Source organism: Vibrio sp. 10N.261.52.C2 (assembly GCF_041471425.1).
Lineage (GTDB): Bacteria > Pseudomonadota > Gammaproteobacteria > Enterobacterales > Vibrionaceae > Vibrio > Vibrio crassostreae_C.
The window spans coordinates 1-57671 of record NZ_JBFROH010000031.1; the positions used below are offsets into that span (position 1 = coordinate 1).

The 57671-nt window shown below is 45.8% G+C and carries 35 protein-coding genes and 1 pseudogene (1 of these 36 running past the window's edge); 22 read left to right on the top strand and 14 right to left on the bottom strand.

Going from position 1 to position 57671, the window contains the following annotated elements:
* Positions 1–95: 95 nt before the first annotated feature.
* The 4 genes from AB4307_RS12245 to AB4307_RS12260 all read right to left on the bottom strand — a co-directional run bounded on the left by AB4307_RS12245 (position 96) and on the right by AB4307_RS12260 (position 4526).
* Entirely contained in the window at positions 96–1400 is a 1305-nt protein-coding gene (locus AB4307_RS12245; protein ID WP_372131974.1) for an outer membrane protein transport protein, read from the bottom strand.
* 296 nt (positions 1401–1696) lie between these two features.
* On the bottom strand, positions 1697–2959 hold the full coding sequence (locus tag AB4307_RS12250; protein WP_102320197.1) for an outer membrane protein transport protein: 1263 nt from the start codon (positions 2957–2959) through the stop codon (positions 1697–1699).
* 297 nt (positions 2960–3256) lie between these two features.
* A complete protein-coding gene (locus AB4307_RS12255) occupies positions 3257–3985 on the bottom strand; it encodes a DUF3379 domain-containing protein (RefSeq protein ID WP_372131976.1) in 729 nt (242 codons plus the stop codon).
* Positions 3978–4526 (bottom strand): sigma-70 family RNA polymerase sigma factor, encoded by a 549-nt coding sequence (locus tag AB4307_RS12260; RefSeq protein ID WP_017060646.1) that lies wholly within the window; start codon positions 4524–4526, stop codon positions 3978–3980. The genes AB4307_RS12255 and AB4307_RS12260 overlap by 8 nt, the downstream gene beginning before the upstream one ends.
* A 553-nt stretch (positions 4527–5079) precedes the next feature.
* On the opposite strand from AB4307_RS12260, the gene fadI reads away from it, so the two are divergent.
* Both fadI and fadJ read left to right on the top strand, forming a co-directional pair.
* Entirely contained in the window at positions 5080–6387 is a 1308-nt protein-coding gene (gene fadI, locus AB4307_RS12265; protein ID WP_017060645.1) for an acetyl-CoA C-acyltransferase FadI, read from the top strand.
* Entirely contained in the window at positions 6387–8603 is a 2217-nt protein-coding gene (gene fadJ / locus AB4307_RS12270; RefSeq protein WP_017071729.1) for a fatty acid oxidation complex subunit alpha FadJ, read from the top strand. The genes fadI and fadJ overlap by 1 nt, the downstream gene beginning before the upstream one ends.
* A gap of 303 nt (positions 8604–8906) precedes the next feature.
* Here the strand turns inward: fadJ and AB4307_RS12275 are convergent, their stop codons facing one another.
* A complete protein-coding gene (locus AB4307_RS12275) occupies positions 8907–11684 on the bottom strand; it encodes an insulinase family protein (protein WP_372131979.1) in 2778 nt (925 codons plus the stop codon).
* Positions 11685–11989: 305 nt separating this feature from the next.
* Between AB4307_RS12275 and sixA the strand changes: the two genes are divergently transcribed.
* Positions 11990–12454, top strand: a complete 465-nt coding sequence (gene sixA / locus AB4307_RS12280; protein ID WP_017064097.1) for a phosphohistidine phosphatase SixA — start codon at positions 11990–11992, stop codon at positions 12452–12454.
* A gap of 109 nt (positions 12455–12563) precedes the next feature.
* Here the strand turns inward: sixA and smrB are convergent, their stop codons facing one another.
* Complete coding sequence (gene smrB, locus AB4307_RS12285; RefSeq protein WP_017064096.1) at positions 12564–13094, bottom strand: endonuclease SmrB; 531 nt, start codon at positions 13092–13094, stop codon at positions 12564–12566.
* A 62-nt stretch (positions 13095–13156) separates the two neighbouring features.
* Here smrB and prmB point away from each other — a divergent pair, with 62 nt between their 5' ends.
* The 10 genes from prmB (at position 13157) to hflX (ending at position 25409) form a co-directional block, all read left to right on the top strand.
* Positions 13157–14089, top strand: coding sequence for a 50S ribosomal protein L3 N(5)-glutamine methyltransferase (gene prmB, locus AB4307_RS12290; RefSeq protein WP_017060640.1), 933 nt, complete (start codon positions 13157–13159; stop codon positions 14087–14089).
* 253 nt (positions 14090–14342) lie between these two features.
* The gene (locus tag AB4307_RS12295; RefSeq protein WP_017060639.1) at positions 14343–14984 is read left to right on the top strand and encodes a LysE family translocator; all 642 of its coding nucleotides are present in this window, start codon (positions 14343–14345) and stop codon (positions 14982–14984) included.
* Between the two features lie 535 nt (positions 14985–15519).
* Positions 15520–16977, top strand: coding sequence for a protein adenylyltransferase SelO (locus AB4307_RS12300; RefSeq protein WP_372131981.1), 1458 nt, complete (start codon positions 15520–15522; stop codon positions 16975–16977).
* 159 nt (positions 16978–17136) lie between these two features.
* Entirely contained in the window at positions 17137–17865 is a 729-nt protein-coding gene (locus AB4307_RS12305; protein WP_017060637.1) for a response regulator, read from the top strand.
* Positions 17866–17910: 45 nt separating this feature from the next.
* Positions 17911–19356 carry an ATP-binding protein gene (locus AB4307_RS12310; RefSeq protein WP_017064094.1) on the top strand — a complete coding sequence of 482 codons (1446 nt, stop codon included), beginning with the start codon at positions 17911–17913 and terminating at the stop codon, positions 19354–19356.
* Between the two features lie 111 nt (positions 19357–19467).
* The gene (locus AB4307_RS12315) at positions 19468–20715 is read left to right on the top strand and encodes an ABC transporter substrate-binding protein (protein WP_017066147.1); all 1248 of its coding nucleotides are present in this window, start codon (positions 19468–19470) and stop codon (positions 20713–20715) included.
* Between the two features lie 144 nt (positions 20716–20859).
* Positions 20860–21798 (top strand): carbohydrate ABC transporter permease, encoded by a 939-nt coding sequence (locus AB4307_RS12320; RefSeq protein WP_009848503.1) that lies wholly within the window; start codon positions 20860–20862, stop codon positions 21796–21798.
* The gene (locus tag AB4307_RS12325; protein WP_239717622.1) at positions 21795–22652 is read left to right on the top strand and encodes a carbohydrate ABC transporter permease; all 858 of its coding nucleotides are present in this window, start codon (positions 21795–21797) and stop codon (positions 22650–22652) included. The genes AB4307_RS12320 and AB4307_RS12325 overlap by 4 nt, the downstream gene beginning before the upstream one ends.
* Before the next feature lie 6 nt (positions 22653–22658).
* Complete coding sequence (locus AB4307_RS12330; protein WP_017066148.1) at positions 22659–23771, top strand: ABC transporter ATP-binding protein; 1113 nt, start codon at positions 22659–22661, stop codon at positions 23769–23771.
* A 270-nt stretch (positions 23772–24041) separates the two neighbouring features.
* Positions 24042–25409, top strand: coding sequence for a GTPase HflX (gene hflX, locus AB4307_RS12335; protein ID WP_017071725.1), 1368 nt, complete (start codon positions 24042–24044; stop codon positions 25407–25409).
* A 113-nt stretch (positions 25410–25522) separates the two neighbouring features.
* Here hflX and pfaD read toward each other — a convergent pair whose 3' ends face one another.
* The 4 genes from pfaD to AB4307_RS12355 are packed head-to-tail and all read right to left on the bottom strand — an operon-like array spanning position 25523 to position 43022.
* Positions 25523–27160, bottom strand: coding sequence for an eicosapentaenoate synthase subunit PfaD (gene pfaD, locus AB4307_RS12340; RefSeq protein ID WP_372131983.1), 1638 nt, complete (start codon positions 27158–27160; stop codon positions 25523–25525).
* Between the two features lie 30 nt (positions 27161–27190).
* On the bottom strand, positions 27191–33130 hold the full coding sequence (locus tag AB4307_RS12345) for a hotdog fold thioesterase (protein ID WP_372131985.1): 5940 nt from the start codon (positions 33128–33130) through the stop codon (positions 27191–27193).
* A complete protein-coding gene (locus AB4307_RS12350; RefSeq protein ID WP_372131987.1) occupies positions 33127–35175 on the bottom strand; it encodes a PfaB family protein in 2049 nt (682 codons plus the stop codon). The genes AB4307_RS12345 and AB4307_RS12350 overlap by 4 nt, the downstream gene beginning before the upstream one ends.
* On the bottom strand, positions 35175–43022 hold the full coding sequence (locus AB4307_RS12355; protein WP_372131989.1) for a phosphopantetheine-binding protein: 7848 nt from the start codon (positions 43020–43022) through the stop codon (positions 35175–35177). Before AB4307_RS12355 ends, AB4307_RS12350 begins: the two co-directional genes overlap by 1 nt.
* 721 nt (positions 43023–43743) lie before the next feature.
* Here AB4307_RS12355 and AB4307_RS12360 point away from each other — a divergent pair.
* A complete protein-coding gene (locus AB4307_RS12360; RefSeq protein ID WP_017060627.1) occupies positions 43744–44556 on the top strand; it encodes a 4'-phosphopantetheinyl transferase family protein in 813 nt (270 codons plus the stop codon).
* Between the two features lie 75 nt (positions 44557–44631).
* On the opposite strand, the gene AB4307_RS12365 is transcribed toward AB4307_RS12360, so the two are convergent.
* Complete coding sequence (locus AB4307_RS12365; protein WP_004736070.1) at positions 44632–45039, bottom strand: thioesterase family protein; 408 nt, start codon at positions 45037–45039, stop codon at positions 44632–44634.
* Between the two features lie 346 nt (positions 45040–45385).
* On the opposite strand from AB4307_RS12365, the gene AB4307_RS12370 reads away from it, so the two are divergent.
* The 3 genes from AB4307_RS12370 (at position 45386) to AB4307_RS12380 (ending at position 48565) form a co-directional block, all read left to right on the top strand.
* Positions 45386–46381, top strand: a complete 996-nt coding sequence (locus AB4307_RS12370) for a TRAP transporter substrate-binding protein (RefSeq protein WP_017071719.1) — start codon at positions 45386–45388, stop codon at positions 46379–46381.
* Between the two features lie 64 nt (positions 46382–46445).
* The gene (locus tag AB4307_RS12375; RefSeq protein ID WP_029235189.1) at positions 46446–47201 is read left to right on the top strand and encodes a TRAP transporter small permease; all 756 of its coding nucleotides are present in this window, start codon (positions 46446–46448) and stop codon (positions 47199–47201) included.
* A 2-nt stretch (positions 47202–47203) separates the two neighbouring features.
* Positions 47204–48565: a TRAP transporter large permease gene (locus tag AB4307_RS12380; protein ID WP_017060625.1), complete on the top strand. Its 1362-nt coding sequence runs from the start codon at positions 47204–47206 to the stop codon at positions 48563–48565.
* 54 nt (positions 48566–48619) lie between these two features.
* Here the strand turns inward: AB4307_RS12380 and AB4307_RS12385 are convergent, their stop codons facing one another.
* The 3 genes from AB4307_RS12385 to AB4307_RS12395 form a co-directional block, all read right to left on the bottom strand.
* The gene (locus AB4307_RS12385) at positions 48620–48793 is read right to left on the bottom strand and encodes a hypothetical protein (protein ID WP_017060624.1); all 174 of its coding nucleotides are present in this window, start codon (positions 48791–48793) and stop codon (positions 48620–48622) included.
* A gap of 78 nt (positions 48794–48871) precedes the next feature.
* A complete protein-coding gene (locus tag AB4307_RS12390; RefSeq protein WP_102320185.1) occupies positions 48872–50221 on the bottom strand; it encodes a sigma-54-dependent transcriptional regulator in 1350 nt (449 codons plus the stop codon).
* A gap of 29 nt (positions 50222–50250) precedes the next feature.
* Entirely contained in the window at positions 50251–52071 is a 1821-nt protein-coding gene (locus tag AB4307_RS12395; protein WP_372131991.1) for a sensor histidine kinase, read from the bottom strand.
* 163 nt (positions 52072–52234) lie between these two features.
* On the opposite strand from AB4307_RS12395, the pseudogene AB4307_RS12400 reads away from it, so the two are divergent.
* The 5 genes and pseudogenes from AB4307_RS12400 to lon form a co-directional block, all read left to right on the top strand.
* Positions 52235–52417, top strand: a pseudogene (locus AB4307_RS12400) (hypothetical protein); the annotation flags it as partial.
* Positions 52418–52711: 294 nt separating this feature from the next.
* Positions 52712–54010, top strand: coding sequence for a trigger factor (gene tig / locus AB4307_RS12405; RefSeq protein WP_017065881.1), 1299 nt, complete (start codon positions 52712–52714; stop codon positions 54008–54010).
* Positions 54011–54115: 105 nt separating this feature from the next.
* The gene (clpP, locus tag AB4307_RS12410; RefSeq protein ID WP_004736080.1) at positions 54116–54742 is read left to right on the top strand and encodes an ATP-dependent Clp endopeptidase proteolytic subunit ClpP; all 627 of its coding nucleotides are present in this window, start codon (positions 54116–54118) and stop codon (positions 54740–54742) included.
* Positions 54743–54823: 81 nt separating this feature from the next.
* On the top strand, positions 54824–56104 hold the full coding sequence (gene clpX / locus AB4307_RS12415) for an ATP-dependent protease ATP-binding subunit ClpX (RefSeq protein WP_009847283.1): 1281 nt from the start codon (positions 54824–54826) through the stop codon (positions 56102–56104).
* 132 nt (positions 56105–56236) lie between these two features.
* Positions 56237–57671, top strand: the 5' portion of a protein-coding gene (gene lon / locus AB4307_RS12420) for an endopeptidase La (protein WP_017060619.1). Its footprint extends 917 nt past the window's final position; 1435 of the gene's 2352 nt are visible here — the first part of the coding sequence; it begins with the start codon at positions 56237–56239; the stop codon falls past the right edge of the window.

The window sequence follows — 57671 nt, forward strand, 5'->3', positions numbered from 1 at the left end:
TTTTCCGGATTGGTATTAGAAAACCGATAAAAGACAGGCTCGATGTTGATGCAACATCGAGCCTTTTTAATATTTTCTACTTTTAGGGCGGTAGATTAGAAGCGGTAGTTCGCTTGGATGCCCACTAACCAGATGCTACCAGTCACTTCACCTTCGAAGTCACCACCAAATGGCGCAGAACTTGCGTCATCTTCAACCATTTTTGCGTCTTTCGCTAGGATGTAAGTGAAACCAGCGTCTAGTGTTAGTTGCTCAGACCATTGGTAGCCAGCACCAATACTTAACCAAGTGCGGTCCGTTTCAGGAATCGTCGCAGTACGGTGCTCTTCGCTTACAGCAGAAGTGTCATATGCGATACCAGAACGTAGAGCTAACTTAGGCGTCATTTGGTAAGTTGTACCGATCGCAAAGCGGTAGTTGTCTTCCCAGTTCTCTTGCTTGATATCTTGAGTTCGAGCAGGACCGAATTCAGGGATGTCAGCTACTAGTTCTTCAAAGCTACTCCAATTAGTCCAGTTAACGCTCGCATGTACAGCGACTTTATCTGATAGTTGATGGAAGCTTGCAAGCTCGGCGGTTGCTGGCAATGCAAGTTGCATTGAGCCGTTATATTTTGACTTCACAGGAGTACCTAAAGCGCCAGCAACAGCATCAAAAGCGACACCATTTGCGTGGCCCTCAAGCGTTAGGTCTACTTCTGACTTGTAGGTAAAACCAAGGCGGTTGTTTTCATTGATCTGCCAAGCGGTACCAACTTGCCAGCCCCACGCTGTGTCATCACCTTCCATGTATTTTAAAGCTGTACCTTGAGGCATAGGAACTAGAGAGTTAACTGTAGATACCGCTCCAAAGCTACCTTCAGCCATGATGTAACGAATACCACCACCAATAGATACGCTTTCAAGTACTTGGTAAGCCGCGTTTAGGTTTAGCTCCATCGTAGTAACACTTGCTTCGTTACCGTGGTTTGCGCCACCAAAGTCTTTACCTAGGTCTGTTTCCATACCGTAGTTAGTGCCAGCAGCAAAGCCTAATGCGAACTTGTCGTTGTACTTATGAGAAACATAAAAGTTTGGGATTACTGCACTGTGCGCAAAATCGCTAGAATTTGACGAAGTAGATTGTCCCATCATGGACGTAGAAGTACCGTCGATATCGATGTTAGGGTCAACATAGATAGCACCAACAGAAACCTGAGTACCTTCTAGGTAAGTCAGCATGGCAGGGTTACGCCATTGTGCGTCTGCGCCGTCAGCCATTGCAGCTTCACCAGCGTATGCGCGGCCAAGGCCTGTTGCTGAGTATTCTGCTAGTTGAAAACCTGCCGCGTGAGTGACGGTAGAAGTCGAAAGTAGTCCAACTGCCACTGCAGCAGATAGAAGAGTCTTATTCATTTTCATTATTATGTTCGCTGAATCATAAGTATTTAGTGGCGTGATTCTACGTTTAGAGTCATTACTTTAAAAATGAAATTCGAATAAAACAGTGTTTTAGGGATTTAATGAGTAAATGTGTTTAATTATTAGAGAAATAATCTAAATGTTTCTGCTGTGTTGCGAAGTTTGAGCGTACACTTGTAGTCATATATTGACCTTGCAGGCTACAGTTGTAAGCTTAAATTGATGTAGGTCAGTGGTTTAGGCAATAAAAAAGGGTCGCATTATGCGACCCTTTGAGGTTTATAACCTAGCTTTTATTAGAAGCTACGGCTGTACTGTAGACCCATTAGGATTGCATCTGCACGAGTTGTTGCTGAAATTGACGAAACAACAGAAGTTGATTCATTAACTTTAACATCGTCGCCCATTAAGTATGTGAAACCAAAGTCTACGTTTGACGCTTCGTTGATGTGGTATGTGAAACCAGCTGAGAACCATTGGCGATCTGAATCTGGAACTGAAACTGAAGTGACTTCATCTTGTGCACTTGTGTCATACATGTAGCCGGCACGAAGTGTCCAATCGCGATTCATGTAATATGTACCACCTAGAGAGTAGTGCATACCATTCTGCCATTCGTAATTGTTTAGAACACCTGCTTTGTCTGCTTCTAGCTTGTCAAATGAGCTCCAACCAATCCATTGCACTGAGTAATGAACTGCGAATTTAGTATCTTCAATCTTGTGGAAACCAGAGAACTCAACCATATCAGGTAGAGGCATATGAAGAGTATCATCTTTATATTCAGTGCCTTGGTAGCTGATATCGCCTTCAGCTTCAAGTTTCGGAGAGTAGTGGTAAGCCAAACCAAAACGGTTATTTTCATTTAACTCGAAAACAGTACCAAGGTTAAAGCCCACAGCCCAACCATCCGCTTCAGCATCAAGAACTGTTTGACCTGCTTGTGGCAAGCCTGGGATTGGCGGAGTATTAACTTCCGAGCTCATTGTTCGTTTCAGTTCGCCTTTACCGTAAATAAGGTCAAGGCCTGCACCAAAGCTCCACTGTTTGTTTAGACGGTATGAACCAGCTAAACCAAAGTTAACACTTTTTACATCTGTTAGGCCGCCGTATTCACCACCCACATAGCTATCGCTGAATTCAGTTTTTGTACCGAAGTTAGAATAAGCATTTACACCCCATGCAAATTTATCATTTACTGGAACGATTAGATGAATGTTTGGTGCAATCGAAGTATCGCCAGCATCGTCATAGTCAGCATTGCTAGAATTACCGCCCATGAAGCCTGTGTAAGTAGCATCCTTGACTTCAATCATAGAAGTGATGCTTTCAAAACCAAGAGATAGTTCAGTTTTGTCAAACAGTGCCATTGCCGCAGGGTTACGTGCCATTACTGACGCGTTATCTGCGATTACTGCATCACCAGCGAAAGCACGGCCGATGCCGGTAGCTGATTGTGCGTTAAGTTGGAAACCTGCTGCCATCGCTTGCGAAGACGCCAGTGTGATTGTTACTGCTAAAAGAGACTTTTTAAACAGACGCGTGTTGTTGGTAGTCATTCATTTATTCCTTTATATATCCGCCTCTACAGGGCGATTAATTTGAGCAATTGCTCAATGGTGGCTGATCCTATTCGCAAGTATACGATATACAAATCCGACCATTGGGAATTTTGAGTGGAAAATTATGGAAATGACGCCTATCTGGCACGAAAATGGTGTGAAATGCTGTTTTTTAGAGTTTTAACTCTAGAGGTATTGGTGGTGTGAATGGTTTTGTGGTTTATTTATAAATAAAGCCCAGCAATATCAGTAATATAATTGCTGGGCCTTTTGTGACGGGGCTTTAAGAGCGAATCAGCTCATTGGTTTGATCATTTTTGTCAGCTTTTCGGCGATTTTGGAAACATCCTCACCATTTTCACCCACAAGGATTAAGCTGCTGCCATCTACGGGTGTTACCGAGCCGGACATGCCTTTTTCATCAAAATCGATAGGTTTGTCTGTTGGAATACCGGTTAAAAACAGTGTTACTTTGCCTTTTGCGCCTTGGAATACCATATGCACTGCGTTGGATTTACCAAAGCCACAGTGGTTTAGGTAATAGACGTGGTAAGGGAAAGTATCATCAAACTGAAAAGCAAATGGATTCATTTTTGCGTTGATCTGCTGCGATGTGACCTGTTCATCGATGTTACTAACAAAGCTCTTCTCATCAACCACATGCTTCATCGCCGTATCAACTAAACTAGCTTGCGCAGGTGAAACGAATGCATTTCCCCAATTCACTTGGCCAACTAATAGACCAGCAACAAACGCTACGGAAGCGGCCATTGCCATTGCTCGTCTCGCAAACGTTGGCCTTACTACTTTGCTTTCTTCGCTTGAGGTCTGATTGAACAGAATACGATCAGCAAGATCGTCTGGCACATCCACATTCATCGCAGAGTGGATCTGTTTATCAAGCGCTAGTACATCGTCTAAGAAGTTACTATTGGCTTCGCTATTCGCGGTCGCATCAACAATATCTTGTGTACGTTGTTTAGGTTTCGACAATACACGACGACGAAATTCCAAATCATCCATTATGTTGCCCCCTCTCTGCCTCTTCTGTATCCAACAGCTCTTTCAACTGATTTCGAGCTCTGAATAAACGTGTCATCACCGTGTTTTTGTTGAGATCGAGAATATCGGCAATCTCATCACCACTAAAACCACCAATCACTTGCAAGAAGAGAGGTTCACGGTAATCAATTTCAAGTTTCATGATCTGGGCTTGCAACCACTGATGCTGATGGTGCGGGTCATCACTGACACTAGCATCGTTACCGTGATCGTCGATATCAACCAGATCAAACTGTTTGCGTTCAAAACGTCGAGCGTTCTCGCGTCTCAAGATGGTAATCAGCCAAGATTTGGCGGCTTTTTCATCTTGAAGGCTATCGAGTGACTTCCATGCACGAAGGCAAGTTTCTTGAACTAAGTCTTCGGCAATGCTTTTGTCTTTGCATAACCAATAGGCGTAGCGAAAGAGGTCACGATGATAGGCGCGCACAAGTGCTTCGTATTTTCTTTGTTTGTCCATATCAGAGTTGACCGGACGCTTGGCTGTTTTCTTTCCAAACATTTTTATTATTGACACACGAGCCTCCATAATTGCTCTGCGTATAGCTGTCCTCTATACGTTGTGCTTCGTTTTTATATTTTTAGAGCTAACGATCGGCAGGAAATCGTAAAATCACATTAAAATTGATCTACTTCAAAATCTAAGGCCTCGAACCCGTTATAGTACACCTTGTCGTCTAGTTAGTCATTCGTGGCTAGCATGTTGAGCAAGACGACACTTCCTTTTGAAGGCTGACTTTACTTTCTCCTAATCAGGAAACTGATTATTTCAATTGGCGCTAAGTTAATTGCTTTATATACATTCCGACCACACAGCTTTGTGTGGTTTTTTTTTGCCTCAAGAAAACCATTCCCTACACAGCGATAACAGTCTTTGCTTACAATAGTTTAGTCTCTTACGACAACCTTTCCCCCCAAAAAGGTTCGCCTGAATGCGCAGTTATATTTTCAAACAGTGAGATACTCGTATCACGTTTATTTAAACGCTCGTTTGATTTAATTAACAACTTCTTTACAATGCTTCAGGTCAGACCTCTTAACTTTAAGGAGAAACCATGGGCAAACAGGAAGTCAAAACGCGTTCTGGAGAACGTGTTGCCGTTGTCGCTGGATTACGAACCCCATTTGCTCGTCAGAGCACAGAATTTAGCCAAGTGCCTGCGGTTGACCTAGGCAAAATGGTTGTGAGCGAAATGCTTGCAAGAACGGATGTCGATCCTGCGCTTATCGAACAAGTTGTGTTCGGCCAAGTAGTGCAAATGCCAGAAGCGCCGAACATTGCGCGTGAAATCGTGTTGGGCACAGGCATGAACATCAATACCGATGCCTACAGTGTCACACGAGCATGTGCGACCAGCTTCCAAGCGGCAGTTAACGTGACCGAAAGCATTATGGCTGGCACGATTGATATCGGTATTGCGGGCGGTGCGGACTCTTCTTCTGTATTGCCTATCGGTGTTTCGAAAAAGTTAGCGGCAAATCTATTAGCGCTGAGTAAAACGAAAACTATGGGTCAAAAGCTGAAAATTCTTAAAACACTTTCCGTAAAAGATTTGATGCCAGTACCACCTGCAGTTGCTGAATACTCGACCGGTTTATCCATGGGACAAACGGCTGAGCAAATGGCTAAGACGCATGGTATTACTCGCGAAGCTCAAGATGCACTTGCTCACCGTTCTCACTCTTTGGCTTCTCAGGCATGGAAAGAAGGCAAGATTAAAGACGAAGTGATGACGGCATTCCCGGCACCTTACAAAAAGTATCTAGCGGAAGACAACAACATTCGCCACGACTCAACGGTTGAAGGATACGCCAAGCTACGTCCTGCTTTTGATAGAAAGTACGGCAGTGTAACGGCAGCCAATGCTACGCCACTGACTGATGGCGGTGCAGCAGTGATGTTGATGCGCGAAGGTAAAGCGAAAGAACTAGGCTTAGAAGTGCTTGGTTATATTCGTGGTTATGCGTTCTCAGCGATTGGTGTTGAAACAGATATGTTGATGGGCCCGACTTACGCGACCTCACAAGTATTAAAGAACACCGGTTTAGAGTTGTCAGACCTTACACTGATCGAGATGCATGAAGCATTCGCTGCCCAAGTTTTGGCTAACGTTAAAATGTTCGCGAGCGATGAGTTTGCACAGAAGAATCTTGGCCGCGACAAAGCGATCGGTGAGATTGATATGGAGAAGTTCAACGTGCTGGGTAGCTCGATTGCTTACGGACATCCGTTTGCAGCGACTGGCGCGCGCATGATGACTCAAACATTACGTGAACTGAAACGTCGCGGTGGCGGCTTGGCATTGAACACAGCGTGTGCGGCTGGTGGTTTAGGTGCAGCAATGATCTTGGAGGTAGAATAATGTCTACGACTCTTGATGCAACAACAGAAAAAGAAACAGTCGCTCAACCAGATTCAACCTCTGCGACTGAATCAACCAAAAAGAAAGCGACAGCATTTACTCTCAATATCGATGAGCAAGATATTGCTTGGTTAGCGATTGATGTACCAAACGAGAAAATGAACACGCTGCAAGCGGCTTTTGCTGAAGAAATGAAAGCCATCTTCGAGCAACTCAAAGAAAAGCAAAGCCGAGTTAAGGGCCTAATCGTTCATTCTCTTAAGCCAGATAACTTTATCGCTGGTGCTGATGTAAGAATGCTTGATGCGTGTAAAACGGCTGACGAAGCACAGTCTCTGGCTCGCCAAGGGCAGGAGATGTTCCAAACGCTTTCTGAACTACCGTACCCAGTAGTCGCAGCGATTCACGGCCCATGTTTAGGTGGTGGTTTAGAGCTTGCACTGGCGTGTGATTACCGTGTATGTACCGATTCAGATAAGACTCGCGTTGGTCTGCCAGAAGTACAGTTAGGTCTGTTACCAGGCTCTGGCGGTACACAGCGTCTACCTCGCCTTATTGGTTTGCTGCCATCTCTTGACCTAATCCTTACGGGTAAGCAACTGCGCGCTAAGAAAGCGAAATCGCTCGGTGTTGTCGATGCTTGTGTGCCTGAAACTATCCTGCTTGAAGTCGCTAAAAGCTTTGTTGAAAAGAATGCGGGCAGTAAAAAAGGTAAGCGTCTGGCGTCGAAAAGCCAAGCGTCGACTAAAGAAAAGCTGATTTCACGCACGGGCCTTGGTCGCAAAGTGATTTTTGAACAGGCTTCAAAGAAGACGAATCAGAAAACACGCGGAAATTACCCAGCAGCAGATGCGATTCTAGACGTCATTCGTTATGGCCTAGAGAACGGCTTTGATAAAGGCCTTCAGTACGAAGCGAAGCGTTTCTCAGAACTGGTTATGACTTCAGAGTCTAAAGCCCTTCGTTCGATTTTCTTTGCAACCACGGAAATGAAAAAAGAACACGGCGCAGACGCAGAACCCAAAGCGGTTAAGCGTGTTGGTGTGCTAGGCGGTGGTCTTATGGGCGCAGGCATCAGCCATGTCAGTGTTGCTAAGGCGAAAGTGCCTGTACGCATTAAAGACGTATCAAATGAAGGTGTACTGAACGCGCTTAACTACAACTTCAAGTTGTTCGATAAGCAGCGTAAGCGTCGCATTCTGAGCCGAGCGGGCCTTGAAAGTAAGATGCTTCAACTGTCTGGTGGTATCGACTTTACGAGCTTTAATCACACCGATGTGGTGATTGAAGCGGTATTTGAAGACCTCGACCTTAAGCAGTCAATGGTTGCGGACATCGAAGCCAATGCCAAGCCAGAGACTATTTTCGCGACGAATACGTCTTCATTGCCGATCCATAAGATTGCGGAGAAGGCGCAGCGACCAGAAAACGTGGTCGGTCTTCACTACTTCAGCCCAGCCGAAAAAATGCCGCTAGTAGAAGTTATCCCTCATGAAACTACGTCAGAAGAGACGATTTCTACGGTTGTTGCATTAGCGAAGAAGCAAGGTAAAACGCCGATTGTTGTGAAAGACACGGCTGGTTTTTATGTGAACCGTATTCTTGCTCCGTACATGAACGAAGCAGCGCATTTACTGCTAGCGAACGAGCCGATTGAAAAGCTCGACAGCACGTTATTGGACTTCGGTTTCCCGGTTGGTCCTATCACTTTATTAGATGAGGTGGGTGTTGATATCGGTGCGAAGATCATTCCGATTTTAGTGAATGAGCTTGGCGATCGTTTCCAAGGTCCTGATGTGTTCGATATTCTTTTGAATGACAATCGTAAAGGCCGCAAGAGTGGTAAAGGTTTCTACACTTACAAAGGCAAGAAGAAGGAAGTGGATAAGTCAGTTTACAAGCTGCTTAAGCTGCAACCAGATCCTAAGTTGAGCGATAACGATATCGCGATGCGCTGTGTGTTACCTATGCTAAACGAAGCGGTTCGTTGTCTAGACGACGGCATTATCCGCAGCCCTCGTGATGGTGATATCGGTGCGATTTTCGGTATCGGTTTCCCGCCATTCCTAGGTGGTCCGTTCCGTTATATGGATCAAATCGGCATTAAGTCACTGGTTGAGATGATGAACGATTTCGCTAAGAAGTACGGTGATCGTTTCGCGCCATGTGATGGCCTACTGACACGTGCTGGATTGGGTGAGTCTTTCTACAAGTAACTCTCTAACTCATTGATTAAGAAGCCCGTATCAAGCAATTGATGCGGGCTTTTCTGTTTTATGAACGAGTGTGAAAGGAATGAGATTCCCGACTCAGTCGTTCCTCCTTCTCGGGAATGATGATTGAGAGATAAAAAGTAAGTTATTGCGTTGATTAGAAAGGTGGTCAAACACACGTCAATCAAAACTACCGTCATCTCATAAAGCGACGAAGGAGCGTAATAGGAGATCTGCTTTTGGGCTGCATCCAATAAAAAAGGTTGATGCTTTCACATCAACCTTATGATTTTCATTCCAGCTTTATCAGCCTAGCTCAGTATCTTTCGGGCGTAACTGAAACTCATCAATAGAGCCAATTTCAACACCTGCTGACAGCTTCTCTTCCTCATTATGAGCATTACCGTGAGCATGCATAATCAGGCGATTTGCCGTGCGTGGTTTTAGCTGGCTAACCACAAAACGCATCATGTCTGAGCGAGTTAACCCCTTAAGGTCTTCCAATACGCGCTCTCTCTGGTTGAACTCAACATCCTTATTGCCTATCGCAACCCATAAGCGCTGAGCTCGCCCTCGCAAAGTTGTATCTGGTGTCGAAATCTGATTCCAGAGACCGCGCTTACTGCTGTGCCATTGATAGTCGTTAAGCTCCAACAGCACCATGTAAAAGGCATTGAGGAACTCATCTATTGAAGCTAACAAGTCAGCAGGGGCGGCATTCGGTGATTGCACATACAACACAATACCAGGGTGTCGGTTGAGCGGCATATTGCCAGTACCGACCATGTAACCTAGCTGCTGCTTGGTTCGTATCTCATGGAAGAAAGTGGCCGACATCAAATGGTTTGCCAATGAATACAGCGCGATATTTTTAGGTGAAATATCAGGGCATTGGTAATAAACCACAATTGCTGAATCATCTTGGTTACACACCACTTCACGTTGGAAGCTGCCGTTTTCACCGAGCATGATGAGCGGACGCAGTGATTCTTCGTAAGCCTGATCTTGAACACGCAGTGCATCTTTTAGCGTTTCAGCCATCTTGTGTGCATCGGCTTTTTTCCAGTCGCCATACACAAACATCTCAACATGAAGTTCCGCCAAGATTGCTTGAACAAAAGAGGAGAGCTCATCGACCTCTATCGTTTCTAGGGCTTCAATTAACACGGAATAAGGCGGGTTATTTGGTTGAAGTATCCCAGTCATTGCATTAAACAACTGCGAAATAGGGCGATCTTGCGACGCGTTGTTCCAGTTTCTGAGCAATTGATGCTTGATGGTTTCGAAGCGTGTTGGACTAAAGTCGCGTGCTTGGAAACGTTCAAGAATCATATTGAGCAGTTGTGGCTGTTTCTCGCTAAACCCGGACAGAGTGAGCGTTACACCGCCCTGATGGGTGTACATGTTGTAGCCCATTCCGGCGATTTCAGCCTGATACGTATCTTTTTCGAGTGAGTCTAAGAACATCTCTACGCACAAGCGTGTTTTAACGATATTTCTTGGGCTAGCAACTGAGTGCGGGCTATCGATAGCAACATACACCACACCTTTTGGCACCCGGAATTGATGGTCTTGCAGATGCCATAGCTTAAAGCCATCGAGCTCTTCTAACAGTTGTGGGAACTTAGCGTCACCTTCGAGTTCAGTCGGGTCTAGATCGTAGCAAATAAACGGGTTTTTGCTTGGGAGTTCAAACTGCCAACCGGGGTTAATGCACGTAAAGCATTGAACTTGTTCAGCGCTAAAAGGTGTGACCGAGTAGGGCGTAAAGTACCACTTCGCTTCCCTGTCATACTCGAATCCCTGAGCAACAATGGTTGCCCGCATGTTGTCGACGGTTAAGTAAGGCAGCAAAGCACGCTGTAATTCGTCATCGAAATGCGACATTTTGTAATCGCCATACACCACATCTTGCTCTTGGTAGTGCTGCATGTTGATGACGAGGTGGCTGACGACATCAAGCGGTCTTGCTGGCTCTTGAAAGCGGAAAGCAGACTCTAAAACGGCGCGTTTTTCTAGGTAGCGCCACTCTTCTATGCCTTGTTGTTCGACTAACTTGATGTACTGAAATATCGCTTGGATGATGTTATCGGTTTTGGTTAAACCTTCTATGGTCAATGAGCAACTGACTGTGAAATCACGGTAGTTACTGCCACTCGCGCCACCACCTGCAGAGAGAGATGTTATCCAGCCTTTCTCTTTGAGTTGCATCATCAAACTGCCTTCACCTTCGTAACCTAAAAGGTGGGCAAAGAACGACAAAGGCTTAACGCCGTAGTGTTCGTCCATGCTTGGCATCGGGAAGGTTAAGATCAGTTTGCGCACTTCTTTAATCGGCTCAACGCGGACTTGTACACCCGTACTTAACTCGCCGACAATCGGAACTTCAACCTTTTTGCCTTGTAGGTTGTGATTGGTGATTGAGCTAAAGCGATCCTCAACCCAGCTTTGCATCTCATCTAACGACTGATTGCCAGACAGTGTCAGTGTCATCAAGTCAGCAGAGTATTGTTGCTGGTGGAAAGCTAAAATCTCTTGTCGAATCGTCTCGCCGTTTCTGTCGCCCAACGTATCGATATTACCGACAGAAAACTTCGAGAATGGGTGATTGTGATTCACCAGTTCTTTGGTAACTTGGTACAAGCGTCGTGAGTCGTCGTTGAGTTTCATCTTGTATTCGGAGTCAACGGCTTGGCGTTCTTTGTCTAACGCTTCTTCGTTGAAAAGGGGAGCGGTAAAAAATTGGCTGAAGCGATCAAGTGCGGTTTCAAAGGCATTCAATTCAACATCAAAAAAGAAGCAGGTGTGCTCTGTTCCTGTCCAAGCGTTGTTGCTACCGCCATGCTGGCTGATAAAACTTTGGAACTCTCCGACCTTTGGATACTTTTCAGTTCCCAAAAATAGCATATGCTCTAAGTAGTGAGCTAAACCCTCTCGGTCTGTAGGGTCATCAAAATGCCCCACATTGACGGCTAATGCGGCTGCTGCTTTTTGAGCATTTTGATCCTGAACTAACAGTACACGTAACCCGTTATTTAAGTTTATGTAGCGGTATTGATGTTCATCATTTGGGCTTAAGTGCACAGGAGCATCTCCAGAGAAGGTGGTTTTTAAATTATGTACCCGATGATTCGGCGTGCAAACCTTGTGATCATATTTTGGGATATGAAGTGCTTTTTGGCGATTTCTAAATCATTTTTATCGATTTTTATCAGTAATTTATTTTCTTTTAACAAGATTGTTAAGAAAGTCGAACTCTTTGGCAAGTGACTTGATATAATTATTTATATTGACTGCGGTTTCTCTGGATTGAGAGCCAAACCTAAGTAGCGTTTCGCTGATATATGGGATATATCGACTTTCGACATGTTACGAAGACAGGATTGAACATGAAAATATTCATTATGCGCCACGGTGAAGCAGAACATTTTGCCAACTCGGATGCAGAAAGAGCGTTGACCAAGCGCGGGAAAATGGCTTCTCTTGCCGTGGCACAAGCTGCAAATGAGCAGGGGATTAGTCAATTCGATAAAGTGCTGGTGAGCCCATATTTAAGGGCACAAGAAACGTGGTTAGAGATCTCTCAGGCGTTTTCTGGAAAGAAAGTAGAAACCTGTGATGATATTACGCCTTATGGAATGTCCGACGATGTGTTTGATTTGACCTTAGCAATGGCTGAAGTAGAAAAACTAGAGACCATTTTATTTGTTTCTCATTTACCTCTAGTGGGCTACCTAACTGCAGAGTTTGCAACAGGCATGGCGCCGCCTATGTTTCCCACTTCGGGCCTAGCGTGTATCGACTTCAACCTTGAGACACAAAAAGGTGAGTTGCTTTGGAACATCAATCCATAAGCTCGTTGAGCTCTGTTTGATGACAAAGTTGCAGACAATTAGAAAGGGCATCTCAATATGATTGGGATGCCCTTTGTTGTTTTTTGGTGAGAGAGTTTGTTAACCAGAATTACTTCTCAGGAACCGAAAGCAAGACTAACAGCGCGCCATTGCCGCCAAACTCTAACGGCGCTTGGTGGAAAGCCATCACGTCTGGGTGCTGTGCTAACCACAAAGGCACCTTCTGTTTAAGGATGTGTTTACCGATACCGTGTTGAACACAGGCACACGCCACGCTCTCTTTCACGCAGTGCGCAATCATCGCGCCAAGCTCACGTTTGGCTTCTTGTTGAGTCATACCATGCATATCGAGATACACGTCAGGCACGTAGACACCACGACGGAGGCGCTTGACCTCATATTTAGAGACATCATCACGCGCATAACGCGTCGGACCGTCTTCGCTAAGATGCGGAATGAACTCATCCGAGAAATAAAACTCGCTATCACTGGCTTGTCTTGCCGTTCGAGTAATTTCTTTTTGCTTGGCATTTCTTTTTGGCTGCTGGACTATGGTATCCTGTTGCAACTTTTTAACGCCCTTTACTGCATCGTTGAACAGGGCGAAATCGTCATCGAAGTCGGTGTCTTTTTTGCTCATCAGGTTATGAATTCTAATTAGAAACGTAATTAGCAGTATTGTAGCGCTTTTCGGAGACAATTTTGGATAAGATTTTTGTAGAAGAAGCGGTATCAGAACTACACACGCTTCAAGATGTGATTCGTTGGACTGTTAGCCGCTTTAACGCAGCGGGCCTATTTTATGGTCACGGCACTGATAACGCGTGGGATGAGGCAGTACAACTTATCTTACCTACTCTTTATCTGCCGATTGATGTTCCTTCGCATGTGATGAACTCTCGTCTAACGAGCAGCGAACGTCTACGTATTGTTGAGCGCGTAATCAAGCGTATTAATGATCGTACACCAACGGCTTACCTAACCAACAAAGCTTGGTTCTGTGGTCTTGAGTTCTTCGTTGATGAGCGCGTTCTTGTGCCTCGTTCTCCAATTGGTGAGCTGATCGAAGCTCAATTCCAACCTTGGTTAACTGAAGAGCCAACTCGCATCATGGATATGTGTACGGGTAGTGGTTGTATCGCTATTGCTTGTGCTCACGCATTCCCAGACGCTGAAGTAGATGCGATTGATATCTCTACTGACGCATTGCAAGTTGCAGAGCAGAACGTTCAAGATCACGGCATGGAGCAGCAAGTGTTCCCAATCCGTTCAGATCTTTTCCGTGATTTGCCAAAAGAGAAATACAACCTGATCGTATCTAACCCACCTTACGTGGACGAAGAAGATATGAACAGCCTGCCAGATGAGTTTACTCACGAGCCAGAACTTGGCCTAGCAGCGGGTACAGACGGTCTGAAATTGGTTCGTCGCATCTTAGCTAATGCACCAGACTACCTAACTGACGACGGTATTCTTATCTGTGAAGTTGGCAACTCAATGGTTCATATGATGGATCAGTACCCAGAGATTCCATTCACTTGGATTGAATTCTCTAACGGTGGTCATGGCGTATTCATGATCACTCGTGAGCAGCTTGTTGCTTGCGCTGATGAGTTTTCTATCTACAAAGACTAGGTTTCAATTATTAGGTTAGTGCCCCTATCTTAGGGCTGTAAGCTTAGAACCTGACATCTAGTAAGACGTTCGATTTGAAACGTTTTTATTTAAACGCCATGCAGCAATGCATGGCGTTTTTTATTGCCTAGATTAAAGATGTTTGCATTTATATCGAAGACGTTAAGCGCAATATTTAGTTGATTAATATGAGGGCTTATTACATATTGGTGTTTAATATTTAGTCGCTTTAGTGAGTTAAGGAGGATTCACGATGAGCTTTGATACATGGATTTATTATTTATTAGCGGTGCTAATTTTAACGGCATCACCAGGCCCAAGTTCTTTATTGTGCATGACCAAAGGTGTGCAATCTGGCTTTAAATTATCGATATTTACTGCCTTGGGGAGCTTAACTGCGATTACTGGTATTTTAACTTTATCGTTTACCGGGCTAGGGGTAATTATTGCTTCGTCTGAAGTGGTATTTAATGTCATAAAATGGACTGGTGCAGCTTATCTGATCTTCCTCGGTTGGAAGTCTCTGCGCTCTAGCCAACAAGATTATGACAAGTTATCGGATCAACAAGGCGGTGCTCAATCTGTCAAAGAAAGCGCTGCGCAGCATTACTTAAGTGGCTTTATTGTTGGCGCGAGTAACCCCAAAGCTATCTTGTTTTTTACTGCACTTTTCCCACAGTTTATTGATCCCTCAATTGCGCTATTACCACAGTTTACCGTGTTTGCTTTTACCTTCGCAGTGATGGAATTGTCTTGGTTATTGGTGTATGCCTACTTGGGGGCGAAGTCGTCAAATTGGTTGTTTGCGAAAGGTCGAGCCAAGGTCTTTAATCGTGTCACTGGAGGTGTCTTTATTGGGGCTGGCGCACTGCTTTCGACGACCAGTCGAGCATAACTTTCTGTTTTATCAGAGAGGTGAATGGTTACAGAATATTCTTGATGCTGTCATAAAAGGTTAATATTAATGTGCTTGCTGCTTTTGGCGAAAAGCCGATATATTGTAGTTACACCATCACGTTCTCAAGGAGAGACATATGCAGCATCAAGAAATGATTCAACACAGTAACTTTGGCGTAATCAGTCGTACTTGGATTTTCTCTACCCTTTCTCTAGTGGGTATTCTTGCTCTAATGTAGTCAGCTTCATGGCTCTATAGTTTTAGTTTTTATTATGAAATCACTTGTTAAAAAGTCTTCAAAGTCAGAACTCTTTCTCTTATAAATGTGGCTTTTCTCATCAGGCTAGCCACTTAACTTTTTCTTAGTCATCTTCTTCTAGCAAGCATCCCCCAGTAATTTACTCCTAGTCACCACTTTCTTCTTGTGGAATGGTTTATCACCTTACCTCTATAAACAAGCGCCATCGCACTTCTGAAGTTGTTACGAAACTGTGATAATCTTAAGTTATCTTTTATCTACAGTGTATCTCTCATGTCTGTCTGGGATTCTATTTCATTTAACAATCGATTTACTGCATTACCTCGACTGTTCTATACCCCAATTCAACCTACACCGCTCAGCAATGTCCAATGGCTCGCATGGAATCATAAGCTTGCGGATGAACTCGGTTTTTTGTCATTTGATGATGCTTCCGAGGAATTGCTTGAAACGTTATCTGGCAATGTTGAACCTGAGCAGTTTTCGCCTGTAGCAATGAAATACGCAGGCCACCAGTTTGGTTCTTATAACCCGGATTTAGGTGATGGAAGAGGGCTGTTATTAGCTCAAATTGTCGCGAAAAGTGGCGAAACGTTCGATTTACACCTTAAAGGTGCCGGTAAAACGCCCTATTCACGTATGGGCGATGGACGCGCTGTTATTCGATCAACCGTTCGTGAGTACTTATGTAGCGAAGCGATGGCAGGGCTCAATATCCCAACCACTCGCGCGTTGGCTATGATGACCAGCGACACACCGGTATATCGAGAGAAGCAAGAGTGGGGCGCATTGTTGGTGCGTGCTGCCGAATCACACATCCGTTTCGGTCACTTTGAACATCTGTTTTATACCAATCAGTTGGCTGATCATAAGTTGCTGGCCGATAAAGTCATTGAATGGCACTTCCCTGAGTGTCTCGATGAAGAGAAACCCTACGCTGCTATGTTTAATCAGATTGTTGACCGTACCGCGGAGATGATTGCGTTGTGGCAAGCGAATGGTTTTGCTCATGGCGTGATGAACACCGATAACATGTCGATCATCGGGCAAACTTTCGATTATGGCCCGTTCGCGTTTCTTGATGAATATGACCCAAGATTGATCTGTAATCACTCGGATTACCAAGGTCGTTATGCTTTTAACCAGCAGCCAAGAATAGGGCTTTGGAACCTGTCGGCACTGGCTCACTCACTTTCTCCGCTGGTGGATAAGGCCGACTTAGAGGCGGCTTTAGAGCAGTACGAACCGCAAATGAACGGTTACTTTAGTCAGATGATGCGTCGTAAGTTGGGGCTACTTTCGAAACAAGAAGGCGACAGTCGTTTGTTTGAATCTATGTTCGAGCTGATGTCGCAAAACAAAGTCGACTACCCAAGGTTCTTTAGAACGCTATCGAACCTAGACACCTTGTCGCCACAAGAAGTGATTGATCTGATAATTGATCGAGAGGCAGCAAAACTGTGGGTAGATAACTACTTACAACGCTGCGAATTGGAAGATAGCTCAGTGGTCGAGCGCTGCGAAAATATGAGACAGGTAAACCCGAAATACATCCTCAGAAACTACCTAGCTCAGCTAGCGATAGACAAAGCAGAGCGCGGTGATAGCAGCGATATTGACGCTTTGATGGTGGTACTGGCAGACCCTTATGCGGAACACCCGGATTATGAATACCTTGCGGCTCTACCTCCTGAGTGGGGTAAAGCCATGGAGATCAGCTGCTCTTCATAACCAACCAATAGCGGATTAAGCCCTAAAGATTCAGATAGAGGTCACTAAGTTGTGATCTTTATCTGTTTGTTCTTCTAACTTTACAAACATGTCAATAATCAAACAATCGGCCAGCCTATACACTATGTGAATAAGTTGTAAATTTAATAGGTTTGGGCGATGCCAACAAATACTCGAATTCTCGTGGTGGATGATGATCAAGAAATCCGCGAGCTGCTGGAAGAGTACCTCACAAAATCTGGTTTCGATGTTTCTTCTGTGGGAGATGGTGTTGAACTAGAAGCTCATCTGCAAAACCAAGGTTATCCAGATCTGATTCTGCTTGATGTGATGCTACCCGGTGACGATGGTTTTACCTTGTGTCAACGCGTCCGTAAGCAATCGAATGTGCCTATCATCATGCTGACTGCCGTATCGGATGAAACCGACCAAATTATCGGCTTAGAAATTGGTGCTGATGATTACATTGCCAAGCCGTTTAGCCCTCGTCAGTTAATGGCGCGTATCAAAGCGTTGTTGCGCCGCGTTCAAGTGGTGGATGACAAGACAAGTGATGCATTGCCAAAACAGATTGTTTTTGGTGATTGGACGCTTGATACGTTAGCGCATCGAATTTCCCACAATGAAAACTCGGAAGAGATGGATTTGTCGGGCAGTGATTTTTCTCTGTTGATGTTGTTCTTAACTCGCCCTAACGAAGTTCTCGACCGTGACACTATCTCATTCGCGACCAGAGGCCGTGAAGCGTTGCCTTTTGAGCGAGGCATTGATGTGCAGCTTAGTCGTCTGAGAAGCCGATTGGGCGACAGTGGCAAGTATCCTCACTACATCAAAACCATGCGCGGTAATGGCTATATCCTCGCTGTGCCTGTTCAGTATGAACACTGATAATCAAGTGATGTTAATTAGCACCTCGGCAATGAAGTATTTCCTATGAACGGGTTGAGTCGGTTAAAGCCAAACTCTTTGGTTGCCAGAACATTGTTACTGACCTTGTTAGCTGTGGTGATAGCTCAAGGTATCGCAACGTCTATTTGGTATAGCGAATCCAAACACAAAGAACTGGAGGGGATTCGTTCTGCCTCTTCAAGCATGGCCAATATGTTTGCCTCGACGGTGACTTTCTTCCAGTCTCTGCCCGTTAAATATCGCCATATCGTGTTGGATCAAATCCGTAATATGGGCGGTACGCGCTTCTTCGTTTCTTTCAATAAAGAGGCGTTGATTGTCGAACCGATCCCTGATACCCGTTTAAAAACCGCCTCGATTGAAGCGATAGAAAGTGTTTTGAGTAGCAAGCTCAATAAAGTCGAATCAGTGCGGGTTGATTTCTCTCGCCCTGAACATCTTCGTTTGCTTAAAAATGACATCTACTTGAGCGATCTCCCACGATCGTGGGCACATCATACTTTAACCTTAGAACCTCTTAACCCTCCTATTCTGGTTGTTCAGATAGAATTAGCCAGTCATGAATGGGTGTATATCGCCGCGTTGTTGCCTGCGCCTTACGTCAAACTCGACGATACGATTCTCGGCAGAGAACAGGTGATCTTCTTAGTTTCCTCGACCCTCATTCTTTTGGTTTTGACTTACTTGATGATTCGTCGGCAAGTACGCCCTCTTAAAAAATTAGCAAGAGCGGCCAATGAGATGAGTATGGATATTCAGCAGCCGCCACTTAACGAAGAGGGGGCTACTGAGCTGGTGACGGCGACCCGAGCGTTTAATCGAATGCAGCAACGGATTCGTCGCTATGTTGCCGACCGTGAGCACCTTTTCTCTGCAATCTCACATGATTTAAAGACACCAATAACACGGCTTAGACTACGAGCCGAGCTATTGGAAAGCGAAGTAAAGAAAGACAAGTTCAATAAGGATTTGGATGAGCTTGAGATGATGGTTAAGGGCGCTTTACAAGCGGTAAGAGATACCGACCTTCACGAAAACAACGCCATTATCGATCTCAATGAGATGATGCTCTCCGTGATTGAACTGCACAACCAACATCAAACCTTGGTTGAGTTTGAGCCCATTGTGGTTGACCCGTTAGTCGCCAAACCATTAGCCATTAAACGTGTGCTGACCAATCTTATCGACAACGCTGTGAAATATGGGACATCAGCTGAAGTCGATATTAACAGTGATTCGGTGTGGGTTATCGTGACTATTCAAGATCACGGAAAAGGTATTCCTGAAGACAAGTTAGAGTTGGTGTTTGAACCTTACTTCAGGCTCGCCACTGACGACCAAGGACACGGTTTAGGGCTTGGAATCTGTCGAAACATCCTACACGGACACGGCGGAGATCTCATTATTCGTAACTCCCCTCAAGGCGGCTTAGAAGCTAAAGTCTATATTCCACGAGGCCTAGAAGTTTAATGTAACAATTGTGTTACATTGAGCTTACCTTTTGTTTCAATCTTACAAATCAGAATAAGTAGACTCTGTTTTGAACCGGACGTCGAGTCCGCTAAAACATGGAAGATAATAATGAAAATCAATAAAACCCTACTTACTCTATCTCTTCTTGCTGCCTCAACATTTTCTCAAGCTGGTGAAGTGGAAGTGCTTCACTGGTGGACTGCCGGTGGCGAAGCGAAATCCGCAGCTGTACTGAAAGAGATGATTGAAGAACAAGGCCATACTTGGAAAGATTTCGCTGTTGCTGGTGGCGGCGGTGAAAGTGCGATGACTGTTTTGAAAACTCGAGCAGTGTCGGGCAATCCTCCATCTGCGGCGCAGATTAAAGGTCATGATATTCAAGAGTGGGGTGGTTTAGGTTTTCTAACGTCTCTCGATGCAACTGCGAAACAAGAAAAATGGGATGAGCTACTGCCAGAAGTGGTCACTAAAGTGATGAAGTGGGATGGCGAATATGTCGCAGTTCCTGTCAACGTTCACCGTGTTAACTGGCTTTGGGCGAACCCTGTTGTTTTAGAAAAATCAGGCGTGACGGTTCCAACTACGTTAGATGAGTTCTTTGTTGCCGCAGACAAGATTAAAGCGGCTGGCTTCATTCCACTGGCTCACGGTGGTCAACCTTGGCAAGACGCGACAGTCTTCGAAGCTGTAGCACTTGATGTACTAGGCAGTGAAGATTACAACAAAGCGTTCGTTGATCTGGATATGGACGTGTTATCTGGCGACAAAATGGTGGAAGTGTTCACCAAGTTCAAAAAGATGCGTGATTACATCGACAGCAACTCTCCGGGTCGTGATTGGAACGTAGCAACTTCGATGGTTATCAATGGCGAAGCGGCAATGCAGATCATGGGTGACTGGGCGAAAGGTGAATTTACTGCGGCAGGCAAAGTACCGGGTAAAGATTACATCTGTGCACCAGCACCGGGCACTGATGGCCAATTCACTTTCAACATCGATAGCTTTGCGTTCTTTGAGCTGAGTGACAAAGAGAACCAAAAAGCGCAGCAAGACCTAGCGAAAACCATTCTTACCAAAGATTTCCAAGAAGTCTTCAACCTTAACAAGGGTTCTATCCCTGTACGTCTAGATATGGACATGTCTAAGTTCGACCAATGTGCGTTGGATTCAATGGCAACCTTCAAAGCGAGTGCGAAATCTGGCGATCTTGTTCCGAGTATGGCTCACGGCCTAGCGACAACAAGCTACGCTCAAGGCGCGATTTACGACGTGGTAACCAACTTCTTCAACGAAAAAGATGCCGATCCAAAACAAGCGGCGGCTAAGTTAGCAAAAGCAGTGAAAGCGGCTATCTAATCTCAATTGGTTTAACACCAAACCCCCAGGGTGGGTAGGCTCGTAGGGAGCCTATCTGCTCTTCACTCCCAATTCTGATATGCGTGATGCTGATGTGGTGCCGAGAGGTAAGCCATTGGCTCGATTGTGCAACAAGGATAAGTTATGGAGCATGTTTTGACTGAGTCGACTCCAAAACCGACAAGGAGCCAGCCTGCACCGAAACCGAGTTTTGCTGACAGGTTGCAACATTGGTTACCTAAAATTGTACTGGCGCCGACCGCGTTAGTGACCGTGGTGTGTATCTACGGCTACATTTTTTGGACGGCAGCGTTGTCGTTCACTAACTCTCGATTTCTGCCGAGCTTTAACTTCGTTGGGTTAACCCAATATGAAAAGCTGATGGATAACGATCGCTGGATCACCTCAATCACCAACCTCGGTGTGTTTGGCTTTCTATTCATGGCTATTGCCATCTTGCTTGGTGTTGGTTTAGCGGTATTGCTTGACCAGAATATCCGCCAAGAAGGGGCAATTCGTACTATCTATCTGTACCCAATGGCGTTGTCATTCATCGTGACAGGTACGGCGTGGAAATGGATTCTTAATCCGGGTCTTGGCATTGAAAAGTTGATGCAAGATTGGGGATTTACTGACTTCAAATTTGATTGGTTAGTCGACTCGGAAATGTCGGTGTATACCTTAGTTATCGCGGCACTGTGGCAGTCTTCAGGCTTCGTGATGGCGATGTTCTTAGCGGGTCTGCGTGGTATCGATTCATCAATCATCAAAGCAGCTCAAATTGACGGTGCAAGCTTACCTACCATCTATCTCAAAATCATTCTACCTTGCTTGCGCCCTGTGGTTTTCAGCGCGGTGATCATCACGTCACACATTGCGATTAAGAGCTTTGACCTTGTGACCGCAATGACAGCGGGTGGCCCGGGTTATTCATCGGATCTTCCTGCGCTATTCATGTACGCACACTCATTTACACGTGGGCAAATTGGTCTTGGTGCTGCCAGTGCCATGATGATGCTTGCCGGTATTTTAGCGATTCTAGTGCCTTACCTTTACTCTGAACTTAGGGAGAAAAAGTCATGATGAATAACATCAATTTTGCTCGAATGTTTATCTATTCAGCACTGCTTTTCTTCTGTTTAGTGTATCTAATGCCATTGTTCGTAATGGCGCTCACTTCATTCAAAACTCTGCCTGATATCAAGGCGGGTAACTTGATGAGCTTGCCAAAAGAGTGGGTGTTTGATGCTTGGTATAAAGCGTGGGACACCGCTTGTACTGGTGTGAAGTGCGAAGGCATTAAAGGCTACTTCTGGAACTCGTTCCAAATGGTGATTCCTGCGGTAGCGATTTCAACATTGTTGGGTGCATTCAATGGCTATGTGGTAACGAAATGGCAATTTAGAGGCTCAAACCTGTTCTTTAGCTTGTTGCTCTTTGGCTGCTTCATTCCATTCCAAGTAGTGCTGCTGCCAATGGCAACCATGCTTGGCAAGATGGGGTTAGCGAACACCACGATTGGCTTGGTGATTGTGCACGTTATCTATGGCATGGCGTTTACCACTCTGTTTTTCCGTAACTTCTATATTTCGATTCCTGATGAATTGATCAAAGCGGCAAAACTTGATGGTGCAGGTTTCTTTACCATCTTCTTCAAGATCTTATTACCGATCTCAACGCCAATCATCATGGTGACGGTGATCTGGCAGTTCACCGCAATCTGGAATGATTTCTTGTTCGGGGTGGTTTACTCAGGTTCAGAAACTCAGCCGATCACCGTGGCATTAAACAACCTAGTCAACACCAGCACTGGCGTTAAAGAATATAACGTCGACATGGCTGCCGCGATTATCGCCGCACTACCAACACTGTTGGTGTACGTCTTCGCAGGAAAATATTTTGTTCGTGGCCTAACGGCAGGATCAGTAAAAGGATAATTACTCATGGCAACATTAGATTTAAAACAGATCCGTAAAACCTATCGCAACGCGGACAACGAAACGTTAAAGGGCATCGACATCAGTATCGATTCGGGGGAATTTTTGATACTTGTCGGCCCTTCGGGGTGTGGAAAATCCACCCTAATGAACACCATTGCTGGGCTAGAAAATATTAGCTCGGGTGAAATCGTGATTGATGGTGTTGACGTGGCCCAGGTTGAACCTAAAGACCGCGACATCGCGATGGTATTCCAGTCGTACGCACTTTACCCAAACATGACGGTACGCGGCAATATCGCCTTCGGCTTGAAGATCCGCAAGATGCCACAAGACGAAATCGACGCAGAAGTGAATCGCGTCGCTGAAATGCTGCAAATTGAGCAACTGCTTGATCGTAAACCATCACAGCTATCTGGTGGTCAGCGCCAGCGTGTCGCGATGGGACGTGCACTAGCGCGTCGTCCTAAGTTGTACCTGTTCGATGAACCGCTTTCTAACTTGGATGCCAAGCTGCGTGTTGAGATGCGACACCAGATCAAACGCCTTCACCAAAAGCTTAACACCACCATTGTTTACGTCACCCATGACCAAATAGAGGCGATGACCTTGGCGGATCGTATTGCGGTGATGAAAGATGGTGAACTGCAGCAACTCGGTACGCCGCAAGAGATCTACACCAAGCCAAATAACATGTTCGTGGCGGGCTTTATGGGTTCACCATCTATGAACTTCATTAAGACCATGGTGGATTTGGATGATGAGCAGAATCCGATCATCAAAGTAACGGGTACAGCTGAGCAAGAGCACCACATTCGATTACCACAAAGCATGCGTGAGCAAGATGGCAAAGAAGTGGTGATTGGCCTGCGCCCTGAACATATTACCGAGCAGGAAAGTGAAGATGTGTCGGCAACGACCAAGCTAGACTTGCAGTTAGAAGTGCTAGAACCAACAGGGCCAGATACGATTGCGATGGTGAAAGTGAACGACCAAGAAGTGGCATGTCGCTTGTCGCCAGAATTTGAAGTGTCAGTTGGGCAAATGGCGCCGCTGCATTTTGACTTATCAAAGGCGGTATTCTTTGATGCTCAGACTGAAGCGAGAATTGATTTTTAGTTTTTGAGACAGTAGCTCAATGAGAGTCTAAGCTTAAGCAAAGGCAGTATCACTAATTACTAATAAGTAACGTGATGCTGTCTTTTTTGTTGTTTTAGCCTGTTTTATTTCCTCACGAAAACAGAGGGATAAACGAGATAAATGGATTAACTGCAATAATATCGCCAAATAGCCTCCGTTAGCTCTATAAAGCTGACCGAGAACAGCGTAGGATCGCGCTACTTTAGACCAAATACTAGGTTGCACATTAGTGCATAAACAGAAGAATACATGAAACTAACAGCAAAACCCTCAGCTAGTAACGCTTTACTTATTTCTATTACGACACCGGACTTCAAAGGTGACGAAGCAAAAGAGTCTCTTGCCGAACTTGCTCGCTTAGTAACAACCCTAGGGTTTAAAGTGGTCGGTACACAATCACAGCACCACAGTTCAACACAACGACAAAACGTGTTGGGCGCAGGTAAGCTTGCAGAAATTGCACACTTAACCGGTTACCAAGGTTCGATTGAAGAAGCCGAAGATGAAGATTTTATCGATGAGTCTTTTGATTTTCGTGCTGGTATCGATGAGTTAGATTTTGATGATCTTCCATCTGAAGACGTGGAGTTTGGTACTGCTGACGTAGTGGTATTCGACTGTGATTTGAGCCCATCTCAACTGCGTAATGTAGAAGCTCACTTGGGTGTCGAGGTGTTTGACCGTACTGGTATCATCATTGAGATCTTCAGCCGTCATGCTCGTACTCGTACCGCACGTCTGCAAGTTGAAATCGCTCGACTAAACTACCTAGTGCCTCGACTGCGTGAGACGGCCGACGGTGATAAAGAGCGTCAAATGGGTCAGGGTGCAGGTGAAACTTCACTAGAGCTAGACCGCCGTAAAGTACGTGACCAAATTGCTGCACTTAAGCGTGAGCTGGTTAGCGTACAAGACGAAATGAAGAACCGACGCACTCAGCGTTCGGAGCTTTTCACTGTTGCTCTGGTTGGCTACACCAACGCGGGTAAATCTTCGATGATGCGCGCTATGACCGCAACCGAAGTGAGCGGTGAAGATAAGCTATTCGCGACCTTAGATACCACGGTTCGTGCACTTCAGCCGATCACTCAGCCGCGTATCTTAGTGTCAGATACGGTGGGTTTCATCAAGAAACTGCCACACGATCTGGTTGCTTCATTCCACTCAACACTAGCAGAAGCGCATGATGCTTCATTACTGCTTTATGTGGTTGATGCTTCTGATGTTTCATTCCGCGCACAGCTTGATGTGGTACACGAAGTATTAGCGCAAGTGGGCGTTGAAGGCAGCGAAAAACTATTGGTACTGAACAAGTGCGATAGATTGAGCGAAGAAGAACAGTTAGAGCTGATTGAAGAATTCCCAGATGCAATGCTGACCTCGACTCGTGACCCGCTCGATATCACCAAACTACACAAGTACATTGTGGGTGTGGCTGAACAAGGCATGATCGAAGAAGAGATCACGATTCCTTATTCTGGACAAGGCATTATCGGTGAGATTCGCTCAAACATGAGTGTGGTGAAGGAAGAATACGACTACGAATGCATCAAGCTTACTGTACGCTCAAGTGCAATTGATTTAGCGCGCTTGAAAAAGCGTATGCAGAAGTCTTAATTTTGTAGCGAGCCTGGCAAGAACAACCAAAAGAAAAGCGACCCGATAAGGTCGCTTTTTTGTTTCCTGTCGCTGAGTAATTAGTTACTCGTCAACCAGTCCATTTAGGTCATTTACGCCATTCTTTGTGTCGGCTTCCAACGTGCTAGCTCTGGATCAAGCTTGATACCTTGCGAGGTCAGCAAGTTAACACGAGCCAAGTAGGCTGCGCCATGCATTAGGTGTTTTGCTAGGTCGACTGCATTACGCTGCTGGTAATCATCTAGGTAGCTGTCTTTCGCCCATGCGTTGAATGCGCCAAGTGCAGGGCCAGCCCATACTTGGTAATCCATCTCACGACCTTGCTCGCCGGTGTTTGACCAACGGCTAGAAAGACCCAAGTACCAACGGAAGATCAACGCCATTTTACGCTTTGGGTTGCCTTCAGCGCGTTCGATCTGTTTAGGATCGCGCTCGTTAAAGTGCGCCACAGTCCCCGCCCAAATGTCATCCAGTGTTGAACGGAAGACTTGCTTCTCAAGCTTCAGACGCTCTTCTACTGGAATCGCTTCAATTGAGTCGTAGCGAGTGTATAGCTCATGAAGTTTGTTGGCACGCATTGGGAACAAGGTGCCGCGCTTAACCACTTGCAGTTTCACGCCCATTTCGAACATGTCGGCCGCCGGAGCCATCGTCACGTCAGCCATTTCAGTTGTCGAAAGCAGCTTACGTGTGTGTTCGCTTGCGCCAGCCTCAATACACGCTTGGTTGATTGAACCAGTAACAATGTAAGCCGCGCCCATGTTAAACGTCGCTAGAGCAGCGTCAGGCGTACCTACGCCACCACCACAACCGACACGTAGCGGTGTTTTGAATTGGTACTGAGCTTGGATTTGCTCTTTCAGTGCAAGAATCGTTGGCAGTAGGGTAACCAGTGGACGATTATCGGTGTGACCACCAGAATCGGCTTCTGCGGTAATGTCATCAGCCATAGGAACAAGCTGTGCCAGTTCCATCTGTTCTGCTGTGATTCGGCCTTCATCAACTAAAGCTTGCAGCATTTTCACAGGAGCAGGCTGCATGAACTTACTTGCGACTTCAGTACGGCTTACCTTAGCAATAACCTTGTTACCGATCTGAATCTCACCTTGTGCATCGCGACTAAGGCCAGCTGCACGGTAGTGAACGATTTGCGGTGTTAAACCTAAGAATGCAGAAGCCTCAACCGTTTTCACTTTGTGCTTCAAAAACAGCTCTACACTGCCACGTTCTAGCGCGGGTTCACTTGGGCTGTGAATCAGGTTAAACGCGTAAGGGCCGTTTGGCAGTGCTGCTTGGATACGGTTGATCGCTTGCTCAACGCGAGATGGGATTAAGCCCGCCGCGCCAAATGAACAAAGAATGCCAGCCTGACCAAGCGCAATCACCAACTCTTCAGATGAAATACCGTTTGCCATTGCGCCCGCGTAGTAAGCGTATTTCACGCCGTGGCAGCGACGAAAATCTTCGTCGCCTAGGCTTTGTGTACCAAGAGCTGGAGCAAAGGCGCTAACAGGTTGGTTGTTCGCTGAACTTGCTGAGTCGCCCGATGTAATTTCCGCTTGTTGGCTAACACCTAACCCTTTTTCTGGGTGGTTCACGACGTAACAAGCAAGGCTTAAGTCTTTTAGTATTGTCGACATTGCCGCGTTATCAAAGCGAGTTGTGCTCTCTTCGATCTGCCAAGGCCACGGAGATAGCTTTTCGTTATTGATAGTGGTTTGAGTTGTCATAATTATTTCTTTCCTAGATCCGTGTTAGGCTTATGCTTCTTCGATACAAATAGCGATGTCTTTCACTTCGTAAATACGCAGACCATCTTTGCTTAGGTTTGCGTCGCCAACGATGATGCGTTTGCCGTCTTCGTCTTTAATCGCAGTGATGTGTACATCCAGAGACATCTGTTTGTTCAGAGGGTTAATCTGACCACGATATTTCCATTTCACTTCAGATTGGATTTGACCAAACTTCGGATTGCGGAAGCCAGCGCCTAAATCTTTATTCAGTGCGTAGGTTTGCATTAACTCGATGATCGCTTCGACACCTAGAGAGCCTGGCATTACCGGATCTTGATGGAAGTGGAACTGGAAGAACCAATCGCTTGGGTCAATTGTACGCTCAGCGTAAAGGTAACCTAGGCCATCTTTACCACCATCGCTGGTGATCTGCACCGTATCGATAAAGTTCAAACGACCGCCAGCCAGTTGGTAGTGCTCTTGCACTTCACCAGTAGCAGAAATAGGTGCATTGAAGTAACGCGTTGTTTTGTCTAGCAGGTTGATGTTTACATCTGGCGTGCGATTGTTATCAACGTGCCAAGGGTGAGTCACTTTACCGTTGTCCAAACCAAGTTGGTCTTTCAGTGCTGCGCCTTTGAAGTAACCAAATACCGCTGTACCTTGGTAGAAAGGCACGCCGTCAGTACTCAATTCGAAACTGAAGCTCTGTACGATGTTGGTGCCCATCATTACGGTTGAAAGCAGACGAGAATCGTTGGTGATCGTTTTGCCACGCAAGTCGACGTTACGCAGCATTTTGCCGCTACCATCTAAGTTACGGAAAAACAGTTCTTCACCTGGGAAGCCCAATGTTGTTCCCATGTAGCCAGAGATAAAGCCGTTTGGCTGCAGTGAAATCTCCATCAATACCGAGTAAGGCATTAGGGTCTGGTGGCTGTTTTCATCAAAGTACCATGCATTTTCTGGCACTTCGTATTCTGCGATACACGATGAAGGTTTCTTGAAGTCACCACGCTTACCGTCGATCTCAACAACGCGAGTAGTTAGCTGCAAGTCGCCACACGGAGTACGTGGTGGAATCATGCCACGGTAGATAGAGAAATCAGGACCGAAACATTTCTCGATATCGCCTGTCGCAAATTCAAACATGTGGTACGGAGTGAAAGGTACTGTGTCTGGTGTGCGGTTCGGGTAATCAGGTGTTACTGGAGCTTCAACGTGTTGAAGAGGAACCACACCTTTGTTTGGCGCAGTTTCTAGGTCTTCAATCTGCGCCATAAGTGGAGCGTTTATTGAAGCTTGTTGGTTCACTGCTGGCGTATGGCCCAAGCTTTTATGGTCCAAGCTTTCGATAACAGGGGTCGCGGCAGCTGTTTCTAAAGAAGGTAGGTAACGAGTACATTCGTTGTCTTCTTTGATCATCACACCCAAGTTTTGGAAATCAACAATCACTTTGCCGTTCAGTAAGATATCGATGTTAGCTTTCGCGTATGGGCGAGGGCTTAGATCAATCTCAGTCACTTCCATGCGGTAAGTCAGCTCTGCCGATTGTGGTAGCACTTGTCCACGACAACGTACTTGTTGAGGCGCATTCTCAAGCGGTTGGAAACGACCATTTTGAACAAGCGTGTGCATGCCAAGGTGCATCATGAAGAATTGAAGAAGTTGACCACAACCTTCTGCCATCAAAGAGCCAGCCATTACTGAGTCATCTTTGAAGTGACAAGGGAAGTACCAGTGCTCAGGCTCTAGCTGCTTATGACCTTCAATCAGACCAAGTCCCCATGTGCCACCTTGTGGTTCAACACGGCTAACCTTTTCGATCATCATGAACTTCTCTGAGCTGAAGCATAAAGAAGGCTGGTGGCTATTGGATTGGTGAGTTGGACCAAAACACTCTGCAATGTTGGCTGTCAGTAGATGACGCAATTCTTGGTGGTTAAACTGCGTTTTAGGGCAGTGCAACATAGGGTCGAAGCGTTGCTTAGTTGCAAGCTTACGAGCCTTGATTTCATCTTCAGTGTGAATCACACCTTTGCCATCTGCTAGCTCTTCATCAGTGAAGAAGCCCGCACAGCCGTTATCCATTTTCAGGATCATCTTGTCGCCAACGAAACATTCGTACGAGAAGAAGAACAGCAGCGTGTCGCCATTGCGAGCAAAGTTGTTGATTGAGATGTCGTAACGCAGTGTATCGCCACCACGAGGCAAGTCGCCAAGGAAGGTCAGCGTGCAATCAAGTAGGCGATAAACACGCTCACCTTTGTTTTCAAAATCGATACCTAAGTAGCTGATCAGCATTAGGTCACACTGACCAGATTCAACTGCAACAGCCCAAGGGATCTGACCATCAACAAGATACGGTGCATCAACTGGGATGTCGTATTCGGTAGTCATTGTGCTTGGCTTGTACTCGTTCACTGTCGCGTTGAGCTTGGTTACACGAGATACCAATAGGTAGTCGGTGGTTGGTAAGCGAACGCGACGCGAGTAGCTATCAATGATCGCGTAGTCAGGGCCAAATACATTCGCAATATCACCTTCCGCGTATTCAACCAGATCATCGTAATCCCAGATACATGGCTTACGGATAGGTTTTACTGGTGCTGGCGTCGCAAGTGCGTTAACTGGTGTTGACTGAACCTGAGTTGATTGAGCTTGAACAGGCTGAGCTAATGTTTCGGCTGAGCTATCTAAACCAGACGTAATTGCGTTTAGCTGTGCTTTTAATAGCGCATCAGCCATCTGCATGCCTTGGGCACGTGTGTGCAGGAATGCTTTGTGTACTTGCTGAGCTGCTTGCTGATTTTGAGCAAAAGCTTGGTTGTATGGTGTTACAGACGGCTGTGATGCTGCATCCGTATTAGCGTCGATATTCGATACGCCATTTTTAGCGGATAGGACATGAGTCATATTGCTGTGGTTACCTATTAGCTGACTGTGGCGAGTTGGCGCCAGAGTAGGGGATACTGATGTAGGAGTTTGGATGACTGGCTCTACCGCGTTTTGCGCTAATGCTTTCTTCTCTAACTCTTTTTGCGCAAGGGCTGCTTGAATGCTTGCTGTCGTTGGAACCGACGCCACTCTTGCTGCTTGTTTACCAGAAGCTTTCTGCTGAATCGCAGCCAAGTTAGTCACTGGAGTCTGGGCAATATGTTGATAGATATCGCGACCACCTAGAGTCACTTGCTTAACTAATTGGCGCTTAGCATCACTCGCTAATTCATTACTTAAACGAACCGATAGTGATTGAGATTCAACACCCGATTGGCTTAGTAGCAGCTGTGAACATTGTCCTTCGCTGATGTTGGCAACAATCGCGCTCTTAGAACTGATATTTGGATTCAGAGGTGCAAGGTTCAGGTTGAGCAGACCGTGTAGCAGGCTTGCCATACCAGAAGCTGCAGAGCAATGACCAACACGTTGACTTGCTTGAGTCGTCCTTGCGTCCCCTAAACTGAGAGATGAAGACTGATATGATGAAAACTGATGAGATGAAGATTCTGGTGCATGGTTAAGCTCAAGCAGAGAAACATCGTTCGAGCTCATACCGATTTGAGTCAGTAACTCATCAGAAACGGCGTTGCTGCGCTCGCTTGAACCAAAGGCCAACGCGTTGATACTGCCGTAAGCCGTGTCTTGGTTGCTCGCTACTCGGTTTTCTTCCACAAGAACAATCGCACCTGCGCCTTCACCTACATTCCAACTGCCGTCTTGCGGTTGTCCGAATTTTGGAGCAAGCGACACTGGGCTGACGCTGTTCTTCAGAATCACATTCTCTGCACTGCCACTAAGGTCAACGGCTGCAATCACGACTGCGTCCATGGATTCTTGCGACATCAAGTTTTGTGCAACATCGATACAACGAGCAACCGACTGTTCAGCGGCTGAAATCGTAAAGGCAGGGCCGTTAAAGTCCCACAATGAAGAGATACGCGAAGCCATGATGTTACCAATGAAACTGGTGTATTGGTTCAGCTTTGCTGCGTCCATCACACTGTCCATCGCGATGGTTTCTAGCGCTTGGTATTCGTCTTGAGTTAGTTCGATACCCATGTTGGTAAAGCTGTCAGCCAATTGGCTATGCAGGTTTACGCGTCCACGGAATTGGTGCATCTCAAGCTCAGTTTCCATCGCGACTAAAACCGCAACCTTTTGGCCTGCAACAAGCTTGGCATCTTTGATGGCTTCGTCCGCAACTTTCATCAGTAGCAACTGCTGAGAGATCAAACGGTCATCTTCATTTGGCGGCACTTTGAAGCGAAGGAAATCGAGATCGAATTGATCGATGTACGCGCCATTTGGAATACCGTGTAAACCAAACTGATTCAGTAGTTCTGGATGTTGGTCTAAGCCTTTCCAGCGTTTCTTAGGCAAAGCAATGAAAGCATCGTTGTTGGTTTCAATCGCAGTGCTCAGCGCATTGATACTTTGCAGAGAACCGAAGTGAGATGCGAGACCAGTAATGCTTAAATTAGACGGCTGTAGGCTTGGAGAAACCGATTCTTGAGTCTGGTTTACATGACTGGTGTCTGAATACGCTTCAAGCAGTAAGTGAGCATTACAACCACCGAAACCAAATACAGAAACACCTGCACAGCGCTCTTGGTTGCCCGCTTTACTTGGCCAAGGTTGAACCTGCGTTGGCAGAGTCTGTGATCCAAATAAACCTTCAGGCGATGATAGTGGCTTGTCCAAATTAATACTTGGCGGAAGTACACCTTCTTTCATCGCAAAGATCATCTTCATGATCCCTGGCATACCTGCCGCAGTCAGTAAGTGACCGAGGTTTGACTTCGCAGAGCCAATCAATGGCGGGTTAGAACCATTCAATCTGTCAGCAAAGAAACGCTCCATTGAGGTTAACTCAACCTTGTCACCTAATGGCGTGCCGGTTGCGTGACACTCAATCACTTCGATGCTGTCTGGTGTTAGGTTTGATGCCTCGTAAGCGCGTTCAAAGGCTTGTATTTGTCCTTTGCTGTTTGGGCTTAATACGAACTGGCCACGGCCATCGTTCGACAAGCCAATACCGCTGACGACTGCGTAGATATTGTCGCCATCACGCTCTGCATCAGCTAAGCGTTTTAGGACTAAAACACCAGCACCTTCGCCAGCAAACAAACCTTTACTGTTGCTATCAAACGGAACCGACACACCGTGGTCAGGGTAAGCGTGGAAGATGGAAAAACCCATGTTGATAAAGAATGGGTCAGCACCGGATACCGCGCCTGCCAACATCATGTCGGCTTTGCCCGTGTTCAAGTAATCACACGCTAGCTTCAATGAATACACTGAGCTTGCGCATGCCGCATCTAGGCTAAGTTGCACGTTGCCAAGACCCAATGCATCAGCCACTAATTTAGAGGCGTTATGTGCCGCAGCACCATTGATCGGGTTGAGGTCTTGAGCCGTTTCATTGGTTGGTAGCAGTGAAAACTGATCATTAGCCAATTTATCTTTAAGTGCTTTCTCGACCACTGAGTGATACATCGGCAGAAATAGGTCGTTTGAGCGTGTGGTTGGGAACGAAAGGGCACCCATGATCACGCCTGTGCGCTCTAAAACATCGGCATTTAAATCAATGCCTGCGTCGACTAACGCCTTGCGACTGGTATCCAAAGCCCATAGGAAACTCTGGTCAACACCGTTGAACGATTCTGCTGTTAAGCGGTAGCCATTGCTATCGAAATTGAAGTTTTCGATGTAGCCGCCTTTGTCACAGTAAAAGCGGTCTGATTCACCTTGAACGCCTTGATAGCTTTCAGGTTTAGCACCTAACTTTTCAGCGCTTAATGTGGTTCGAGAATCTTTTTTATCCAGCAAGTTTTGCCAAAAGTCTTTTGGCGTATCGGCTTCTGGGTATTGGTTAGCAATACCGACAATCGCGATCTTATTGCACTTCACTTGCTGTTTGTTTTGAGCCTGATATTTATATTGAGATGGTTTCGATTGAGAACTCATACTAGCTCTCCTTGATGATTCACTGCGCTGCCTTGAGACAAACCGCTTAATTGCTTAGCTGCGGTGATCTGTTGTTCTAGCCCTTGGATAAGAGGCTCGACAGACAATGGGATTTGATGAGTAATGAGCTGACCAATGCATTTTATGAGCGTGACAACATCGTCACCGCCTTTGGCATTGGAAGCGATTGTGCAGTATTGGTCTGCTACGTTGTCGCTACGATTGATCTTGTCGATCAATGTGCTGGTTTGACGATCGGCACCTACTTCGACAAACAGACGCGCACCTTGTTGACGTGCACTTTGGATCAACGCGGTGAAATCCAGCGTCGAACAGAAAGTGTCGGCAATCGAAAGGGCGATGCTGTCGCTGTCTATATTGATTGGTGCGCCCGTCGGTAGACCTGCTGCGCTGATAAAGCGGATATGCTTTGGCAATTCGTCGAACAGTGGTTGCGTGTAAAACTCACGCACTTGGCTATGTTGGCTCAATGCTGGTGTGGTGTGCATCGCAGTAACACGGTTAGCGGCAATACCACGTTTACCCAGTTTCTTGAGTAGTGCACGACATGTGCTTTCACAACCTGCTAGCACGCAAGTATCACCTTGGATGATAGCGAGATAAGCGCGTGGGAATTCTGGTAACAGAGCCTCAATCGCTTGTGCATCACTGCGAACCACAAAGCTATTCCATTGGATGCTTTCGTTGCCGTTCAGCTGCCAATCTTGACGCACAGCTGTGAGTTCGCCAGAAATAGCCGTCGTGAAAATAGGACTGGTTTGAGTCATCTCAATCAGCGCATGTGGGTTTTTCCAAACATTTAAGCTGGCCCACATGGAAGCTTCACCCTTGGAGTAACCCAAAGCGAAATCTGGCTGCACTTTGAATTCATCACATAGCAGTTGTGTTAACAGATAACTACTGCCTACACCTGCAATTGCCAATTCACTAAGCGACATTTCTTGCGAGTCTTTAGCGTAGGTTTTTTCAGCCTGCAGCATCTCTTTCAAGTTACCTTCGCGTTCTAAGCGAGCAAATAACTGTGGGAAATGGTGGTGAAATTCGCGCAACATACCGGGATAAACCGTGCCAACACCAGGGTAAACAAATGCAACGCCACCTTTGCTTTGAGGCTTCGGTGAGAAACAACTGCCCGCTGGCGTTTTGTATTGGCTATTGTCAGCCATTACTTTTGGCAACGCATTTTCTAGCGCTGTGATCTCTTGTATTGCAGCATCAATTGAAGCGGCTTGAATCACGATGTTCGCCCCACGGCCAGCATTGTGCTGAACGCTTTGGAAGTGACTTAGGTTTGAATGCATCAGGGTGGCGATAGCAAGTTCGCTGTCTGCCGCTTCGTTAACGCATTGAAGCTCCACTCTTAACGAGGTTAACTGAGAAACCAATTCAGTTTGCTCGCAGCCAGAAACCACAAACATCAAACGTTCGCTGGATAGCAATGGTTTTGGTTCGTGCAAACCGGTCGCTTGAGTCAATATCAGGCTGGTGGATTTCTGGTTTTCTTCGCTGAAGGTTAACGCAGCAACACGTGCTTTGTTCGGCTCAGTGAACCAGTAATGGTTAGGTAATGAATGGCTCGGCAATGAACGGCTCGATATTGCCTCAATCATATTCAACAACTCATTAAACTGCTGCGAAGCAGATAGGGTTGAGTATTGTTGTTGATGGCTTAAATCTGAAGCGGGGCGGCGTGACATATCCAGAGCAAACTGAACGCTATCTCCATTATCTAGATCGAGAGCTTCAACAAAGCCCGCCAAATTCGCGTGTGGGTGAATCTTATTCTGAGCAGCATTCAGCGCACTTAACATCAACAATGATGGTGAGTGAGAATCCAAACAGAGTTTAACAACCCTACCTTGATTGACTGTCTCAATCGCTTGAGTAAATGCTTGATTAAAACTGCCATCAACCACAACAGAAACCATTTCAGGAGATAAGTCGGCAGAAAGCTCAGCCGCGTTTGCTGGCTGAGCTAAAAGAGCGATGCGCAATGGCATCGCTTTATTAGTAGGAACAGTCACTATGACAATTGCTCCTTTTCTGGGTTCTTAGTCGCCTCTTTCTTTGATACTGCAGAGCTAGACTTCGGCAAAAATGCGTCGTTTAAGCTCTTGCTGATGGTGACTTTGGCACCTTTCATTACCGCACTTAAACGACCATCTTGGTGGTAAAGCGAGATATCAGCCTGCAGTGAACGAGCCGTGCTTTTTATCACGCTCAGTTCTAGCCAACCTTGGTCACCATTGTGCATCGGTGCGTAACAAACAAACTCACCGATTGCAGACGGTAGACTTGCCGCGCCGTACTTCAATCGAGCCCATACCAGCATTGCTTGCAACAGATAATCTTCAGAAAATGGTTGGCTATCGCCAAAGCCTTGCTTAGGAATAAATGATCCGCAGTCGCTGTTTTCAATCTGAGGCAACTGGCATTGAGCCAATAAGCCTAAGTCGTCAAAGCGTTCAACTGAGGTAATACCTTGCAGTCTTGGTCCGTGAAACAGAGTGCCGTCACTGTATAGAGCTTGTGCCGTTGTTACTGGTGTTGAAGAGTTAGCTTCAAAGCGTTTTGTCGACGCTTGTTGAACATCTTCAGACACTTGCACAGAGGCAACTTGCAACTGAGCTTGATACTGTGGTCGCCCTTGGCAGCTGATTACTGCTTTTAGCTGATCTTTTGATTTATCGTCTGAAGACAAGACAAGCGTTAGCTCTTGCACTTCATCAGTATCAAAAATCACACCCTTAAGCAGTTTATAGTTGTGAACGCTAACGTTCACCCCTAACAGTTGCTCTGCTATTTCACGCATCCATTGGATAGCACACACTGTCGGTAACACTGGGTTACCGGCAATGCAGTGATCTTGAATGAAAGGCAATGCCTTCGGATCAAGATGACGTGTCACAGTGATGCTTGTATTCAGCGGACTCTTTGCAAGATGCACAGACTCCGCATTAAGCTTTTTTACAGCAGCTTCCTTGTTGTCAGAACCTTGCATGCTCGTGCCAACCAGCAGTTGAATGCCAGTTTCGTTCAGTAGTTGAGAACTAAACAGCTCTGCACCTGCCTGAAGAGGAATTACGTACACGCCGCGCTCTGTGAACATACGTTTCAATGCTGCGTTGACCATGCCACCGTCCCACGGTCCCCAGTTGAAGCTCATCACTTTTGCTTGAGGGTTACGCGCAGACAACTGCAGAGCCGCTTTGTTTAGGATTTCGTTAGACATCGAGTAGTCACTTTGGCCTGTGTTTCCGTAGAAACCCGCCGCCGAAGAGAACATCGCAATCAGTTTTAGCTTACTGCTATCAAGACCACTAAGAACTGCTTCTAGTCCGCCCACTTTCGTACCGTAAACCATGTTCAGTTCATCAAGCGTTTTATCTTGAATGTGCTTGTCAGCCAGTACGCCTGCACCGTGGATGAGACCCGTGATGCCTTCGAAATTCGCCAGTGTTTTCGCTACTGACTCATGGTTCGACACATCTAAGCTTAGGTATTCAGCGCTCGCGCCAATCTCGTTGAAAGCGGCAAGTGCTGCGTTGATTTCAAGGCTGCTCAATACCGGTTTTAGCAAGGTATCAACTTTCTTCGGCGTTGGTTTGTCACCTGTTGCTTGTAGGTGAGCGATAGCCGCTGGTTTTAGCTCTTTCTCTTGCTTGCCTTGTGCCCACTGAGGTAGCTCAGCTGAAGTAATATGCTTACTACGACCTGCAAGAATGAAGTGAGACTTACATTGCTTAGCAAGTGTCAGTGCACATTCAAACGTCACGCCTTTAGCGCCACCCGTCACCAGAACTTTGTCGCTCTTGGTGAGCTGAGCACCTACGTTTTTGGTTTGCGCATCACCTGGTGTTGTCGCAATCAATGTTGCACGACCAGATTCCCCGTTTTCCGCATGGCTAAGGCCGATTTCAACCGTGTTGGTATCGATATCGAACAGTTCGCCTGTGATAGCTTCAGCTAGGTGACGAGCATCAATCGAAGCGTCAGCATCTAATGCACGGCAGAATACGTTTGACCATTCATGGCTCAGTGTCTTAGTTAGACCAGATAGAGCCGCTTGGTTAAGTTCTGCATTCGCTAATTGCTTAGTATCTAGGTAACCAAAGCCACCATCGATACGGCTTAGTGTGAAGAACACGCTACGACCAGAAACGGCATTCAGTTGGCCATTTAGGTGCTTGGCGAATAAGAACGCTGTCGTCAGTGAAGCTCTTGAGTCTGCATTCAAGTTAACCGCTTGCTCGTTGCTTTGTTTAGCATCAACGATAGCTTGTAGGTGAATGAAGCCAGCAATCACTTTGTTCGACGTTTTAAGGTCTGCTTCGATGTCGTTAATAACTGCAGTCACACCAGCATCATCGACGCTGTTGAGTGTGTAGCTTGCGATTTCACTGTTTAAAGGTGACGCGGCAGAAAGAGCACTACGCACTACAGCAACTTGAATGCCGTTAGCGGTCAACTTTTCTGCTAGAACACCGGCGTTGTGACCATCATCGGTGATCACAACACAAGCGTCTTTTGAGAAACAATCGACGAGTTTATCTGCCGCTGGTAGCTTTTTTAGCGCTACCTCATTGTGTGGAGGAAGTTCCGCTGTCGCTGTTTCTGCGATAGGCGTTACTGATTCAGCTTTTGGAGTCGCTACGGGAGCAGCAGCGGATAGCTTGCTTTGCATGTAGGTAACGATTTCACCAAGCGTACGACACTCAGCTAAGTCTTCAGGGTTTAGCTCTGGCAGCGTTGGCAATTGGTCTTGAACTGTACCTAGAATTTCAACGCGTTTGATTGAGTCGATACCAAGGTCTGCTTCCATGTCCATCGCTAGGTCGAGCATTTCTGCTGGGTAGCCAGTTTTATCGGCAACCACTTCCATCATTGTCGATTGAACATGAGCAGGGTTTAGGTCGTTGCTCGTGCTTTCTACAGCGGCTTCTGGAGCACGCGCTGCGTTAGGAGCTTCATTAGCGCCTAGCTTGCTATTCATGTAGTCAACGATTTCGCCCAGAGTACGACACTCAGCTAGGTCTTCAGGGTTTAGCTCTGGCAAGGTTGGTAGTTGGTCTTGAACCGTACCAAGGATCTCAACACGTTTGATTGAGTCGATGCCAAGGTCAGCTTCCATGTCCATTGCTAGGTCGAGCATTTCTGTTGGGTAGCCCGTTTTATCCGCTACTACGCTCAACATTGTGCTTTGAACTTGTTCTGCGTTTAAACCGTTTGATACTGCTGGCGTAGATGCTTGAGCTGCTACTGGAGCAGAAGCTGGAAGCTTGCTGTTCATGTAGGCTACGATTTCGCCTAGAGTGCGACATTCAGCTAAGTCTTCAGGGTTTAGTTCTGGAAGAGTCGGTAGTTCATCTTGAACCGTACCAAGAATCTCAACACGCTTGATTGAATCGATACCAAGGTCAGCTTCCATATCCATTGCTAGGTCTAGCATTTCAGTCGGGTAGCCCGTTTTCTCTGCTACTACTTCTAACATGGTTTTTTGAACGACAGCCGCATCTAGTCCGTTGTTAGCTGCTGCTGGCGCAACTAGTTCCGTTTGTGCTGCAACTGGTGCAGAAGTCGGAAGCTTGCTGTTCATGTAGTCAACAATTTCGCCAAGAGTACGACACTCAGCTAAGTCTTCAGGGTTTAGCTCTGGAAGAGTCGGCAGTTCATCTTGAACCGTACCAAGAATCTCAACACGTTTAATTGAGTCGATACCAAGGTCTGCTTCCATATCCATTTCTAGATCAAGCATTTCCGTTGGGTAACCTGTCTTCTCAGCAACCACTTCTAGCATGGTTTGTTGAACGACTTTTGCATCAAGGCCGTTAGCTGTTTGAACAGGAGCGGTTGCGCTTGGCTGTGCGGCAACAGGCGCTGATGCTGGCATCTTGCTGTTCATGCTTTTACTGTTCATGTAGCCGACGATTTCACCAAGAGTACGACACTCAGCTAGATCTTCAGGGTTCAGCTCAGGTAGGTTTGGCATTTCGTCTTGAACGGTACCAAGGATCTCTACGCGCTTGATTGAGTCGATACCAAGGTCTGCTTCCATGTCCATTTCTAGATCAAGCATTTCCGTTGGGTAACCCGTTTTCTCAGCGACCACTTCTAGCATCACTTTTTCAGCATCGGCTGATTGTACTGCCACTGGTGCAGCCACAGGAGCCGGTTGCGCTTTAACTGGCACAGGTTGAGCTGCAACAGGCGCTGCCGCTTGAGCCGCTACTTGTGGTGTAGGAACGGCTTTCTGTACTGGAGCTTGCTGAGCTGCTGTCTTTTGAAGCGGTGCAGCTTGAACTGGCGCAGCTTGTACAGGAGCAGCTTGTACTTGAGCTACAGGTTCTTGAACGATAGCTGTTGGAGCCGCTTGAATCACTGGTTGAGCATTTACTGACGCAACGAAGGTTGGTTGTGCCGTTTGTACTGAACCTTGCGTCAGCATATTAAGTGCTGAGTTGTTGCTGTGCGCTTGCATCTCTAGGTAATGAGCGTGAGCTTTTAGCGTCTCTGCTTGGTGCTGGTGGAACATCTCCATAGAACGTTGTAGGTTTTCAGGAATTGCTACGCCTGCTGTTGCCATTTTCGCTTGCTCAGACATTAGGGTGTTGAACGTGTCACCGTATTGCTGAGGAATCGCAAGGAACTGCTGATGTACTTCTGCTGCTTGTTGTTGAGCATTGAAGAACGACTGCAATGAAGACTCATCTACCGTTACTTGAGTTGTTGGCTGACTAGTCGTTGGGGCAGTTTGAACCACTTGTGATTGCGGAGCTGCTGTTGCCACTTGTGCACTTGGTGCAGGAGCAACTGACTGTTGTACATTTGAAGCTTGAGGAGCAGCCACAGGTACTTCAACGATTTCTGTTTTAATCACTTCTTTTTCCACGATTTTCTCGACTTCAACTTTCACTTCAACAATCTCAGTCTTTTCGGTGACGTTGCCTGAAGCCAATGATTGATCCATTTTCTTACGAGTAGCAGGGCTGATGTAGTTGGTTGCATTCAGCTTGATGTTCATTGGTGATGCCTTCGCAGGTTCAGCAATGTCAGCTTGGTAAGGGTCAATGTTGTCTAATGAAACACCTGCCACGCACAATTGAACCGCAGCTAAGCGAAGCTGTTGGTCACTGTCGCCTTTAGGGCTTGGGTTGATGCTGATTGCGTAAAGCTCTTCGTTCTTATCAGCCAATGTTTTCTCAACCAGTTTTTGAAGAATGTTCTTAGGACCGAACTCAACGAATACGCGCGCACCTGCTTCATACATCGCTTCAATTTGCTCGCTAAAACGAACCGATTGCAGCATGTGTTGCTTGAACGCTTTCTTGATCGCTTTCGCGTCTTTGCTGTGCAGTTTGCCCGTTGCGTTTGAGTAAAGCGGCAGCGTTGGAGCGCTGAATGAAGCTTTATCAATTGCAGAAGCAAATGGTTTTTGAGCATGAGCAACAAGCGGGGTGTGGAAAGCACCAGATACTGGCAGAGCAATTGCTTTGAAGCCTTGCTCAGTTAGCGCTTGGGCTGCCTGCTGAACGGTTGCTGTTGGACCAGCAATAACCAATTGAGTCGGAGCGTTGTAGTTGGCAATGCTCACGCCTTCGAATTGGCTGATGCAGCTTTCAACGGCTGGAAGTTTGTCTGCGTCTAGAATGACCGCAAACATAGTACCGCTGTCGCCTTGTTCAGGTGTCGCCGCCATCGCATCGCCACGAGCGAAAGCTAGTTGGTAGTAATCGTCTTGCGAGATAACACCCGATGCACATAGTGCGCTTAGTTCACCAAAGCTATGACCTGCGACCATGTCGGCCTTGAAGCCAGCTTGAGTCATGATGTCGAACTGACCCATAGACACAGTACCAATTGCACTTTGCGCATTGGCCGTGTTGGTTAACACCGCTTCTTGAGCTTTGGTTGCTTCTGGTGTGAAGGTTGGAATTGGGAACAGAATTTGCGACAGAGCCGTTTTCTTGTGCTGACCAAATACCTGATCCGCTTGAGCAAGCTGTTGACGCATCTCTGGGTAATGACAAGCAAGCTCGCGACCCATGTTGAGGTATTGCGAACCTTGACCTGCAAATAGTGCCGCGACTTTACCTGCACTGTTTTCAGCAATCAGTGCTGACTCACGGTAGCTAGTACCGCTCGGCATCTGCCAATGTGTTTTGGTTTGGCTCTCAAGCATAGAAATCGCTTGAGTCAGTTGCGCTTGAAGGTCTGCTTGGTCAGTGACAACTAAACCAATACGAGCATGCTTAGCGTCAACTTCGCGTAGAGCGTGTTGTTCAGCAAGCGCTTCCAGTTTGAATGCAGCGTCTGCAGCTTGAGTTGAAACCTGCTTGAGCTCATTGATCAGTGCTTGACGAGATTCTGCGCTGAATAACAGCGTTTGCGGCACTTGGCGCTGACGGTATTTGTCACCGCGAGCGTGCTCTGGTGTGTACTCTTCCAATACAACGTGGAAGTTAGTGCCACCAAAACCGAATGAGCTGATACCTGCACGGCGTGGTGTGCCGTCGACACGTTTCATCCAAGGACGCGTTTGTGTGTTTAGGTAGAACGGAGAGTTCTCGATATCCAGTTTAGGATTCGGAGCCGATACGTTGATCGTTGGCGGCAGTACTTTGTGGTGCAGTGCTAAGGCAGCTTTGATTAAACCTGCAGTACCCGCGGTTGATTTAGTGTGACCAATTTGAGATTTCACCGAGCCTAACGCAATGTGTTGCTTCTCTTCGTTGTTCTCACTGAATACCGAGTTTAAGCCACCAAATTCAGCCACATCACCCGCTGCAGTACCTGTGCCGTGCGCTTCTAAAAGGCCAAGTGTGTGCGGTGCGAAACCAGCATCATCGTAAGCACGTTTTAGTGCTTTTGCTTGTCCTTCAGGGCGAGGTGCGTAGATACTCTTGAACTTGCCATCCGAAGAAGAACCGACACCTTTAATCACTGAGTAGATTCTGTCGCCGTCGCGCTCTGCATCTTCAAGACGCTTAAGAGCAACCATGCCGATGCCTTCACCAATCATCATGCCTTTTGAGTCGATGTCGAAAGGTTGAATGGTTTCATTAGTAGTGAATGCTGGAGTTTTAGAGAAGCTCATGTACATGGTTGGTGAGTTATCAGTACACACACCACCTGTGATCATCATTTCACTGCGGCCTTCAACCAATTCACTTAGAGCCATACGCATTGCGGCTAGAGAGCCAGCACACGCAGCATCTACCACACAGTTGATGCCACCAAGGTCAAAGCGGTTAGCGATACGACCTGAAATTACGTTACCCAATGAACCAGGGAATGAGTTCTCTTCCCAGTGGATGTATTGGTCTTGGAATTTTTTGATCAGCATTTCGCTGTCTTCGTCGTTGATGCCACTGCTCTTGAAGACTTTTTTCAAAACAGGGTATTGAAGACGAGCATTCAAGCTTTGAGCGATCTTCTGACCACCGCCTACACCGAGTGTAATACCGATCTTATCGCGATCGTAACCTTCAGGAAGTTTCGCATCTTCAAGTACTTCTTTTGCCACGATCAGAGATAGCAGCTGTGACGTATCAGTCAGTTCTAGGATATTTGGCGGAAGGCCGAATTCCATAGGGTTGAAGTCAACTTCTGGGATGAAGCCACCGCGCTTACAGTAAGATTTGTCTGGCGTAGTACGATCTGAATCGTAGTAATCTTCTGGGCGCCAGTGTGTATCAGGCACTTCGGTAATTGCATCGATCTTTTCGCTGATCAAATCCCAGAATTTGTTTAGGTAGCGAGAGTTCGCAAACATGCTTGCCATACCAACGATAGCAATAGGCATGTCTTTAAGACGTTTATTAAGTCGAGTGTCGTCGACTGATTCCGGTGTATTTTTTTCGGGTTGGCTCATTATGAGTCTCCACTTGAAATCACTGAGGGCGATGTCGTGTTTTGAGGCTGCGCTTTTAATTGAATCGAAAATAAATCTGAAACAGATTTGGGCAAACGCAGCTGAAGAGTAAGGCTGCCGAAAGTTGGCCACCTGACTGAAATAGGGGGTGCGAAGTTCATTGACTTGCAGACGTTGAGAACGTGTTTCATGCGTGAAGGGGGTATTCGAATGTGAGGTTAATGTCCATTTAAATCCTGTCCAAAGTACTGCTTTATGCAAAGCAGGTATCCGCAATAAAAACGTGTGAATTTGTTTAATGGTTGAGCAGGCTACCCGAGGTGAGTGGCCGATACAATGCTCCCAGAGGCCACTATGATCTGTTCAGACCAGATGATTTTACTGAACTTTTGTTTTTTGTATTTTTAATGCAATTAACTTATTGATAATTAATGGATATGAGTAGTTTTTTAGTGTTTATGCTCTATTTTTTGACTTGGTGAGATCTATGTCAGATTTTTGTAAGTAACATTTAATAGATGACTGTTCTGTAAGGCTAAGTGTGATCTGTGTTTTAATTTGTTATTATTTGAAAAATTAGTTTTAAGTCCGCATATGAAGGGTGTTTCCTGCCCAAATTCTCTATGTTTCTCTCAAAACATAGGTGAGTTAAATTTGTTCGTTTTGATGTTTTATTGATGGCTTTATGAATAGTGATTTTTAAGAAGTGAGTGCTCAAAAGATGGAAACACCAGTCGTTGATTTGTGGCTTTGTTCTCTAAGCAATTTGGATGAAGGTACTGATCATGTGTCGTGCCTTAAACAGAAACTGACCGACGATGAAGTCGCTAAGGTTGAGCGTTATCGAATGCCTTCATCTCAGATCCAAGCGCTCTATGTTCGTAACTACTTACGAGAGGTTCTGTCGATCTACTCTGATTTGACGGCTGAAGAGTGGCGATTTGAGTATGGTGAAAAAGGCAAACCAAGCTTGATTGCAGAGCAGCAACACAAAACCGGACTGAATTTCAATATTAGCCACAGTCAAGATCATTTACTGATTGCTGTCTGCCGAACGAAAGGGCAACCACTACAGCTTGGGGTGGATATAGAACATGCAAGAAGCTCGACCAACATCGCGGCGATCATGAAGCATTACTTTTCGGAATTTGAGATTAACGATTTACTCGAGCTGGATGAGGTATCTCAAAGAGAACGTTTTTTTGATTTGTGGGCACTGAAAGAGTCGTACATCAAAGCGACAGGTAAGGGGTTGGCCACATCATTGAAAAGTTTTTCGTTCGATTTTTCCAATCTAACTCAACAAACGCTGCCAGTTCATTCGTCGGGTTTACGACCAGAGTTACATGGAGGAATCATTGTCCATAACGGTGTAGGGTTGGATGCTGCTGAAAATGACAATACTTCAACAGATTGGCAATGCAGTTTAGGAAGGCTGGATAACCAGTTTCGATTTGCCGTGACGCTTGGTGGTGCAACGCTTCCTATGCAATTAGAGATTAAGTGCTTCCCCAAATCGAAGCTACTTGGCTGAGTTTACGTTCGTTACACTAGAACCTTTAGCTTCTAATCTTGAGCACGGCTCGCTCTCAGCCATTCGTAATATTGGTTAACTCGTTTCGCCAAGCATCGCTTTTAATACTTCTGCGGGTACAGGCTGAAGTTGTTTGTCTTTATCTAGGCAAACCATCTCGATATCACCAATCACGGCAGGTTTGGTTGCATCTTTACGCCATACCTCTTGTCGCCATAAGGTTTTGTATTTGCCATCGAGCTCAAAAGAGGTTCGGATATCGCAGATCTCTGCGAACTCAACGCCGTCTTGAAAGGTCATATTGGCTTTATAGACTGCAAAGCCTAGTCCATGTTCATTCCACAACTCTGCCAGTTTATCGCTGCCCAACACATGTTCGCGTGCACGCTCAAAGTATTTGAGAAAATTAGGATGATAAACCACACCTGAGTGATCGGTATCTTCGTAGTAAATCTGTACTGGGTGATGGTAGATCTGACTCATTGGTAGCAACTCTTGGTTTATAGTGGATCAGTAAATCTGACTAAGTTGTGCAGCACTCTACAGGATAGGTCGAAATTACTTCAAGGCATCTTCGTGAAAGGGGCTTTTGGTCAGACCTCATTTATCATTGATGCTTTGGTCAACTCCCACCCATTTATAAATATTCTATGTGTCATTTTCCACCCATTAAATTTTGCAAAGAGCTGGCGACTCATGTTGGCAACGATGATGAAGCCTTGCGGTTAAAGGCTTGTTAATGTTTTGTATCAATATGGCGCGTTAATTGCCTTAGTGAAAGCACGCAGTTCCCATTGAAGGGCTGCTTTGTTTACTAAGGAGAATAATAATGTTTAAGCCTCTTACCCTGCTGTCTGTATCTGCTCTGGCGCTCACAAGTTTTAATGCCGCTGCAAACTGTGACCCTGGTGAAATCGTGATTAAATTCAGTCATGTAACCAATACCGATAAGCACCCGAAAGGCATCGCCGCTTCTTTACTGGAAGAGCGAGTAAACACAGAAATGAATGGAAAAGCTTGTATGCAAGTTTTCCCTAACTCAACACTTTACGATGATAATAAGGTACTGGAAGCCCTGTTAAATGGTGATGTTCAAATGGCGGCGCCATCGCTGTCAAAATTTGAGAAGTTCACTAAGAAATACCGCATTTTTGACCTTCCTTTCCTATTTGAAGACGTAGAAGCCGTTGACCGTTTCCAAAACTCAGAATCTGGTGAAAAGCTGAAGAACGCGATGAAGCGTCGTGGCCTGCAAGGTCTTGCGTTTTGGCACAATGGCATGAAACAGATGTCGGCGAACAAACCTCTTATCAGCCCTGAAGATGCAAAAGGTTTGAAATTCCGTGTTCAAGCATCGGATGTATTGGTGGCTCAGTTTGAACAACTGGGTGCTAACCCACAGAAGATGTCTTTCAAAGAAGTATACGGTGGCCTACAAACTAAAGTTATCGATGGTCAAGAGAACACATGGTCAAACATCTACGGTAAGAAGTTCTTTGAAGTACAAGACGGCGTGACCGAAACTAATCACGGTATCTTGGATTACCTAGTTGTAACGTCAAACGACTTCTGGAAAGACCTACCTGAAGATGTACGTACGCAACTTGGCACAATCGTTCAAGAAGTGTCTGAGACTCGTAACGCAGAATCTTCAAAAGTTAACCTAGCGAACAAAAATAACATCATCGAAGCGGGTGGTGAGGTTCGTACGCTTACGCCTGAACAGCGTGAAGCATGGGTAACTGCGCTTCAACCAGTATGGAAGAAGTTTGAAAAAGACATCGGTTCAGACCTTATCGATGCAGCGTTAGCTTCAAACCAATAACACCGCTAAGGGAGTGGCGAGTATTCGTCACTCCTTATTAAAACAATTATAAGCGGAGTCAATTATGGAAAAGCCTCAAATGGAACAACCAAATTCTAGCGAATCAGCACTGGAAACCTCTCTTTTTTCCAAAGTCGGAAGAGTTACGGATGTGATTGAAGAGTCACTAATCGCATTTTTCCTTGGCGCAATGACGCTACTTACTTTTGCCAACGTGGTATTTCGATACGCATTCAATGACAACATCTTATGGGCACTGGAACTGACCGTGTTCATGTTTGCTTGGATGGTGTTAGTGGGCGCATCTTATGGCGTTAAAAAACACTTCCACATTGGTGTTGATGTGATCATCAACCTTGCCCCAGAAAAGCTACGCAAAGTGTATGCGCTCATCGCCGTGACAAGCTGCCTAGCATTTTCAATCTTACTTCTTATCGGTTCTTGGAATTATTGGTACCCATTCGCGACCGATCGCGCATGGTACGAGACCGACGATATTCCAATGCCAGAGATGCTTCAGTTTCTTGCTGACTGGCTGAATGAAGGCGAGCGATACGAGAAACTGCCACGTTTTATTCCTTATATGGCGCTGCCGATTGGTATGGCAATGCTAACGTTCCGTTTTGCTCAAGTTGCTTACCAAGTCGTCACAGGCAAGCTTGACCGCATGATTGCAGGACACGAAGCCGAAGAAGAGCTGGATGCGCTGAAAGCAGACGTGCTAGCGGGCCCTGACGAAGATGCAACGGCGGTATTGAATTCGACTCCGCAGAACAAAGCGAATGAGTCGAGTACAAAATCTAACGGTAAGGAAGACTAATCATGGCAATGTTATTTCTATTTTTAATGGTAATTGCTTTCATGTTGGTCGGTGTACCAATTGCAATTTCCCTCGGTTTATCGAGCGTAATATTCTTATTGATGCACTCAGATGCGTCATTAGCTTCAGTCGCACAAACGCTGTTTAATGCATTTGCAGGCCACTACACACTCTTAGCGATTCCTTTCTTTATCTTGGCCTCTAGCTTTATGTCTACTGGTGGCGTGGCGAAACGTATTATCCGTTTTGCTATCGCGATGGTGGGTTGGTTCCGCGGCGGCTTGGCGATGGCGTCGGTTGTGGCATGTATGATGTTCGCAGCCCTTTCTGGTTCATCTCCTGCAACGGTAGTGGCGATCGGTAGTATCGTTATCGCAGGTATGATCAAAAACGGCTACTCAAAAGAGTTCGCGGCAGGGGTTATCTGTAACGCAGGTACGTTGGGGATCTTGATTCCACCGTCCATCGTGATGGTGGTATACGCGGCGGCGACCGATGTATCGGTAGGTCGTATGTTCTTAGGTGGCGTTATTCCTGGTTTGCTGGCGGGTGTGATGTTGATGATTGCTATCTACATCGCAGCACGTATTAAGAAGATTCCGGCACAGCCATTTGTGGGCTGGGGCGAGATGTTCGCAGCTGCGAAAGATGCGAGCTGGGGCTTGCTGCTGATTGTCATCATTTTAGGTGGTATCTACGGCGGCATCTTTACTCCGACAGAAGCGGCGGCAGTGGCTGCGGTGTATGCCTTCTTCATTGCCAACTTTATCTATAAAGATATGGGGCCTTTCGCTGACAAGAACAATACAAAGCCTGCTTTGGTTAAGGTGTTCCAAACGTTTTTCCATAAAGACACCAAAGACACACTTTACGATGCAGGCAAGCTGACGATCATGCTGCTGTTTATCATTGCCAATGCTCTGATTCTTAAGCATGTACTGACCGAAGAACGCATTCCTCAAATGATCACTGAGTCTATGCTATCTGCGGGCTTGGGTCCGATCACCTTTTTGATTGTAGTAAACGTTTTACTCTTGATTGGTGGGCAGTTCATGGAGCCATCAGGCTTGCTGATCATCGTTGCTCCTTTGGTATTCCCAATTGCAATTGCGCTCGGTATCGACCCAATTCACCTAGGTATCATGATGGTGGTGAACATGGAGATAGGGATGATAACGCCGCCTGTTGGGCTCAATTTGTTTGTGACCGCCGGGGTCGCGAAGATGTCGATGATGAACGTGGTAAAAGCCGCATTGCCGTGGGTTGGGGTGATGTTCTTATTCCTGATTATCGTCACTTACGTACCTTGGGTATCAACATGGTTACCAACCACCTTGATGGGACCAGAGATCATAACCAAGTAGCTATTTGAGTCATTCACTGACATGGAATTTAATCCATAAAAAATGAGGAGGTCGCTAGACCTCCTCATCTATATTTCTGCCACGATTTGAATGAGGCTTTATCTGCTCATACAAAGCGCGTTTTGCCTCTAATTCTGGCGTGTGTAGATCGACATGATTGTCAGCATAAAAAATACCATCTATCTCGAAAGTATCGGTAATCGATGGCACTTTTGTTTTCTCACCCATAGTTATTTCCTTATTACTTTGATTGCATAACATCCTGTTATCAAAATAAGTATAGGTGATCTTGCTCCCAAATCTAATTTAGTTTTCGTTTTGTCTGTATGACTCTTTCACTAGCTGGTGTTTTTGCATCTTATCGTAGAGTGTTTTTCGGGGAAGTTGTAGTCTATCCATCGTCTCTTTGATGCTGCCATTACACTCAATAAGCGCTTGCTTTAACGTGTTTTTCTCAAAATCACAAACCAGTTCTGCTAACGACAAATGTTGGGTCGACTCCGAAGTGCTGTCTGATAAGTGAGATAGCTTGCCTAAAAGTACGAAACGCTCCGCAGTGTTACGCAATTCTCGTACATTTCCCGGCCAATCGTGGGCTAAAAGCTCGTGCAGTTCTTTCTGTGGAATTGCCGGGGCTGTTTTGCCATAACGCGCCGCAGCGACCAGTAGGAAGTGGTGGAAGAGTGCTGGGATATCTTCTTGTCGGCTTCTTAACGGCGGTAAATCTAAGGTCACAACATTGAGTCGATAATAGAGGTCTTGGCGGAAAGTGCCTTCTTCAGCGGCTTTCTTTAGGTCGACTTTAGTTGCCGCAATCACTCGAATGTCTAGAGGGACTAAACCATTAGACCCAACTCTTTCGATGACGCGTTCTTGCAAGACGCGCAACAGGCGAATTTGTGCCTGCATTGGCATGGACTCAATTTCATCTAAGAATAGAGTTCCGCCCTGAGCAAATTCAAATTTACCGACACGTTTGCTTTCTGCGCCCGTGAATGCCCCTTTCTCATGGCCATACAGTTCACTCTCAATCAGATTTTCAGGTACTGCGCCGCAGTTGACTGCGACGAAGTTTTGTTCTCGCCTGCTGCTTTGTTCATGCAGAGAGCGTGCAACTAATTCTTTGCCAGTGCCTGTTTCGCCAAATAGCAATATGTCGGCATTGGTATCGGCAACGTGAGTGATGATAGACCGCAGCTCCGTCATTGATTGCGTGTCACCAATGATCCTTGGACCAAGTGCTTGGCTGGCTTTGAGTGAACGTTTTAACTCAAGGTTCTCTAGTGTGAGCTGACGTTTTTCTATCGCTCGCTTAGTGGTTTCGATTAGGCGTTCATTAGCGAAAGGTTTTTCAATGAAGTCATAGGCGCCGTATTGGATGGCTTGAACGGCCATTGAAATATCGCCGTGACCAGTAATCATGATCACGGGGATCTCTTTGTCTTTGTGCATCACGGTGTTGAGCAGATCATGCCCGGATAGACCTGGTAGACAGATATCAGTGATGATCACGTGAGGTAAGCCGTTTTCTTGAATCGCGAGCAGAGCAGACTCCGCATCGGGAAAGAATTCGGCATCAATGTCGGCGAGCTCGAAGCTCTGTTCAATCGCCATTCTTAGATCGGATTCATCATCAATGAAATAGACGTGACACATAGTGATTCCTTTACTTCTTTGTATTCTGGTTATTGCTGAGTTTTTGTTTGCTGTTCATGTCCAACAAGGGGCAACTCTATGCTGATTCGAGCACCGCCTTGAGGGCTACTACCGGTAACGAGCTTGCCATTTATTCCGTTGATTATTTGTTGAGAAATCGATAGCCCAAGTCCAAGTCCGTTTTTCTTGGTGGTATGGAAGGGTTCAAAAAAGTTTCCGCTAGAAGGGGAGGTGAAGCCGGGGCCGTTATCATCGACATGAATTAGCAAGGTATTGGCTTGTTGATGGTCGGACTCTCTAATCTCTAACAGAATAGCTAATTGTTTGTCATCTTGTTGTTCCACCGCCTGAATCGCGTTGGTCAGCAGGTTAATGATCACCTGTTCCAGTTGAATGGCTTTGGCGAGCACGCAAGCATCAAAGGTCTCAGGGAGTTCGTTGACCTTAACTCGCTCGCTCTTGAGTTGTGGCTTCATCAGCTCTTTCGATGAATGTAAAACTGGGAGTATTTGTAAGGTGTGTAGCTCTTCCGCAGTAGATTTTTTGGCGAACGAGCGAAGCTGGTGGCTGATTTTCGCCATACGATCAGTGAGTGCCGAGATTCGCGATAGATTGTCATCGACACGATCGGTTTTTTCTTTGGCAAGAAACAATCGGCCGTTGTCGGCATAACTGCGAATCGCGGCAAGCGGGTTATTCAGTTCGTGACTGATGCTCGCTGACATCTGCCCTAGCACTGCTAGTTTGGCGGCTTGGATGAGCTCGTCTTGGGTTTGCCTCAGAACATGCTCGGTTTCGATACGGTGTTTGATCTCAACATGTAACTCCGATGTACGTTCAAGCACTTGAAATTCGAGTTTTTGCTTGGCTTCGGATTGCAGCCTGTCTATCTGTGCTCGTCTTTGTTGTCTATGGTGGTTGAGCTGCATTGTTAGATAAATAATCGCAAAGATTAGGCTCAAAACCACAAGGTAAGCAACCAAGTCCCACCAAACTAAGTGGGTTGGAGAAAATACCCGTATGGTGAGTCTTGGTTCGGCTAGGAAACGCGAAGAACTAAAGAACTGCTCTTGGACGAGTTTGTGTGGCGACTCAATACGACTGGTGGCACTGTCTAAATCGCCGGAGAAGTGCAGGCTTTCTATTTTTGTATCGAGATACTGCCTGCTTTCTTGAATTCGAGTGTGTTGTACTTCGCTTAGCGGCTGAAGGCTTTTGAACAGCCACTCAGGGTTACTCGACATAAATACAATTTGATCTTTATCGTCAGCAACAAAAAAACTCTGTTTGCCTTTCCAACTTGCTTCAATCAGCGATAAATCCATCTTTACGACAATGACGCCAATAATCTCGGCGGCATAGGAGACGGGGTAAGAATAATAATAGCCTCGCTTTCCAGAGGTTGAACCTAGCGCAAAATATTGATTTTCATTGCCAATAATCGCTTCTTGAAAGTAGGGGCGGAAAGCAAAGTTACGACGAATAAAAGAACGCGGTTGATTCCAGTTACTGGCTGCAATGGTGGTGCCGATACTGTCTAGTAGGTAGGTGTCGGATGCTTGAATCACCGAGTTTACGTGCTCTAGATAACGATTAGTGAGTTCGATTTGCGCAGAGTTACTTGGAGAGTGCAGGGCATCGACCAGCTCTTTGTCTTTTGAAAGCAGCTCGGGAATGTGCGCGAACTTATCCAATTGGCTTGAAATATGAACAGAAAAGCGGTCCAGCTTAGATTGATGATCATTTAACAAACTTTCATGGCTCGTGCTCCACACCCAATGACCGCCAAACACCATCAGTAAACTGTATGTGACCATTAACAGTATTGGGATTTTAAAAGCTTGAAACATGAAGGCTCTCCGCTGATTTCTTTGGTAAACAATCAAGCCTGTCTTCTCTCGTTTATGGTAGCAAATAGCGGTAGTTTTTGCTGAAAGCAGAGAGTGAACAGATGGATGTAGGTTAAGGGTTTGTAACGGGGATTGTTGAAAAAGTTATCGACTCTGAGGGGTAAAACAAGAGCAAGATCTCTTTTTAAGGTTTTTAGCAAAAAAAGCCCTCGATTCCCTTGAAAAAGTCGCTATTGTCCCCATTTCTGTTGTGCTAAGTGATGATTTGATCGTTTTTGTATCACTTAGTTGGACGAATTTAGAGCATTCATCATCATGCAGAGGTGAACGGCTCGACAGAGATTAAACAGATCGCTAGAATGTCGCGTCTAAAATTTCTGTCCTGAGGCTAATCGGAGATACCTTTCTTGTTTCTGAAAACAAGCTTTATTGCGTTTTAATCGACGTGTGAAGAACGAAGATATCGCTGATTAGTCTGGTGTTTGGTTGAATAATCAATTCAGACATCAATGCTCGATTTTAAATTAGGTGTTCGGATAGAGCACTACACAAGGATGCAGCCAACAACGTCTGCTTTTGAATTAAAGCTAAGTTACGGCTCATATGCTCAGATTACTGAGCCAGTTTTGAGGTTTATATAATGCAAGTTACTGTTGAAACGCTAGAAGGCCTAGAGCGCCGTCTTAATATTACTGTTCCTGCTGCTAACATCGAAGATGCAGTTACAGCTGAACTACGCAACATCGCGAAAAACCGTCGTTTCGATGGTTTCCGTAAAGGCAAAGTGCCAATGAAGATGGTTGCTAAAATGTACGGCAAAGCAGTACGTCAAGACGTGATGGGCGAAGTAATGCAACGTCACTTCATCGAAGCGATCGTTAAAGAGAAAATCAACCCAGCTGGCGCACCTACTTTCGCACCAGTTGAAAACAACGAAGGCGCTGACCTAGTATTCAACGCAACTTTTGAAGTTTATCCAGAAGTTGAGCTGAAAGGTCTAGAAAACATCACTGTTGAGAAACCAGCAGTAGAAGTTAAAGAAGCTGACGTTGAAGAGATGATCGAAACTCTACGTAAGCAACAAGCAACTTGGACTGAAGTTGAAGCTGCTGCTGACGCTGGTTCTCGTGCAACTATCGACTTCGTTGGTTCTATCGACGGTGAAGAGTTTGAAGGCGGCAAAGCTGAGAACTTCCCACTAGAGATGGGCGCTGGTCGCATGATCCCTGGCTTCGAAGACGGTATCGTTGGTAAAACAGCAGGTATGGAATTCGAAATCGACGTAAACTTCCCAGAAGATTACCACGCTGAAAACCTAAAAGGTAAAGCAGCTAAGTTCTCTATCAAGCTGAACAAAGTTGAAGCTCGTGAACTTCCAGAACTAAACGAAGAATTCGTTGCTAAGTTCGGCGCAACTGACGGCGTTGAAGGTCTTAAAGCTGAAGTTCGTAAGAACATGGAGCGTGAGCTTAAGCAAGCTGTTAAGAACCGCATCAAAGAGCAAGCTATCGACGGTCTAGTTAACGAAAACAACATCGACGTACCTTCTGCTCTTATCGATCAAGAAATCGGTGTTCTACGTCAACAAGCTGCTCAACGTTTCGGTGGCAACACTGAAGCTGCTGACCAACTTCCACGTGAGCTGTTCGAAGAGCAAGCTAAACGTCGCGTAGTTGTAGGTCTTCTTCTTGGTGAAGTAATCAAGACTGAAGAGCTAAAAGCTGACGACGAGAAAGTTAAAGCTATCATCGAAGAGATGGCTACAGCATACGAAGATCCAACAGAAGTTATTGCTTACTACGAGCAAAACGAGCAAATGATGAACAACATGCGCAATGTTGCTCTAGAAGAGCAAGCTATTGATGCAATCATCGCTAAAGCTCAAGTTTCTGATAAAGAAGTTAGCTTCAACGAGCTAATGAATCAGCAACCTGCTTAATATAGTAATATCTGACGTAGAAGGTTGACGTACGGTCAACAATTCTGCTAACAATGGTCCGTATGATTTAATCATTCGGGCCATTTATTTTAGGGACATAAGAATATGAGCTACCAAGAAAAAAATACAATGCCATCGATTATGGACGCACTAGTTCCTATGGTGGTTGAACAGACTTCCCGTGGTGAACGTTCTTACGATATTTATTCTCGTCTATTAAAAGAACGTATCATTTTCTTAACAGGTCAAGTGGAAGACCACATGGCAAATCTTGTCGTGGCTCAACTGCTTTTCTTGGAATCAGAAAACCCAGACAAAGATATCTATCTTTACATCAACTCACCTGGCGGTAGCGTAACAGCAGGCATGTCTATCTACGACACAATGCAGTTCATCAAGCCAAACGTGAGCACAGTATGTATGGGTCAAGCTTGCTCTATGGGTGCATTCTTACTAGCGGGTGGTACTCCTGGTAAGCGTCACGTGCTTCCAAACTCACGTGTAATGATTCACCAGCCACTTGGCGGCTTCCAAGGCCAAGCGTCTGATATTCAAATTCACGCGCAAGAGATCCTAACGATCAAACAAAAGCTAAACAAACTATTGGCAGAGCACACGGGGCAGCCTCTAGAAGTTGTTGAGCGCGATACAGATCGTGATAACTTCATGTCTGCTGATCAAGCAGTAGAATACGGCTTGGTGGATTCAGTTCTTAATCACCGCGGTCAATAATTGCAGGGCAATTGTTTAACGCAAAGTGATTCAAATTGATATACACTCAAGCATAGAGAGTTAAGGCTAAGAGGTTAGCGAATGACAGATAAAAGCAAAGAGGGTGGTAGCGGTAAACTGCTTTACTGCTCTTTCTGTGGCAAAAGCCAACACGAAGTTCGCAAGTTAATCGCAGGTCCTTCTGTTTACATTTGTGATGAATGTGTCGATCTTTGTAACGACATTATTCGTGAAGAAATTAAAGATGTTCTTCCTAAGAAAGAATCGGAATCGCTGCCAACGCCGCGTGAGATTCGTGAGCATCTTGACGACTATGTAATCGGTCAAGAATACGCGAAGAAAGTGCTAGCAGTTGCAGTTTATAACCACTACAAGCGTTTACGTAATGGTGATACGACAGCTGAAGGCGTAGAGCTAGGTAAGAGTAACATTCTTCTTATCGGTCCTACTGGTAGTGGTAAAACACTACTGGCTGAAACATTGGCTCGTTTCCTAGACGTTCCTTTCACAATGGCAGACGCAACAACACTAACCGAAGCGGGTTACGTGGGCGAAGATGTTGAAAACATCATCCAGAAGTTGCTTCAGAAATGTGATTACGACGTAGCGAAAGCGGAACGCGGCATTGTTTACATCGATGAAATCGACAAGATTTCTCGTAAAGCTGAAAACCCATCAATCACGCGTGACGTGTCTGGTGAAGGTGTACAGCAAGCTCTACTAAAACTTGTTGAAGGTACAGTAGCTTCAGTTCCACCTCAAGGTGGTCGTAAGCATCCACAGCAAGAGTTCTTGCAAGTGGACACGTCTAAGATCTTATTTATCTGTGGTGGTGCGTTTGCAGGCCTAGATAAAGTGATTGAACAGCGTGTAGAAACAGGTTCAGGTATCGGCTTTGGCGCAGAAGTGCGTTCAAAAGATGAAACCAAAACTATCGGTGAATTGTTCACTCAAGTAGAACCTGAAGATCTAGTGAAATATGGTCTGATTCCAGAATTCATTGGTCGTCTACCTGTGACAACAACACTGACAGAGCTTGATGAAGAAGCGCTAATCCAAATCCTATGTGAGCCAAAGAATGCACTTACAAAACAGTACGCAGCATTATTTGAGCTTGAGGATACAGAGTTAGAATTCCGTGAAGATGCTTTACGTGCCATTGCTAAGAAAGCAATGAACCGTAAAACAGGTGCTCGTGGTCTACGTTCTATCTTGGAGGGTGTTCTACTAGAAACTATGTACGAACTGCCATCTTCAACTGATGTAAGCAAGGTTGTGATTGATGAGTCGGTAATTAATGGTGAGTCAGAACCACTATTAATTTACAGCAACTCAGATAACCAAGCAGCTGTTGCAGAGTAGGTCTTTTTTAGACAAGTCACTCAAATTGAAAAAGGAGGTAAGCAATTACCTCCTTTTTTTTATTCTTCCATTGAATCCAGTCGTTTAAGCCCCATATACTGCTTTATAAGTTAAAGCGGAAGAGAGAAATATATGAACTTGGAACGTTCCGAGCGTATCGAAATCCCCGTGCTACCTCTACGTGATGTAGTGGTTTACCCACACATGGTTATTCCATTGTTTGTTGGTCGTGAAAAATCGATTACTTGCCTTGAATCGGCAATGGAAGCTAACAAACAAGTACTACTTGTAGCGCAGAAAGAAGCGGACACTGATGAGCCTTCAATTGACGACCTATTTAAAGTAGGAACTGTCGCTACCATTCTTCAGTTACTAAAGCTCCCTGATGGTACTGTTAAAGTGCTTGTCGAAGGTCAGCAGCGTGCAAAAATTCACCAATTTAAAGAAAGTGAGTTTTTCTTAGCGGACGCAGAATACGTTGTAACCTCAGAACTTGACGAAAAAGAACAAGAAGTGGTTGTTCGCAGCGCGATCAATCAATTCGAAGGCTTTATTAAGCTGAACAAAAAGATTCCACCAGAAGTTCTAACATCTCTGAACGGTATTGATGAGGCAGCTCGCCTTGCTGATACGATTGCTGCACACATGCCACTTAAACTGGTAGACAAGCAGCACGTTCTAGAAATCTTAGATGTGACTGAACGTCTGGAATTCTTGATGGGCCAAATGGAGTCAGAAATTGACATCTTGCAAGTTGAAAAACGCATTCGTGGCCGCGTTAAGAAGCAAATGGAAAAATCTCAGCGTGAGTACTACCTGAATGAGCAAATGAAAGCGATTCAGAAAGAACTTGGCGAGATGGACGACGCTCCTGATGAATTCGAGACTCTGAAGAAGAAGATCGAAGACTCTAAGATGCCTCAAGAAGCTCGTGAAAAAACCGAGCAAGAACTGCAAAAACTGAAAATGATGTCGCCAATGTCTGCTGAAGCAACAGTAGTACGTAGCTACATTGATTGGATGGTGGGCGTTCCTTGGGCTAAGCGTTCAAAAGTGAAAAAGAATCTAGCGAAAGCGGAAGAGATCTTAAACGAAGACCACTACGGCTTAGAGCGTGTTAAAGAACGTATTCTTGAATACTTGGCAGTACAAAACCGTATCAACAAGCTAAAAGGCCCAATCCTTTGTCTTGTTGGTCCTCCTGGTGTAGGTAAAACCTCGCTAGGTCGTTCGATTGCTGCGGCAACGGGTCGTAAGTACACGCGTATGGCACTTGGTGGCGTTCGTGATGAAGCTGAGATTCGTGGTCACCGTCGTACGTACATCGGTTCACTTCCGGGTAAACTGATCCAGAAGATGTCTAAAGTTGGTGTTAAGAACCCACTGTTCCTATTAGATGAGATCGATAAGATGTCTTCTGATATGCGTGGCGACCCATCTTCAGCACTTCTAGAAGTTCTAGATCCAGAACAAAACAACGCATTTAACGATCACTACCTAGAAGTAGATTACGATCTGTCAGATGTTATGTTCGTGGCAACATCGAACTCGATGGACATTCCTGGGC

Excerpts from the sequence above, each read along its gene's own strand:
- AB4307_RS12255 (WP_372131976.1), bottom strand. The coding sequence starts at position 3,985 with ATGGATGATTTGGAATTTCGTCGTCGTGTATTGTCGAAACCTAAACAA.
- tig (WP_017065881.1), top strand. The coding sequence starts at position 52,712 with ATGCAAGTTACTGTTGAAACGCTAGAAGGCCTAGAGCGCCGTCTTAAT.
- AB4307_RS12380 (WP_017060625.1), top strand. The coding sequence starts at position 47,204 with ATGGCAATGTTATTTCTATTTTTAATGGTAATTGCTTTCATGTTGGTC.
- AB4307_RS12300 (WP_372131981.1), top strand. The coding sequence starts at position 15,520 with ATGTCTGTCTGGGATTCTATTTCATTTAACAATCGATTTACTGCATTA.
- AB4307_RS12355 (WP_372131989.1), bottom strand. The coding sequence starts at position 43,022 with ATGAGCCAACCCGAAAAAAATACACCGGAATCAGTCGACGACACTCGA.
- hflX (WP_017071725.1), top strand. The coding sequence starts at position 24,042 with ATGAAACTAACAGCAAAACCCTCAGCTAGTAACGCTTTACTTATTTCT.
- fadI (WP_017060645.1), top strand. The coding sequence starts at position 5,080 with ATGGGCAAACAGGAAGTCAAAACGCGTTCTGGAGAACGTGTTGCCGTT.
- AB4307_RS12330 (WP_017066148.1), top strand. The coding sequence starts at position 22,659 with ATGGCAACATTAGATTTAAAACAGATCCGTAAAACCTATCGCAACGCG.
- AB4307_RS12390 (WP_102320185.1), bottom strand. The coding sequence starts at position 50,221 with ATGTGTCACGTCTATTTCATTGATGATGAATCCGATCTAAGAATGGCG.
- AB4307_RS12375 (WP_029235189.1), top strand. The coding sequence starts at position 46,446 with ATGGAAAAGCCTCAAATGGAACAACCAAATTCTAGCGAATCAGCACTG.
- AB4307_RS12360 (WP_017060627.1), top strand. The coding sequence starts at position 43,744 with ATGGAAACACCAGTCGTTGATTTGTGGCTTTGTTCTCTAAGCAATTTG.
- AB4307_RS12305 (WP_017060637.1), top strand. The coding sequence starts at position 17,137 with ATGCCAACAAATACTCGAATTCTCGTGGTGGATGATGATCAAGAAATC.
- AB4307_RS12365 (WP_004736070.1), bottom strand. The coding sequence starts at position 45,039 with ATGAGTCAGATCTACCATCACCCAGTACAGATTTACTACGAAGATACC.
- AB4307_RS12385 (WP_017060624.1), bottom strand. The coding sequence starts at position 48,793 with ATGGGTGAGAAAACAAAAGTGCCATCGATTACCGATACTTTCGAGATA.
- sixA (WP_017064097.1), top strand. The coding sequence starts at position 11,990 with ATGAAAATATTCATTATGCGCCACGGTGAAGCAGAACATTTTGCCAAC.
- AB4307_RS12295 (WP_017060639.1), top strand. The coding sequence starts at position 14,343 with ATGAGCTTTGATACATGGATTTATTATTTATTAGCGGTGCTAATTTTA.
- AB4307_RS12325 (WP_239717622.1), top strand. The coding sequence starts at position 21,795 with ATGATGAATAACATCAATTTTGCTCGAATGTTTATCTATTCAGCACTG.
- clpX (WP_009847283.1), top strand. The coding sequence starts at position 54,824 with ATGACAGATAAAAGCAAAGAGGGTGGTAGCGGTAAACTGCTTTACTGC.
- clpP (WP_004736080.1), top strand. The coding sequence starts at position 54,116 with ATGAGCTACCAAGAAAAAAATACAATGCCATCGATTATGGACGCACTA.
- AB4307_RS12345 (WP_372131985.1), bottom strand. The coding sequence starts at position 33,130 with ATGAGTTCTCAATCGAAACCATCTCAATATAAATATCAGGCTCAAAAC.
- AB4307_RS12320 (WP_009848503.1), top strand. The coding sequence starts at position 20,860 with ATGGAGCATGTTTTGACTGAGTCGACTCCAAAACCGACAAGGAGCCAG.
- pfaD (WP_372131983.1), bottom strand. The coding sequence starts at position 27,160 with ATGACAACTCAAACCACTATCAATAACGAAAAGCTATCTCCGTGGCCT.
- fadJ (WP_017071729.1), top strand. The coding sequence starts at position 6,387 with ATGTCTACGACTCTTGATGCAACAACAGAAAAAGAAACAGTCGCTCAA.
- AB4307_RS12310 (WP_017064094.1), top strand. The coding sequence starts at position 17,911 with ATGAACGGGTTGAGTCGGTTAAAGCCAAACTCTTTGGTTGCCAGAACA.
- AB4307_RS12260 (WP_017060646.1), bottom strand. The coding sequence starts at position 4,526 with ATGTTTGGAAAGAAAACAGCCAAGCGTCCGGTCAACTCTGATATGGAC.
- AB4307_RS12370 (WP_017071719.1), top strand. The coding sequence starts at position 45,386 with ATGTTTAAGCCTCTTACCCTGCTGTCTGTATCTGCTCTGGCGCTCACA.
- AB4307_RS12315 (WP_017066147.1), top strand. The coding sequence starts at position 19,468 with ATGAAAATCAATAAAACCCTACTTACTCTATCTCTTCTTGCTGCCTCA.
- AB4307_RS12395 (WP_372131991.1), bottom strand. The coding sequence starts at position 52,071 with ATGTTTCAAGCTTTTAAAATCCCAATACTGTTAATGGTCACATACAGT.
- smrB (WP_017064096.1), bottom strand. The coding sequence starts at position 13,094 with ATGAGCAAAAAAGACACCGACTTCGATGACGATTTCGCCCTGTTCAAC.
- AB4307_RS12245 (WP_372131974.1), bottom strand. The coding sequence starts at position 1,400 with ATGAAAATGAATAAGACTCTTCTATCTGCTGCAGTGGCAGTTGGACTA.
- AB4307_RS12250 (WP_102320197.1), bottom strand. The coding sequence starts at position 2,959 with ATGACTACCAACAACACGCGTCTGTTTAAAAAGTCTCTTTTAGCAGTA.